At 39.2% G+C, this 56,107-nt stretch carries 61 protein-coding genes and 1 pseudogene; 52 read left to right on the top strand and 10 right to left on the bottom strand.

Annotated elements, in window-relative coordinates; genetic code table 11:
• The 9 genes and pseudogenes from H4683_RS10620 to H4683_RS10660 all read left to right on the top strand — a co-directional run.
• A pseudogene (locus H4683_RS10620) lies at positions 1-181 on the top strand (IS4 family transposase); the annotation flags it as partial.
• Positions 182-379: 198 nt separating this feature from the next.
• Complete coding sequence (locus H4683_RS10625) at positions 380-760, top strand: hypothetical protein (RefSeq protein WP_192598820.1); 381 nt, start codon at positions 380-382, stop codon at positions 758-760.
• Between the two features lie 64 nt (positions 761-824).
• Positions 825-1,034 carry a hemolysin XhlA family protein gene (locus H4683_RS10630; RefSeq protein WP_192598821.1) on the top strand — a complete coding sequence of 70 codons (210 nt, stop codon included), beginning with the start codon at positions 825-827 and terminating at the stop codon, positions 1,032-1,034.
• Positions 1,035-1,050: 16 nt separating this feature from the next.
• Positions 1,051-1,383 carry a hypothetical protein gene (locus H4683_RS10635; protein ID WP_192598822.1) on the top strand — a complete coding sequence of 111 codons (333 nt, stop codon included), beginning with the start codon at positions 1,051-1,053 and terminating at the stop codon, positions 1,381-1,383.
• Positions 1,384-1,397: 14 nt separating this feature from the next.
• On the top strand, positions 1,398-1,991 hold the full coding sequence (locus tag H4683_RS10640; RefSeq protein WP_192598823.1) for a hypothetical protein: 594 nt from the start codon (positions 1,398-1,400) through the stop codon (positions 1,989-1,991).
• A 547-nt stretch (positions 1,992-2,538) separates the two neighbouring features.
• A complete protein-coding gene (gene mntA / locus H4683_RS10645) occupies positions 2,539-2,949 on the top strand; it encodes a type VII toxin-antitoxin system MntA family adenylyltransferase antitoxin (protein ID WP_192598824.1) in 411 nt (136 codons plus the stop codon).
• A complete protein-coding gene (gene hepT / locus H4683_RS10650) occupies positions 2,942-3,343 on the top strand; it encodes a type VII toxin-antitoxin system HepT family RNase toxin (protein ID WP_192598825.1) in 402 nt (133 codons plus the stop codon). Before mntA ends, hepT begins: the two co-directional genes overlap by 8 nt.
• A gap of 142 nt (positions 3,344-3,485) precedes the next feature.
• Complete coding sequence (locus tag H4683_RS10655; RefSeq protein WP_192598826.1) at positions 3,486-3,653, top strand: hypothetical protein; 168 nt, start codon at positions 3,486-3,488, stop codon at positions 3,651-3,653.
• A gap of 90 nt (positions 3,654-3,743) precedes the next feature.
• Entirely contained in the window at positions 3,744-4,571 is an 828-nt protein-coding gene (locus H4683_RS10660; protein ID WP_192598827.1) for a hypothetical protein, read from the top strand.
• 25 nt (positions 4,572-4,596) lie between these two features.
• Here H4683_RS10660 and H4683_RS10665 read toward each other — a convergent pair whose 3' ends face one another.
• The 3 genes from H4683_RS10665 to H4683_RS10675 form a co-directional block, all read right to left on the bottom strand.
• The gene (locus H4683_RS10665; RefSeq protein ID WP_192598828.1) at positions 4,597-4,740 is read right to left on the bottom strand and encodes a transposase; all 144 of its coding nucleotides are present in this window, start codon (positions 4,738-4,740) and stop codon (positions 4,597-4,599) included.
• Positions 4,741-5,018: 278 nt separating this feature from the next.
• Positions 5,019-5,684 carry a cupin domain-containing protein gene (locus tag H4683_RS10670; RefSeq protein ID WP_192598829.1) on the bottom strand — a complete coding sequence of 222 codons (666 nt, stop codon included), beginning with the start codon at positions 5,682-5,684 and terminating at the stop codon, positions 5,019-5,021.
• Between the two features lie 15 nt (positions 5,685-5,699).
• A complete protein-coding gene (locus tag H4683_RS10675; RefSeq protein ID WP_192598830.1) occupies positions 5,700-6,125 on the bottom strand; it encodes a ferritin family protein in 426 nt (141 codons plus the stop codon).
• A 506-nt stretch (positions 6,126-6,631) separates the two neighbouring features.
• On the opposite strand from H4683_RS10675, the gene H4683_RS10680 reads away from it, so the two are divergent.
• From H4683_RS10680 to H4683_RS10690, 3 genes are read left to right on the top strand one after another with little or no spacing between them, the layout of a single operon-like run.
• Positions 6,632-7,042, top strand: a complete 411-nt coding sequence (locus H4683_RS10680; protein WP_239027716.1) for a sigma-70 family RNA polymerase sigma factor — start codon at positions 6,632-6,634, stop codon at positions 7,040-7,042.
• The gene (locus H4683_RS10685; RefSeq protein WP_192598831.1) at positions 7,035-8,336 is read left to right on the top strand and encodes a DUF4179 domain-containing protein; all 1,302 of its coding nucleotides are present in this window, start codon (positions 7,035-7,037) and stop codon (positions 8,334-8,336) included. The genes H4683_RS10680 and H4683_RS10685 overlap by 8 nt, the downstream gene beginning before the upstream one ends.
• A gap of 57 nt (positions 8,337-8,393) precedes the next feature.
• Positions 8,394-8,879, top strand: a complete 486-nt coding sequence (locus H4683_RS10690; protein ID WP_192598832.1) for an amidase domain-containing protein — start codon at positions 8,394-8,396, stop codon at positions 8,877-8,879.
• Positions 8,880-8,919: 40 nt separating this feature from the next.
• On the opposite strand, the gene H4683_RS10695 is transcribed toward H4683_RS10690, so the two are convergent.
• Positions 8,920-9,765, bottom strand: coding sequence for a DegV family protein (locus H4683_RS10695; RefSeq protein ID WP_192598833.1), 846 nt, complete (start codon positions 9,763-9,765; stop codon positions 8,920-8,922).
• A 182-nt stretch (positions 9,766-9,947) separates the two neighbouring features.
• Here H4683_RS10695 and H4683_RS10700 point away from each other — a divergent pair, with 182 nt between their 5' ends.
• Positions 9,948-10,532 carry a nitroreductase family protein gene (locus tag H4683_RS10700; protein ID WP_192598834.1) on the top strand — a complete coding sequence of 195 codons (585 nt, stop codon included), beginning with the start codon at positions 9,948-9,950 and terminating at the stop codon, positions 10,530-10,532.
• Positions 10,533-10,892: 360 nt separating this feature from the next.
• On the opposite strand, the gene H4683_RS10705 is transcribed toward H4683_RS10700, so the two are convergent.
• Positions 10,893-12,290, bottom strand: a complete 1,398-nt coding sequence (locus H4683_RS10705) for a dipeptidase (RefSeq protein WP_192598835.1) — start codon at positions 12,288-12,290, stop codon at positions 10,893-10,895.
• Positions 12,291-12,450: 160 nt separating this feature from the next.
• Between H4683_RS10705 and H4683_RS10710 the strand changes: the two genes are divergently transcribed.
• Together H4683_RS10710 and H4683_RS10715 are read left to right on the top strand one after the other, a co-directional pair.
• Complete coding sequence (locus tag H4683_RS10710) at positions 12,451-13,686, top strand: hemolysin family protein (RefSeq protein WP_225942036.1); 1,236 nt, start codon at positions 12,451-12,453, stop codon at positions 13,684-13,686.
• Positions 13,687-14,088: 402 nt separating this feature from the next.
• Positions 14,089-14,634: an RNA polymerase sigma factor gene (locus H4683_RS10715; protein WP_192598836.1), complete on the top strand. Its 546-nt coding sequence runs from the start codon at positions 14,089-14,091 to the stop codon at positions 14,632-14,634.
• A 122-nt stretch (positions 14,635-14,756) separates the two neighbouring features.
• On the opposite strand, the gene H4683_RS10720 is transcribed toward H4683_RS10715, so the two are convergent.
• Both H4683_RS10720 and H4683_RS10725 read right to left on the bottom strand, forming a co-directional pair.
• Positions 14,757-14,942, bottom strand: coding sequence for an SE1832 family protein (locus H4683_RS10720; protein WP_192598837.1), 186 nt, complete (start codon positions 14,940-14,942; stop codon positions 14,757-14,759).
• A 25-nt stretch (positions 14,943-14,967) separates the two neighbouring features.
• On the bottom strand, positions 14,968-16,059 hold the full coding sequence (locus tag H4683_RS10725) for a hypothetical protein (RefSeq protein WP_192598838.1): 1,092 nt from the start codon (positions 16,057-16,059) through the stop codon (positions 14,968-14,970).
• A gap of 302 nt (positions 16,060-16,361) precedes the next feature.
• Between H4683_RS10725 and H4683_RS10730 the strand changes: the two genes are divergently transcribed.
• The gene (locus tag H4683_RS10730; protein WP_192598839.1) at positions 16,362-16,925 is read left to right on the top strand and encodes an NAD(P)H-dependent oxidoreductase; all 564 of its coding nucleotides are present in this window, start codon (positions 16,362-16,364) and stop codon (positions 16,923-16,925) included.
• A gap of 173 nt (positions 16,926-17,098) precedes the next feature.
• On the opposite strand, the gene H4683_RS10735 is transcribed toward H4683_RS10730, so the two are convergent.
• Positions 17,099-18,376 carry a helix-turn-helix transcriptional regulator gene (locus tag H4683_RS10735; protein ID WP_192598840.1) on the bottom strand — a complete coding sequence of 426 codons (1,278 nt, stop codon included), beginning with the start codon at positions 18,374-18,376 and terminating at the stop codon, positions 17,099-17,101.
• A 1,464-nt stretch (positions 18,377-19,840) separates the two neighbouring features.
• Between H4683_RS10735 and H4683_RS10740 the strand changes: the two genes are divergently transcribed.
• The 26 genes from H4683_RS10740 to H4683_RS10865 all read left to right on the top strand — a co-directional run bounded on the left by H4683_RS10740 (position 19,841) and on the right by H4683_RS10865 (position 45,771).
• The gene (locus tag H4683_RS10740; RefSeq protein WP_420826557.1) at positions 19,841-20,395 is read left to right on the top strand and encodes an N-acyl amino acid synthase FeeM domain-containing protein; all 555 of its coding nucleotides are present in this window, start codon (positions 19,841-19,843) and stop codon (positions 20,393-20,395) included.
• A gap of 2 nt (positions 20,396-20,397) precedes the next feature.
• Positions 20,398-20,646, top strand: coding sequence for an acyl carrier protein (locus tag H4683_RS10745; RefSeq protein WP_192598842.1), 249 nt, complete (start codon positions 20,398-20,400; stop codon positions 20,644-20,646).
• Complete coding sequence (gene fabZ / locus H4683_RS10750; protein ID WP_192598843.1) at positions 20,647-21,105, top strand: 3-hydroxyacyl-ACP dehydratase FabZ; 459 nt, start codon at positions 20,647-20,649, stop codon at positions 21,103-21,105.
• Between the two features lie 14 nt (positions 21,106-21,119).
• Positions 21,120-22,313 carry a beta-ketoacyl-[acyl-carrier-protein] synthase family protein gene (locus H4683_RS10755; RefSeq protein ID WP_192598844.1) on the top strand — a complete coding sequence of 398 codons (1,194 nt, stop codon included), beginning with the start codon at positions 21,120-21,122 and terminating at the stop codon, positions 22,311-22,313.
• A gap of 14 nt (positions 22,314-22,327) precedes the next feature.
• Entirely contained in the window at positions 22,328-23,329 is a 1,002-nt protein-coding gene (locus tag H4683_RS10760) for a beta-ketoacyl synthase N-terminal-like domain-containing protein (RefSeq protein ID WP_192598845.1), read from the top strand.
• A complete protein-coding gene (gene fabG, locus H4683_RS10765; protein ID WP_192598846.1) occupies positions 23,329-24,042 on the top strand; it encodes a 3-oxoacyl-ACP reductase FabG in 714 nt (237 codons plus the stop codon). Before H4683_RS10760 ends, fabG begins: the two co-directional genes overlap by 1 nt.
• Complete coding sequence (locus H4683_RS10770) at positions 24,042-25,124, top strand: peptidogalycan biosysnthesis protein (RefSeq protein WP_192598847.1); 1,083 nt, start codon at positions 24,042-24,044, stop codon at positions 25,122-25,124. Before fabG ends, H4683_RS10770 begins: the two co-directional genes overlap by 1 nt.
• Positions 25,125-25,145: 21 nt before the next feature.
• Positions 25,146-26,333, top strand: a complete 1,188-nt coding sequence (locus tag H4683_RS10775) for an MFS transporter (RefSeq protein ID WP_192598848.1) — start codon at positions 25,146-25,148, stop codon at positions 26,331-26,333.
• 1 nt (position 26,334) lies between these two features.
• Complete coding sequence (locus tag H4683_RS10780; protein WP_192598849.1) at positions 26,335-26,703, top strand: 4'-phosphopantetheinyl transferase family protein; 369 nt, start codon at positions 26,335-26,337, stop codon at positions 26,701-26,703.
• Between the two features lie 596 nt (positions 26,704-27,299).
• On the top strand, positions 27,300-28,571 hold the full coding sequence (gene hflX, locus H4683_RS10785; protein ID WP_192598850.1) for a GTPase HflX: 1,272 nt from the start codon (positions 27,300-27,302) through the stop codon (positions 28,569-28,571).
• A 439-nt stretch (positions 28,572-29,010) separates the two neighbouring features.
• On the top strand, positions 29,011-29,886 hold the full coding sequence (locus tag H4683_RS10790; RefSeq protein WP_192598851.1) for a DUF6612 family protein: 876 nt from the start codon (positions 29,011-29,013) through the stop codon (positions 29,884-29,886).
• Between the two features lie 291 nt (positions 29,887-30,177).
• Positions 30,178-31,128: an ABC transporter permease gene (locus H4683_RS10795; RefSeq protein WP_192598852.1), complete on the top strand. Its 951-nt coding sequence runs from the start codon at positions 30,178-30,180 to the stop codon at positions 31,126-31,128.
• Positions 31,121-32,071, top strand: coding sequence for an iron chelate uptake ABC transporter family permease subunit (locus H4683_RS10800; RefSeq protein ID WP_192598853.1), 951 nt, complete (start codon positions 31,121-31,123; stop codon positions 32,069-32,071). Before H4683_RS10795 ends, H4683_RS10800 begins: the two co-directional genes overlap by 8 nt.
• Complete coding sequence (locus tag H4683_RS10805; RefSeq protein WP_192598854.1) at positions 32,068-32,829, top strand: iron ABC transporter ATP-binding protein; 762 nt, start codon at positions 32,068-32,070, stop codon at positions 32,827-32,829. Before H4683_RS10800 ends, H4683_RS10805 begins: the two co-directional genes overlap by 4 nt.
• A gap of 20 nt (positions 32,830-32,849) precedes the next feature.
• Positions 32,850-33,815: a siderophore ABC transporter substrate-binding protein gene (locus H4683_RS10810; protein ID WP_192598855.1), complete on the top strand. Its 966-nt coding sequence runs from the start codon at positions 32,850-32,852 to the stop codon at positions 33,813-33,815.
• Between the two features lie 183 nt (positions 33,816-33,998).
• Complete coding sequence (locus H4683_RS10815; protein ID WP_192598856.1) at positions 33,999-35,204, top strand: MFS transporter; 1,206 nt, start codon at positions 33,999-34,001, stop codon at positions 35,202-35,204.
• Between the two features lie 164 nt (positions 35,205-35,368).
• Positions 35,369-36,283: a polyprenyl synthetase family protein gene (locus H4683_RS10820; protein ID WP_192598857.1), complete on the top strand. Its 915-nt coding sequence runs from the start codon at positions 35,369-35,371 to the stop codon at positions 36,281-36,283.
• Positions 36,284-36,298: 15 nt separating this feature from the next.
• Positions 36,299-36,460, top strand: coding sequence for a competence pheromone ComX (gene comX, locus H4683_RS10825; RefSeq protein WP_192598858.1), 162 nt, complete (start codon positions 36,299-36,301; stop codon positions 36,458-36,460).
• Between the two features lie 321 nt (positions 36,461-36,781).
• The gene (locus H4683_RS22155) at positions 36,782-39,025 is read left to right on the top strand and encodes a sensor histidine kinase (RefSeq protein ID WP_338062453.1); all 2,244 of its coding nucleotides are present in this window, start codon (positions 36,782-36,784) and stop codon (positions 39,023-39,025) included.
• Positions 39,006-39,683 (top strand): response regulator transcription factor, encoded by a 678-nt coding sequence (locus tag H4683_RS10835; protein WP_192598860.1) that lies wholly within the window; start codon positions 39,006-39,008, stop codon positions 39,681-39,683. The genes H4683_RS22155 and H4683_RS10835 overlap by 20 nt, the downstream gene beginning before the upstream one ends.
• A gap of 409 nt (positions 39,684-40,092) precedes the next feature.
• Entirely contained in the window at positions 40,093-41,187 is a 1,095-nt protein-coding gene (locus H4683_RS10840; RefSeq protein WP_192598861.1) for an ABC transporter substrate-binding protein, read from the top strand.
• Complete coding sequence (locus H4683_RS10845) at positions 41,177-41,995, top strand: alkaline phosphatase family protein (RefSeq protein WP_192598862.1); 819 nt, start codon at positions 41,177-41,179, stop codon at positions 41,993-41,995. The genes H4683_RS10840 and H4683_RS10845 overlap by 11 nt, the downstream gene beginning before the upstream one ends.
• A gap of 59 nt (positions 41,996-42,054) precedes the next feature.
• Entirely contained in the window at positions 42,055-42,891 is an 837-nt protein-coding gene (locus H4683_RS10850; protein ID WP_192598863.1) for an ABC transporter permease, read from the top strand.
• Complete coding sequence (locus H4683_RS10855; RefSeq protein WP_192598864.1) at positions 42,888-43,673, top strand: ABC transporter permease subunit; 786 nt, start codon at positions 42,888-42,890, stop codon at positions 43,671-43,673. The genes H4683_RS10850 and H4683_RS10855 overlap by 4 nt, the downstream gene beginning before the upstream one ends.
• Entirely contained in the window at positions 43,670-44,674 is a 1,005-nt protein-coding gene (locus tag H4683_RS10860) for an ABC transporter ATP-binding protein (protein ID WP_192598865.1), read from the top strand. The genes H4683_RS10855 and H4683_RS10860 overlap by 4 nt, the downstream gene beginning before the upstream one ends.
• Positions 44,675-44,763: 89 nt before the next feature.
• Positions 44,764-45,771, top strand: coding sequence for a histidinol phosphate phosphatase domain-containing protein (locus tag H4683_RS10865; protein WP_192598866.1), 1,008 nt, complete (start codon positions 44,764-44,766; stop codon positions 45,769-45,771).
• Positions 45,772-45,933: 162 nt separating this feature from the next.
• Here the strand turns inward: H4683_RS10865 and H4683_RS10870 are convergent, their stop codons facing one another.
• On the bottom strand, positions 45,934-46,821 hold the full coding sequence (locus H4683_RS10870) for a hypothetical protein (protein WP_192598867.1): 888 nt from the start codon (positions 46,819-46,821) through the stop codon (positions 45,934-45,936).
• A 352-nt stretch (positions 46,822-47,173) separates the two neighbouring features.
• Here H4683_RS10870 and H4683_RS10875 point away from each other — a divergent pair, with 352 nt between their 5' ends.
• The 8 genes from H4683_RS10875 (at position 47,174) to H4683_RS10910 (ending at position 53,074) form a co-directional block, all read left to right on the top strand.
• The gene (locus tag H4683_RS10875; protein ID WP_192598868.1) at positions 47,174-47,344 is read left to right on the top strand and encodes a hypothetical protein; all 171 of its coding nucleotides are present in this window, start codon (positions 47,174-47,176) and stop codon (positions 47,342-47,344) included.
• Between the two features lie 114 nt (positions 47,345-47,458).
• The gene (locus H4683_RS10880) at positions 47,459-47,800 is read left to right on the top strand and encodes a DUF6054 family protein (RefSeq protein ID WP_192598869.1); all 342 of its coding nucleotides are present in this window, start codon (positions 47,459-47,461) and stop codon (positions 47,798-47,800) included.
• Between the two features lie 3 nt (positions 47,801-47,803).
• The gene (locus tag H4683_RS10885; RefSeq protein ID WP_192598870.1) at positions 47,804-48,769 is read left to right on the top strand and encodes a phosphotransferase enzyme family protein; all 966 of its coding nucleotides are present in this window, start codon (positions 47,804-47,806) and stop codon (positions 48,767-48,769) included.
• Between the two features lie 94 nt (positions 48,770-48,863).
• Positions 48,864-49,511, top strand: coding sequence for a uracil-DNA glycosylase (locus H4683_RS10890; RefSeq protein ID WP_192598871.1), 648 nt, complete (start codon positions 48,864-48,866; stop codon positions 49,509-49,511).
• Positions 49,511-50,035 carry a P-loop NTPase family protein gene (locus H4683_RS10895; RefSeq protein WP_225942037.1) on the top strand — a complete coding sequence of 175 codons (525 nt, stop codon included), beginning with the start codon at positions 49,511-49,513 and terminating at the stop codon, positions 50,033-50,035. The genes H4683_RS10890 and H4683_RS10895 overlap by 1 nt, the downstream gene beginning before the upstream one ends.
• 263 nt (positions 50,036-50,298) lie before the next feature.
• The gene (locus tag H4683_RS10900) at positions 50,299-50,901 is read left to right on the top strand and encodes a DNA-3-methyladenine glycosylase (protein WP_225942038.1); all 603 of its coding nucleotides are present in this window, start codon (positions 50,299-50,301) and stop codon (positions 50,899-50,901) included.
• A 132-nt stretch (positions 50,902-51,033) separates the two neighbouring features.
• Positions 51,034-52,089: a YkvI family membrane protein gene (locus H4683_RS10905; RefSeq protein ID WP_192598874.1), complete on the top strand. Its 1,056-nt coding sequence runs from the start codon at positions 51,034-51,036 to the stop codon at positions 52,087-52,089.
• Between the two features lie 184 nt (positions 52,090-52,273).
• On the top strand, positions 52,274-53,074 hold the full coding sequence (locus H4683_RS10910) for an alpha/beta fold hydrolase (protein WP_192598875.1): 801 nt from the start codon (positions 52,274-52,276) through the stop codon (positions 53,072-53,074).
• A gap of 35 nt (positions 53,075-53,109) precedes the next feature.
• On the opposite strand, the gene hmpA is transcribed toward H4683_RS10910, so the two are convergent.
• Positions 53,110-54,297 carry an NO-inducible flavohemoprotein gene (gene hmpA, locus H4683_RS10915; RefSeq protein ID WP_192598876.1) on the bottom strand — a complete coding sequence of 396 codons (1,188 nt, stop codon included), beginning with the start codon at positions 54,295-54,297 and terminating at the stop codon, positions 53,110-53,112.
• A 161-nt stretch (positions 54,298-54,458) separates the two neighbouring features.
• Here hmpA and H4683_RS10920 point away from each other — a divergent pair, with 161 nt between their 5' ends.
• Positions 54,459-54,902 carry an RrF2 family transcriptional regulator gene (locus H4683_RS10920; RefSeq protein WP_192598877.1) on the top strand — a complete coding sequence of 148 codons (444 nt, stop codon included), beginning with the start codon at positions 54,459-54,461 and terminating at the stop codon, positions 54,900-54,902.
• Between the two features lie 44 nt (positions 54,903-54,946).
• Positions 54,947-55,873, top strand: a complete 927-nt coding sequence (locus tag H4683_RS10925) for a manganese-dependent inorganic pyrophosphatase (RefSeq protein ID WP_192598878.1) — start codon at positions 54,947-54,949, stop codon at positions 55,871-55,873.
• The last annotated feature ends 234 nt before the right edge of the window (positions 55,874-56,107 follow it).

Consider the following 56,107-nt stretch of genomic DNA (forward strand, 5'->3'; position numbering starts at 1 on the left):
TGAAGTAAATGAACTGGATTGGGCTGTCGCTTTACAGCAGTTGATCGAGCTTTTTCAGGATGTCCTGAAAAAGACCAATTCCAAACTCAAAAAACAAGTCGAAAATCAACTACAGCAATGGATGGCCGGTTTACCCAGTTATATCAAGGCTTATTTGCCGATTTCAGTGTGCGAAAGTTGAGTTATATAGATGCATTAGATGCTTTTTATTCTGATAGTACTACTAGTTCGACTTCGATAAGCAAAGCGTTGGCACAAATAGGGCTATTGTCGGGAACGATATATAAATAATCTGATTATTAAAGGTGTTCCTTCCTACATGTCGAATCGTAGGGTTGTAGGAAGATTCACAAAACTATTTGACAGGGAGTGTTGGATTATGAATACTGCTCAGGAAATAGCAAAACATTATAGGTTTAGTCGTAAGCTAAGAAGGTTCTCGAATCATAGAAATAATAACAATTTACATGCGAGCATCATGACTAGAGGAGATATTGAAAGATATTATAAGTTTACTAACACAGTAGACGAGCAATTGAGCAAAAACTATGATTTGGTTGAGGAAGATATGGATAGGTTCAAAGATGCTATTGCTGATTATGAAGTATGTGTTAATAAAGTTATACAAATGATGGACAATATTATAGTTGGTGAGGAATGGAAGTACTCTTTCGAGGAATTGACAAACTTAATAGACAGATTGCTTCATCTATACGATAAGTTTGATAAAGTTAATCACAGAAAGTTATGTCAAGATTAATAAATTGGTAAGTCACATCTAAACGGTGTGGCTTTTTCTTATGCCCATTTTTAGGAGGTGCAGCATGGAACAGACACAAAGAGTTACAAAACTAGAGGACGACATGATTGACGTTAAAACACGTCTAGCAGTGGCGGAGTCCTCTATTGTCGGTATTAAAGAAGATATAAGCTCTATTAAAGATGATACAAAATGGTTACGCAGAGCAATCACCAACGCAATTATAGGCTTAATCGTTACAGGTATCACTGCATTAATATTAACGATGAAATGAGAAAGGAATGATATAAATGAATAATCTACAACGACTACAAATGGAGACAAAAGGAATTGAGCTATCACAACAGGAGTTAATCGTTTATCTGTCCGAGTCGGGTCTAGTTCCCCATGAACCATACAATGCTTCCAGTCCATCGGCAAAGAAGTCAATCTATCAAACTGCCTTATCTATGTTAGAGTCGGTGGGAAACAATCCAGAATACATGCGGAATGTGAAAATGGATGATATGACAGTTAGTGAGTTCCATGAGTCATTATTAAATCGAATTGATGGATTGGAAAAGAAGATACGTACAATGAAGACAGACACCAACCAATCTGATTTCTTCATGCTATACGTATGAAAGGAGAATGCTAAATGAATTTATTAACAAACTATAAGCTATTGGATGACACATTCAAATCGTTGGCTGAAGAGGTGCTAATCAACGGTGAACCACAACAATGTATCGTTACAACTGCGTACCTCGGAATAGATGAGTCACGCCATATCAGTTCCCTACAGGCGTTTAAACGTGGGGACTATGTACAACATAAGGGGCAAACTTATCTAATTACAGAGGAAGTCAAATCCACTAGGCATAATAAATACCGTGCAAAAATGACGAATTGTGACCATTCTTTTGTAGTCAAGGATTTAATAGGTCGGGTTGAGGTAGGCAAAGATTCTCTAGGTAAACCTATTTATGAAAATATCTACTCTGATCCTTATAGTATTTACGGGCATATGAAGCAATGGGATAGGTCATTGAATATGTCATTTCAAGTTGGAATGATGCAAGTAACATACTTCATTGATGTGCAAAATAATACAAAAAATAGAGAACAGTTTGCGATAAATAATGTGTATGAAATTAGAGGGAAAACTATGAAGGTAGCTTTGCATGAGCTTTCAAATGATGGAATAATTGGATTGCTATTTTTACAGTCAGGAGCAAAAGCACCTTATTAATGAGTAAATAGCTTGCATAGTTAGGACTTCTGTATATAATATAAGAAAGAAGAGTTTCGGTCACGTTTCGGAAAAGGTTCTATGCCATTTACTTTGACAAATGCCGTTAGTATAGTGCTGGTAATGATTATATTTAATTGGTAATTTAAAAGAGGTCAGGGGTTCGAGCCCCCTATTCTCCATACATAGAAATTAATCGAGATGCTTCGTTTATACGGAGTGTTTTTTCTTTGTCTTCACCACTGAACGACAAGGAGTGCACCAGTAAATGATAGATGATTACCATCTCACATCTTCTGGATGAGTAAAGTTAAAAAGATATACGTATTTTGAATTATTAATGTTATGCTTGTTGTACTAATTTGATTGATTTTCAATAAAAACTGTCTCGTATTGCAAAAAAAATGATTTGAGATTTCGAATACAGACGTATCTTTGGAAGGTGCGGACGAAGCACGAACAGTGACATTGTTCATTATGATGAATAATGCATATGGTAAACTTATAAATCGGAGTGAAGTCTTTTTTCATAAGGATGGTGATAAAGATGCTTAGAGAAGAAGTGAGAAATCTTTTGGTTGATAAAATTGTACAGAAGTTGAATCCAGCTTTCATCTTACTATTCGGATCATATGCCAAGGGAACAGCCCATGCCGAAAGCGATATTGATCTTGCATATCTTAGCGGCAGGGAGCTATCATCCTATGAACGCTTTATACTCGCCTCAGAACTTGCAGAGCTGGCAGGTTATGAAGTCGATTTAGTTGATATTAGACAAATTGATACTGTGTTTACGATGCAGATTTTTGAGCAGGGAATACCGATTTATATTCAAGATGAAAATGAATTTATGCATCAGAAAATGCGAGCCTACAGTATGTACGCCGCCTTAAGCGAGCAACGTGCACCCATCATTGAAGCGATTAAAGAAAGAGGAAGTGTATTCGGAGATGAATGATGTCCTTCTCAATAAAACTGCTGTGATTGAACGGTGTTTAAAACGTATTCATGACGTATACGAAGGAAACCCAGAAAACTTAACTGATTATACGAAGCAGGACAGTATCAGACTCAATATTCAGCGTGCTTGTGAAGCGAGTATTGATTTAGCTATGCATATTGTAAGTGAACGTAAACTAGGTGTGCCTAAGGCTAGTCGTGATGCATTCAGATTTTTGCAAGAAGCAAAAATTATTGAGGAGAACCTGGCAAAGTCCTTGATGAATATGGTCGGTTTCCGAAATATTGCTGTACATGACTATCAGACGCTAGACCTTGATATTTTAGAAACAATTTTAAAAAATCATATTGCTGATTTTAGGGGTTTTTCAAAGGTTATCTTGCAACTGTAAAATAACTGAAAAGTGTAATACCTATTCGGCCTGAAACAGTCAGAGAGCTTGATTGGGTTAATATAATAGAATAAGTGGTACTGAAATCGGACCATAATGTTTAACAAGATTAGCTCAAAAGATAGGACAGGATGGGGATTGTATGGAAGATATTTTTGGAAAAGTCAATTTGGCTTTGGAAAACAGTGGTTATTCAAGGTTACAATCAAAAACAGATTTTGAACTGCTGGGGGAAGGAGCATGGCATGAAGCTTATTTGGCGAAATTATCGAGAAGCCACTCGCTTGTGATTCGTTTTCCGAAGAAGTAGGCTTATGGAAAAACCGTCCTTTTTGATCGTCAGGAATTGCTCTCTGAATACGGTGGAAACGGGTTTTATTATCGGCAAGCGAATAGGATTATGCCTGGGATTTGCCCTGAAGAATATGATTTTCATGTTGATTCTGAACTCACCTATACGATTGAAAGCTACATGGGACAGTCCATTGATCTATTAGCGACGGATTCTTTCATGGGAAGAGATTACGGTGTTCACCTGGGTTGTTTTTTCCGGAAAATGGATGATGCGAAACTGGACCTAGCTGGTTTTGGTCATATAATATGGAAGGATGGTGAATTAGAGGGTGTTTATAAAGAGGATTCACAGAAATTCATGGCTGATGAAAAAGGTGAATTCCAATCAGAGTGGGCACAATTGCGAGATGCTAAACTTTCTTTTGAACGTTCGGCAATTCAAGGGAAATTGTTAGGGTGTCTCGAAAACCGTTCAATTTCCTCTATCTCATTGACGAATCAAGATACCTCTCCGGAAAATCTCATTATTCGTGATGGCCGTGTTCACCTAATTGATCCGCGTCCGGTTTTATACAGCGGTGTTGTTTTTGCAGGAAATCACGTAAACAACTATAAAACACTTTTTCCGACCTATTACCAATCTCCACGGTACATGAAACAACAATTTCACAAGCATAAGGAAGTTCTTAATACACTGGCTGCTGGATTTGAGGAAGGATATACAGATGGATTGGTCGAACGAAAAAAAGCCTTGAAAATCGAACAATTTTTGCAGTTATTTTCTTTATGTTACGATAATTACGTGGCTTTACAAAAAGAGATTGACATAGAAACTTACTTGCGAATGGGTGATAAGCAAGCAATTGAATCACGCCTGTCTATTTATTTGCGGGAGTTGGAGACATTTGAGTTGAAATGTGAAAGCAGAATATGATGGAGAAGAATATATAGAGAGATTGTTATTCAATCATCTCAGTGAAACCTATTTTGTCAGCAAATTCTTTATACAATAAAAGTCCTGCATCACTGGTGAAATCACCGCCATCAAAATTAATCTTTATTCGTTTGTTGAATCCAAAAGAAAGTTCGTTTACACTGGCCATAGGGAGCCCTCCTGGCATGTTTTTGGTTTAGTCACCTATGACATTACCAGATACGGGGCTCTTTTTCTCGGTTTAAGGTATTCACTTTTTAAGTGAATAGTGGTTTTCATCAAATGCCTTGGTATCACAGGCATTTAGGCGTTTTTTTGCGACCCCTCTTGCACATGACAGTTCGGTGTTCCTCGATTGTTGTTTGAATTTGATGGTCATGTTGTTCATTCTTACCGTTCGAATAGGTGGATAAATTACTATTCGATAGGGGGAAATACCTTTAGAGATTAGCTAAGTGTGCGGAATGTGGAATCATTGTAGTGTTGAGGATTAGACGAATATTGATGAGTATATGGATGCATTTGGTCGGCGTATTGGTTTATATAATGTGGATCTTGATATGAGGTGTTTTCATTTGCACTATTGCAGTCCTTTGGGGGGCCAATAAATGTTGAAGGTTTAACGGGAGCAATTGTTTTTTTCCATTGATTCTCATCTAGACAGTAGGTGTGCGCCATGATATTTGCAGGAGTTAATTTTAAAATGTCGGAGCCTAAAATTACCTCCGGAGTGGGTGCATCAAAAATACCTAAAAAGTGAACGTTATCAGTTGTAGCTACAATATAATGCCACCATCCTTGTGGAACGTTTACAACTTGCCCAGGTGTAATAGGGTAATTTTGAATTTGTTTTGTAAAAGGGTTCATTAATGAAACAGTAATAGCTCCAGAAATACAATAAACTAGCTCCGCAGCATTTTGGTGATAATGAGGCTCGATGACATTATTAATACTTAGAAAAATATCAAGGAGAGACACATTTTGTAGTGTATTCAACTGTTGAATACTTAACACGTTAATAAAATTGTTGTTATCCTTTCTGAACAAAGGGCTTTTATTTACATCAAAAGCGAACTGTGTTGTTGGTGAGGTGTAGTCCATATATGAACCCATAAATACATCCTTCCTTTAATGATTATTCATGAAGTATAAATACCAAACGGCATGATTTTGTTCATCGGCTGAGGCTTGAGTAAATGCGGCATTAATAACCGGGTTATTGGTTTTTCTTGCTATCTCGTGATAAAAATCGACAGTTTCCTGTTCATCTATGAATGCAGCAAGCACCCCACTTTTATAATCTGTAGGACATTCCTTTGTGATTTGCGGAGAAGGTTGATTTCCAGTTAAAGAAATATAGATGTGCCAAAAAGTTTCATAGTGCCTGATTTCGTCATTTCTAATTTCAAGGATTCTGTTTTTTATTTTGGCGTTAGGTGCTTGATTGGCTAATATCCCATAGCAATAAATGGCGTTGTACTCACCGTTAATAGCTTTCAAAATATCATTAATAACTTCCGTGCTTGTAGAAGGTTGAATGGCGTTTTGATTCACTTTGTTTTCACCCCCAATCTCAATGTATGAGTAGGGTTAATAAAATGAACCTCGTCCTAGAGGATACGGGATTTTAATGAACATCTTAAAAAAACGAAGATGAAAATCAGGTTGTGTTACGGCAAGCTGACTGACTTTGCTTGTGGAACTTGAGCGATTGTAAGATGCATTGTGTGATAAGCGTAGGTTGGTGTAGGAATTGAAACGATTGAATAAGTGCCTGTAGTCACCATTGACTAAGAGGTATGGACTATGTTGGAGTGGGAATCGGCTTATGGAAAGTAAAGAAGGTGCTCTTCGCCATTTTACAAACGTTCAATCAAAATGATTATGGGAAGCGACCCGTCCACAGATTAGTGGCCAGCTCGCTTTTTTTATTTCAAAAATGAACTTTTTCACTCCTCGCATGTCTAATAAATAAGAGCAACCAGAAATGTGATGAACATGCATTTTTAGAAATCATCCATCTTTATAAAGAAACGCTCTATCGAATAGCTTTTGCTTTTTTGAAAAATGAGCATGACGCCATTGAAGCGGTGCAAGAAGTGACAGTGCGCGCCTACAAAAAGATCCATACAGTGAAAGAAGCATGCTATTTGAAAACTTGGCTTATCCGGATCATGATGAACTACTGCCAAGACCAAATAACGAAGAGAAAGCGTTATACCTCAAGTGAAGGTCTGCATGAAGTCGGAACTGAAGCGGTTTTTACGTCCATTGAAATCGAGGAAGCACTTGCCATATTACCTGACAAGGAACAGCGATTGATTCATATGATGTATTTTCAAGCTATCAAAATCAAAGACATTGCTGTAATTGAAAACATACCTGAAGGGACAGTCAAATCAAGGTTGCATAAAGCATTGCAGACATTACGGAGTTTTCTCTCGGAGAAAGGGGATGTAGATCATGTTTGAAAACGAAGAAAAACAATTGGGGGAAATTAAGTCTAGATTGGATGACTTGCAGATTCCAGAAGATCAGTTGAATGACGCAATCCAACAAGGTTTCTTGCTAGCCGATTCAGCGTTGAGGACACAACGGCGAAAACGCAGAAAATCGCTGTGGACTATTGCTATCGCGGCGATCTTCCTGCTTGCATTCGTGACATCCATCCGCGTTTCACCAGTCTTTGCAAATGTGGTCGCATCGATTCCTGGGATGGGGAAAATTGTGGATCTCGTTGAATTCGATAAAGGCTTACAAGGGATTTTTGCTAACGATTATTATCAACCGCTCCATGTCAGTCAGACGAAAGACGATTTAACACTTACCATCGATGGCGTCATTTTGGATGAAACAGGAGTGGTCATTTCCTATACACTTGAGGCTCCATTTTCACTCAATGGACTTAAATATAAAGAAATCAATCTTGTTCATGCGGGCAAAATAGTCCCACCCGGATCATGGAGCTACGACCATCCCAATCAACCACATGCAAGTCGGAAAGAAGACATTATTAGTATTTTATTTTTGGATAAACAGGCCTTTGACACACAGGACTTTGCATTGGAAGTCCAATTGGATAACGCAAAGGAAACGGCTTTCACCCTACCGGAAAAAGTGAAGAAGGGCAAAGTTTACACACTTAATAAAGAAGTTGTAGTTGAGCAACAAAAAATGACAATCCGTGACATCACAATCCATCCGTTGCGTGTGGTCGTGACGATGACGTTTGATGAAGCAAACACGATGAAGTTATTAAATTTTGAAAACATGCGCATTGAGGATGGAAAAGGTGAAGTGTGGAGCAGCATTCGAAATGGTACGAGTGGACTTGGTTTTGGTGAAAATGAACAAACCTTCTACTTACAAAGTAACTACTTTGAGCAACCGAAAGCGCTTTATTTCAAAATGGGTAAAATACAAGCCTTGCCAAAAGAGGAAGCGTATCTAGTTGTTGATCTTCAAAAGCAACAAGTGCTCAAACAACCTTCCGATGGGAAACTTGAGGTGACAAAAATGACTTTGGATACAATCGAAGCAAGATTTCCCAAGGGAAAAGAGCAGTTCAATTATCATTTGTTCTTAGGCACTGAAAATGTAGACGGGGAATCGGTTGACTATGAACATAAAAGCAGCTGGAGGGATGAAGGCTATGAGTATGCAGGAATTCTTTTTAGAACGGATCAACTGAAAAATCCGCTAAAAATCAGTATCTCCGCCTATCCGAACTACATCAACGGAGACGTCTCCATCGAACTTAAGTAAGTGAATACATTCCTCTCTCGTTCCATTCATACCATAGCAAGAGGGGGCGATTGATAGATGTATGACCGAGAAGCGGCAGTCCGTTACGCAGATACTTGGTGGAACGGGCGTAACCCGGCGTTTCCATCGTTCGATGTGGACTGTACGAATTTTGTTTCGCAATGCTTACTGGCAGGCGGCGCACCAATGCACGGCTACCCAAATCGGGAACAAGGATGGTGGCTGCGCGGAGGGACATGGAGTTTCAGTTGGTCAGTGGCACATTCAATGCGTTGGTATTTGGCGAGTTCGAAAAAAGGATTGACGGCGACACAGGTTTCATCCGCTGAACAGCTAGGACTTGGGGATGTCATTGCCTATGATTTTCAAGGAGACGGCCGGTTCGATCATACAACAATTGTCACCGCGAAAGACGGATCGGTACCACTCGTCAATGCGCATACCTACAACGCGCAACACCGTCATTGGGCGTATAAAGACTCATACGCAAGCACACCTGATGCACGCTATGTTTTCTTTAAAATTAACGACGAGTTTTCATGAAGAAGCAGTCCGTTTTCAGCAAACGGACTGCTTTTCACTATCAATCAAACCAAAGAATAGCAAGCGTCCCTTCACCGGCATGAACAGCAAGTGTTGAACTGATATCGCCGATTACCACTTCGAGACCCGGAACTTGTTCAGTCAATAGATTTTTCAAATGGATGGCCTGATCTATCACGTTGCCATGCATCAAATAGATTTTACGGCTATTAGCACCGGGGCTTGTGGCTACCTTATCGACTAAGTATTGAAGCGCTTTCTTCTCAGACCGTACTTTGTCGATGGCCAGCAATTCGCCTTCTTTCGAAATTTGGACAATCGGTTTGACTTTCAATAAACTACCAAGGAAAAATTGTACGCCGCTCATTCTGCCGCCTTTGTATAATTGATCCAATTGGCCAATCAATATGAAGTTTTGCAGCGTGCCAGCCATTTTCTCAAGCTGTTCTTTGATTTCAGGAACAGTCGCGCCGCCAGCGTGCATTGCCATTCCTTTTTCGATTATCCCTGTGATTCCATAGGATAACGCGAGTGAATCGATGAATGTGACGGGGAAACCAGCAATTTCAGCACCTGCTGTTGAAGAGGCGAGTGTACCACTCAATTTTGCGGATACATGTACAGCAACTGCTTCGTCATACCCTTCCGCAATCTCTTTGAACCGTTCTGCAAATTCGCCCGCAGACGGTTGTGATGTTTTAGGGAATTCTGTCGCATCTTTTATTTTTACATATAATTGTTCTGGTGTTAGGTCTTTGCCATCGACAAATTGTTCTTCACCGAAATGGATATTTAGCGGGACGGAAAAAAAGTCAGGATGTTGTTTAAGTTCTTCTGAAATAAAGGCGGTACTGTCTACAATCCATGCAATCGGCTTTTTATTCATAAATTAAATCATCCTTTGTCATTGTTATATCTACTTTATTACTATACCATGAAAAGTAATACGAACGTATTCAGAAAACTAGAAAAAAGGCGATACTCATGCGAATGAGTGTAGAGAATAGATACGAATTCGTTCTATAGGGTATAATGATTGGACTATACTTTAAAGGGGATAGATTATTAATGAATGAACAGGCACTTTCGGTAAGGGATGCAATCATCTCACGCCGTTCCATTAAAAACTTTAACGGCCAGCCGGTGGATCCAGAAAGTATTGTTGAAATTATCGAAGATGCAGCTTGGGCACCAAATCATGGCAACCGTAATCCATGGCGCTTTGTAGTTGCAGCTGATAAGGACTATGTGAAATTTCTGGAGATATTACGCGAGTATGGTGTTCCGAAATGGAAAGAGCTATCGGAAGAGGATCTCGAGAAGCAAATGAAAAAGTTTGCCGGACCAGGCGCAGTAACTTTTGTAATTGTTCCCGAGGATGCTCGTCAAAAAGAGCGGCTAGAGGATTTTGCGGCAGCCAGCATGTTCATCCAAAACATTCAGCTTCTTGCGTGGGATAAAGGAATTGGTACTTGCTGGAAGACGCCGGGTTTCCTAGACAATCCGAAATTCAGAGATGATTTGGGTGTCAAACCAGGTGAGCGAGTTATCAGTATGCTGCAATTCGGTTATTTCGATGAAATTCCGAAAGGCCGCCCACGCAAACCGCTTGAAGAAATCGTCACTTACTACGGGCGTGAAAACGAAGAATAATTGCAGAGAGGCACTCGGATTAATTTCTGGGTGCTTTTTGTTGGATTTATTTTGTGGATAAGGATTTTGAGATAGTGAAATGGGTCACTTATGCGGAAGAATGGTCGGTTGTAGAGTGAAATTGGTCGCTTGTGCGGAAGAATGGTCGGTTGTAGAGTGAAATTGGTCGCTAATGCGGAAGATTAGTCGATTGTGGAGTGAAATTGGTCGCTAATGCGGAAGAATGGTCGCTTGTAGAGTGGGATTGGTCACTTATGCGGAAGAATGGTCGGTTGTAGAGTGGGATTGGTCGCGTCCTCAAATCCCGCCATAATCAAAAAAACCGAATTCCCTCTCAAAAGGAATCCGGCACAAATATTATCACTTTTTCAATTCGTCTTTTGTAAATCCAGCGATTTCATAATAATAATCGCCGATGACGCGCAAACCTTGGTCAAAATTTTCCAGATGGAAGTGTTCGTTTGGAGCGTGGAAATTTTCTGTATCCAATCCGAAGCCCATCAGGACAACGGGTAATCCCAAGATTTCATCGAATGCGGCGACAATCGGAATAGATCCGCCACCACGCGTATAGGCTGTCGGTACATTGTACACTTTTTCGTACGAACGACCTGCCGCCTGTATTGCCGGGTGGTCGAACGGTGTGATGAAGGGTTTTCCTTTATCGAACTCGCTTACCGTCACTGTTACGCCGACAGGTTTATGTTTTTCAATATGGGCTTTCAGTTTTTTTACAATTTCGTCTGGATCTTGATCTGGAACGAGGCGACATGTAATCTTCGCGCCTGCTTCTGCTGGTAAAACGGTTTTGATACCTTCGCCTGAAAAGCCGCCGAATACGCCATTCACTTCAAGTGTTGGGCGCGCCCATGTCCGCTCAAAATGCGTGAAACCTTTCTCGCCGAACAATTCAGTAACGCCAACTTCTTCTTTCAACGCTTCTTCATTGAAACCGAGTGCTTTATAAGCTTCGCGCTCTTCGTCTGATAGCGGACGGACGTTATCGTAGAATCCGTCTACTGTGATAGTGCCTTCTTGATCACGGAACGACGCGAGGATTTCCGCCAGCGCGTGAATCGGATTTTGAACCCCGCCGCCATATAATCCGGAATGGAGATCTCCTTTTGGTCCTTGTACATCGATTTGAACGCCGGTAAGTCCGCGCAGTCCGTAGCATACTGCAGGTTGTCCAGGGCCTTGCATGCCTGTATCAGAAATGACAATAACGTCAGCTGCAAGTTTTTCTTTATTCGCTTCAATATATTTCTCAAGATGGGGGCTACCAATTTCTTCTTCGCCTTCAATGATGAATTTTACATTGACCGGCAAGCTTCCCGTCTCTTGCATAAGTGCTTCGACCGCTTTTACATGCATGAACACTTGGCCTTTATCGTCACTTGCCCCACGCGCGAATAATTTGTTGTCGCGTACTTCGGGTTCAAAAGGTCCGCTCACCCAAAGGTTCAGAGGGTCTACGGGTTGGACATCATAATGGCCGTACACAAGAATCGTCGGTTTTCCTTCCGCGTGAAGCCAATCGCCATAAATGACTGGATGTCCATCTGTTTCATCGATCGATAAGTTCTCAAGACCTGCTGTTTTGCATGAATCCATGAGCCACTCCGCCGCTACTTGCATATCTTTTTTATGTTCGGATAAAGAGCTGATACTTGGAATACGAAGAAAGCCCTTCAATTGCTCAAGATGTTCGTCCCTTTTTTCCTTAAAATGGTGGTCTAGCTTTTCTAAATGCGTCAACCTAATCCCTCGTTTCAAATTAATTTCGTATATAGAAATAGTATAGCAGAAAGTTGAGAAAATGAGTAAGTTGGACAGGCTAAAATAGGTACATTATGGTATGCTATTTGGATAGAAATTTAATTGCACGAATTTGAAACATTCCCAGGAGGGACCCTATTTGTTTATCGCACTCGGATTCTTTTTGTTCATGTCGTTTTTCCTGTCAGGAAGCGAAACGGCACTTACAGCAGTAAATAGGATGAAGGTCCAGTTTCAGGCTAATCAGGGCGATCGAAAGGCGATTAAGCTACAGAAACTGATTTCGAAACCGGACCGTATGATCACAGCGATACTTATTGGAAATAATATAGCGAATATTATGATGCCGACGATTGTGACAATGATTGCAATTGAAAAAGGCCTTAGTATCGGTCTACTGACGGGAATATTGACGGTTATTATCATTATCTTTGGGGAAGTATTGCCGAAGACGATTGCGGCGACATTCGCAGATCGAATTGCTTATGCTGTTGCACCAAGTATCACAATTCTTGTTAAATTGCTGACTCCGCTGACGGCGGTACTAGCTTTATTCACGAATGTTTTCATCCGAATCATTTCAAAAGGTACTGTTACGCAAGCGACGTTGACGAAAGCCGAGCTTAGATCGATGGTTGACATTGCTTCAATAGAAGGGACATTTGAGCAGGATGAGTCAATCCGTCTAAAAGGTGTGCTTGATTTTCCCGAAAAAGACGTATCTGACGTACTAGAAACACATCGAACGGATATCGTGGGAATGCCCATTGAAGCTTCTTATGAAGAAGTACGTGATACAATTTTAGAACATTTTTACACGCGCTATCCAGTCTATGAAGATAGTATGGATACGATTGTTGGGATGTTTTATTCCAAAATGCTTATCGAATGGTCGATGAAACCTGAGATGACACTTGGCGAACTAATTGACCGTGAACCACTTTATGTCGTACAGTCTGCTAGTGTTGAAAAGGTGTTCAAAATGATGTTATCGAAGAAAAAGCATATGGCCGTTGTCTTGGATGAATATGGTGGAACGCTCGGCATTGTGACGCACGAAGATATAATTGAAGAGATGATTGGGCAGGATATCGAGGATGAAACCGACCAGGACGAGGAGGTACTTGTCTATGAGGAGTCGGATAATCGACTGGTATGCCATGGGCGCCTAGAAATTGTAGATGCGATGGATCTTCTCGGCATTAAGTTACCGACAGATCATGAGACGCTTGGGGGATTAGTGCTACAAGAGTTTGGTCACGTTCCAGAGCCGGGCGAGCGATTTACCTTTGAAAATCTGAGCTTTGAGATTGAAGAAATGGATCGCAGTCGAATCCTCCGCATGTCGATTACGATTATAGAAGACGAAAATTAAAAACATCCCCTAAACCGGTTTGCGCGGCTTTAGGGGATGTTTTTATTGCCGTCCAACGTTTCTAGCTCCGGTCACCAGCCGCTCGGGTCATAAGTCAGTCGGACAATACGGCAAAGAACGCCGATTTGTTCAGCCTGTCTTATGCCTGTCGCGTCTAAACGGCGCCCTGCGCTTTTCTAATATGTCTAGCCTCGGGTCATAAGTCAGTCGGACAATGCGGCAAAGAACGCCGATTTGTCAGCCTGTCTTATGCCTGTCGCGTCTAAACGGCGCCCTGCGCTTTTCTTTATAACTTCACGTTACCTTACATGATTGTAAGCAGGCTGAAAGAGAATACGATGGTTTGAAAGGTTAGGATTGTTGATAATAGGGATAACAGTTAGAAGACGGGGGATATTACATATGACAATTAATCTGAATGACTTATATGATGAGTATGGTCGTTACATCTATCATCTTTGCTTGAAGTTGACACGAAACAAAGAGGAAGCGGAAGACCTGATGCAAGATGTCTGGGTGAAAGTCGTTCGTTATAGCGGACGGACAGACAGTGTCGACCATATGAAAGCGTGGTTGACGACGATTTGCATGAACACATTCCGTGATCGATACAGAAAAGATGTGCGAAGAAGCAAGCACGTTATGAATCAACCTGATACATTAGACGTTTCGATACTCGATTTGGTTCCCAGTGATGGACTGACACCAGGTGAACTACTTGAACAAAATGATATTCAATCACTTGTTCAGCAAAAAATTGGGGAACTTGATGCGATTTATAGGAAAACAATCGAATATTTTTATGTCTATCAATATTCACTAATTGAAATTGCAGAAGTGATGAAAGTGTCAATCGGTACGGTGAAATCAAGGCTGTTCCGTGCGAAAAAGTATTTGAAGGAATTAATGATTGAAGATACGGCGGTACGTGAATACGTCATCGCATAAGGGGAAGCATGGCCGTTCGGGGGCTGTGTTTTTTTGTTTGCTTATGGGACCTATAGCGGTAAGCCCAAATGTTAATAGAAATTTAGAAAAAAGGCTACCCAATGTTCCGGACAGCCTTTTGATCAGGAAAGTTCAGTAAGTTGCTGATTCAATTCGGCGAGTCTTTCTTCCATTGAGGCAAGGCGGACTTCCGCTTTTTTTACATAACTATTGTTGCCGGTCGATTCGAGCTTCTCAATATCGCCTTGCAGATTAATATAATCCATTTTGAGTTCAGCAATTACTAATTCTACTTGGCGTTTATTCATAAGGAAAATCACCTCGCATTTTCCCTTAGTGTAGCATATCTGACGTTTCTTTTCCTATAGCCTCGCCTGTTTGTCGCTTTGGATACTCTAGGATATAGCGAATCGCCTCGCATACCGCGTCTTTACCATCGCCAAGTCCAAGTGCCGTTTGTCTAGCAATCGCTTTTTTGCGAAGCGGTTCGTGCAAGAGTGGTTCCATAATGGCGTTTAGTAAACTGGACTGTTTCACTTTCCGGCCAAGCCCAAGATGGATGAATCCATGCTGTTCTTTCGGAAAGGCGAGACTAACTTCAAAATCATTTTGTGCAAGTACGACACAAGGAATGCCCATCACCGCCACTTCGTAAGGCATATAACCGGATGCACATAAAACAATATCACCAGATGCACACACCTCTGCAAAACGATTAGAATGCTCCAGGATTGTAGTATTCCTCCTACCAAGTGCCATCATGCGGAGCGTACTTGTGTCATGTGCATAACGTTCACCGACGAGGACGGTTACTTTAAGTGGAATTTGGAGTTGTAGCATATGCCGAAGGGCACGGTATGTTAAATTGCCTTCATCTTCATCGCCGAATGAGATAATAAGATGAGGAAGAGAACCGGGTCGATCTTTGCGGAGCCCAATTTGTTTGAACGAAGCCAACTCTTCATCGGCAATAAAGCTTTCCGTCCCAACGATGTAGTGATCTATTGAATTGTTGAACGAATCAGTATATAGTGTTTGGAACACCAGATCCGCGGACTTAGCCCCATCGCCGAAATCATCGAAGTGGATAATGGAAGGGACGAATTCCCGAACTTTTTCTACTTCTTCCTGGATTGTAGAACCGCTATCGCGCAATAAAAGATCAGGCCTGATGTCTCGCAAGGTTTTTAAAAGTCCTATTTGACCTATGAAAGAAATGGTTTCTAATCCGTTCGGAGCATCCGGGGAATCTTCACCACACAGGAACACAATGTTCGCTTCTTCCTTCAGTATTTTCGTGATTAGGGCAGCCCGGCGTTCAGGGTATGTCCCTTTTCCGTCCGACCTGGAAATATAAAAGGCAATCATCTTCTTCTCTTGTCCGTCTATTGGAATCACCCTTTCTAGTAAACTCAGTAAGTCCATCCCTTCATCGTATGTGAGGAAATAGAGGGATATGCCAGTTCAAATGCGTTGAAAGCTTTGAATCACCCCTTGAGTGAGTTAATAGACAACGTTACACAATCACCAATTATCTATCCAAATCATGTGGATTGAAGCAGGTAGTATGGTAAACTAGCATTATTTCAAGTGGGGATGGGGTGATTCCCCAACTTTTGGCACAATGAAAACCTACAGAAGGGGGCCATGCAAGCCTGGTTTCGGGTCAGCAGTCTCTTTCTTTGGTACCATTGAGAAAGCAGAAACAGCTTTGAGGGGGATGAATAGTGAAGATCTTGTTTGTGGACGGAACCATTATCGGTAGAAAAACAGGTGTCGTTCTTGAAACGGTCCTGAATTATATAAAGGAAAATGGATGCGGATATCAATTGGAACGATTGAATCTTGCGGATTATACCCATCAATTTGTCGATGGGCGACCGTTAGATGAATATAATGATGACATGCAAAAGCTCGTCCGGAAATTCAATGAAGCAGATGGCTATATTTTAGCAACACCAATCTTCCAGGGGTCAATCCCGGGCGTATTGAAAAACGCATTTGATATGCTACACCCGCATACGATGCGCTATAAACCGATATCTATCATTGCAAACGGAGGTACACACCAGCATCATCTTGTCATCGAAAATCAGCTAAAACCGATTCTGGATTATTTCCGCTGTCTCGTGACACCGAATTATGTCTACACACATAAGAATCATTTCGATCGAGACAATACAATTATCGATATGGACGTGCATAACCGCTTGCGTGAACTGGCAAGGGTGTTTGTGAGGTATGCGGAAATGAGCAAGGATTTGTCGAAAGAAATATTAGATGAAGGATAATTGAAAACCGCCCTTCCACCTTGTCAATATGACGGCGTTGGGGCGGTTTTCCTACGTTCAAGCAGGGGAACGATGTGGTTCAGTAACTTTCTCGTCATTAGTTGTAATGATGGGAGAAGTGATGTTTGAGTGGCAAAGTGCAAACACTAAAGAAGTCACCACTTTTTTCATTTTCATAATACCTCCTTATATATTTTTTTTATTGCATGTAAACATAATTTGTTTAAATTGTACGCTTTTTTATATTGCATTATTTTCGCGTAATACTCCGCAAATTCTTCCGTAATTCCTTTCAAGCACTTCCAATGTTCATGTTTTAAATAGTAGTCAGCACATTGCTGGATGAGTGCTTCATAGTCAGAACTTTGGTTTCGCAGCAAGCATAACTTACCTTCAATGACTTGCAAATGGATTTCATCCAACTTAGTTGTACAAGCATTTTTCGCCAGTTCGAAAGCATCTCCAACTGCATCCAAGTCCTTTGTTCTCAGCAGTATTTTCAGTTTGACATGATAAGAAATGAACAAATCATCGGGATTATGATCTTTTTTTAATGAGATGCATCGATTGATAGCTTCTAGGGCTTGATCATATTGTTCTTTCTCCCTATAAATAAGGGCAGAGTTATGAAGTAGCGTTAAATATGTTTTTTCAGTCTCGTCGTTTAAAATGTTTAAACCTTTGTGAATGTAAAGTTCCGCATTGTCGAAGTCATTTAGTAATTTGTACAGTACGGCCAGTAAATTATAGCATTCAGCTGTTTTTTTCCAATTATGAAGGTTTAAATAATGGTCTTTAGATTGCTCTGCGTAGACAAGTGCCCCCGTATAGTCGTGGAGATAGTAGTGTGCTAACGCGATATTAAAAGTAAGACGCGCGTGAAGTGAAGCATCGTCATTCATCTTGAGTATACAACTAAAAAATTGGATGCTTTCTTTGTGATTCTTTTTAATGTAGTGATATAGACCAGAAATATAATTATACTTTTCCCGGATTGAGGCACTTAAAGTCGTTAAAAGTTCTAGATCTACATATGGAATAATCGTATCTGAATAATATCTTCCGAAAGTATCATAGTCGCCAGCTTTAAAGAAATCGGTGCACCTCAGCAAATTAAAGTGTAATTCCTGTTGCAATGAAGGAATGTACTCGAAACTTTTTTTATGTTCCTCAAAGAAGAACCGTGCATTTTCTATCTCTTCTGCGTCTAATAAGTCTTCGTATTGGTCCAACAATACCGTCATGTCCTCATCAATAACACTTTGATTTATTAAATAAGTAGAAGGAACGGATAAACGCTCCGCTAATAATTTAAGTGTACCCTCAAGTGGTGCATAACGCCCCCCCTCGATATTACTATAATGAGAATCAGAAGTGATGCCATCGCTTACTTTAGCTTGGGTCATTCCTCTTAATCTTCTTAGTCCCTTCAATCTTTTTCCGATATGCAAAGAAATTCACCTCCTTTTATTTTTAATCGTATTAAAAATAAAACCTTGGATTATTTAATAGGCTATATGGTAAAGAGAAGACTTATATAATCAGAGCCGTAGAACATTGGTATTTATAATAAGATTACCCCTCAATTAAGAATCATAATAATTAGAAAGTTAAACTTGAATATGCGGATTATTGATTTATAAGTATTATATGTAATATTATAGGGGACTTTAAGCGTAGTCAATATTATTGTTGAAAAATAAAGATGCAAACGATTATTTCGACGCCATGTATACATTATGTCTGTTGAATCAGCAAAGCTTTTGGATGATGGGATACTGGACAATAACCTTTTAAATATAAGGATACACGGATTGATCATGAAACAACAACTAGCTATTTTTTCTACACGATGACAAGGAAAACGAGGGCTTTTGCATTTTAGCGACAAAGATTTATTTCTTTATTAAAATGATTTACTTACAGAGGGCTACTACTTGAAAGCATTCAATCGACTCCTGGCTCACCTTTTTTGTTAATGAGCCTTTCCCCTGAAAAACTTGGAAAACTACGTTTTGAGTGAGGTTGTGGTTGTGGATAATCTATGTATAGATATAGTACAACGATCAGTAGTGTAGGTTTAATAGATCATAATATTCTTAAAAAAGTAGATACTACACAATATTATTGGTAGATAATCGAGGGGAGGGTGAAACTAGCTTACTCAATCAGTTTTCATGAATCTTTTGTGTTCATACAAATGTTTCTTATATTTCTGGTCTTTAAATAGAGGAATAGAGCAATTCATATAACCTACTTTTACAATATTCATAATAAAGAGTATGTGTTATATTGAAGTTGTTGAATACTACGATTTATGTAAGAAAGTGGTTGAATTTTGCGGATTCAACGCCGATAACCGTCTAAAAAACGGTATCGGGGGGTCTTTTTTAAAGACAATGACGGGCATGAAATCCGTGTAGTGACAAGTTTGTTTAACGCGTCCGCGGAAGTAATTGCTAGCATATATATAGAGCACGCTGGGGAATTGAGTCTTTTTTTGACGAATCGAAATAATCTGAATGTTCCTGTGATATTTGGAACGCTAAAAATGCTGTTTTTAACCAACTTTTTGCGGTACTGGTTGTATATAGTGCTGCTAATATGGCATTTTCAACAACCAGAATACTCCATAAGTTGGGCCAAAACGATTTGCCACGTCTTTTGAATGATTGTTCTTAGATGATACATTGCCGTTTATTTGGAAGGACGCAGTGGCTTTCTTTTTGTTTTATTAATTAGCGTACAGCAGGAGCTCACCTATTTCCGCTATGCTCCTATTACCTAGCTAATCGGAAGGAGAATGAAATTACAATCTATTAGGGAAATTACTATTCAGCGCATTCTTAATCTTAAAAGATTGTAGTTTAGTAGTGAAATTTAATCAATGATGGATAGGAGGTATGTTGCACTTGATGAATTTGAAAGCAATAGTTGTTAAAGATAAAGAAAAGTTAAATGAAATTTATAAGTTACGATACGATACATTTGTTGTGGAGCAACAATCTGCCCCAATTTCCTTTTATCCGAATGGATTATTAAAGGATGATATTGATAGCGATGGTTTTCATATAGGTTGTTATTTGAATGAAGAGTTGGTAGGTTGTATTACTTTAATAAAAAAAGAAAATAAACCTTTAATGGCTGAAAGGATCCATCAGCTAAGAAGTTTTCCAAACAACATATATGCGGAAGTAATGAGATTAATTATAGTAGAGAATCCTGAGGTAAATAATTTTGGTGTAAAGGCAAAAGTGCTAGGTGAATTATTGGAAAGAATAAAAGAAATTGTAGTTCAAGAACAGATTACACACATATACCTACAAAGCACTAAGAGTTCTCAAAAAATATATGAAAGTCTAGGCTTCGAACAAATTGGTAGTTATAAAATGTATGAAGGTATATCAAATGAATGTCCTATGCTTTTAGATATTAACAATACAAATAATAGAATTTTTAAGGAGGAGTAATAATGAACGCTGAAAAAATAATAAATATTGAAAAAGTCAGAGCGATTATTGCAGAAGTTTTAGAAGTAGAAATAGATGAAGTAAAGGCAGAAACAGATTTAGTAGAAGAGCTGGATGCAGATTCTATGATGGCCCTAGAGATTATGGCAACGATAGAAAAAGAATTCAGGGTGAAAATACCAGAGAATGAAATTCAGAATTTTACAACTCTAGATGCGATTATTAAAATAGTTGAAAAGGAAATGCGATAAATGAATGGTGATATGTCTAAAAAAAAGCCTGCCCTATCTTTTCAAGAGATTTTGAAAATTATTCCTCAAAGATTTCCAATGATAATGATTGATAAAGTAATTGATATAAATAGTGAAAGTCTAGTTGCTATCAAAAATATTACAGGAAATGAATTTTTCTTTGAAGGGCATTTTCCAGCTATTAAAATTTTTCCAGGAGTTTTATTGACGGAATCAATGGCTCAGGCAACTATTATTCTATTTAACAACTCTGGGCAGGATATGGATAGTAATTTGTTGCCTGTACTTTACCATACAGACGTGAGATTTAAGGAAGTTGTAGTACCGGGAGATCAACTAATGATACAGATAACGATGCTAAAAAAAGTTGAAGGTTCGGCAATTGTTGAAGCTATTGCCACTGTAGAAGAAAAAGTTGTAGCTAAAGGAAAACTAACTTTTACTTTCAAAGAACTTTAAAGGTGGAATATAATTTGAATAGAGTAGTAGTAACGGGTGTAGGAGTCATTACTTCAATTGGAGAAGACGTCGATACTTTTTGGGATTCTTGTATAAATGGAAAATCTGGAATAACAAAAATAGTGAAAGATAAACTGGAACTATTAACTCCTCAGTACGGTGGACAAATTCACAATTTTGATCCTGGAAAATATATTTTTGAAAATGATTTTAATTCAATAGGGAGAGGAACCCAATTATTAATAGGCAGTTTGCGTCAAGCAATTCAGAGTTCTAAATTAAAAAAAGAGGACTATCAGTTGGCAGATTTATTTGTAGGTACTACTATGGGAGAGGTCAGTGCAGAGACAACAAACCTAGATAGATTTCTTCAAAAGAAAAGTGAAAAGGCTTTTTTAGAACAAAACCAGTTAAAGAACATGTTGGTCTATGCTTCTAAAGAATTTGATATAAGAGGGTCCGGATTATTGAATACGAATGCGTGTGCAGCAGGAAATTATTCTACAATTCAAGCCTTCGAGCAAATCCGAAATGGCAAAAATAAAATTGCAATATCCGCTGGCGCCGACCCGTTTGCTACAATTGCTTATTACGGATTTAATAGATTAAATGCGATTTCTCCAGATAAGTGCAGACCATTTGATAAAAATAGAAAAGGAATGCAAGTGGCAGAAGGATCTGCGTGCTTGATTTTAGAAGATCTTGAACATGCTCTTGAAAGAGGGGCAGATATTTTAGCGGAGATAGTTGGTTATGGAGTGAGTAGTGATGCGTTCCATATTACTGCTCCACATCCAAAGTCATCAGGAATTATTAGGGCTACTAAAAATGCTTTAAACTACGCAAAGCTTGCTCCTTCGGAAATAGATTATATTAGTGCACATGGAACAGGCACATATGCAAATGATAAAGTTGAATCTTTTGCGATTAATGAAATATTCGGTGAGAATACCCCTGTAAGCTCGATAAAATCAATGTTGGGCCATTCAATGGGGGCGGCAAGCGCAATTGAAAGTGTAGTGAGCTGCTTGGCAATTAGAGATAACGTAGCACCACCAACTATAAATTTTGAAACTCCGGATGAGGAATGTCGAATTGATTGCATTCCAAACGTATGTAGGGAGATGTCCATAAAAACAGTTGTTAATAACTCATATGCATTTGGTGGCACAAACGCAAGTGTTATTTTTAAAGAATTCAGTAAATAGTCGAGGTGATTTATTTGGGTGAAATAGCAATTACAGGAATTGGTTGTATTACTCCCTGGGGTGATGAAATCTCATCATTAAGCAAGGCATTAATAATGAAGACACAGAATAATAGTATAAACCAGGTTGAAGACTTTGATGTGAAAAGATATATAATGAAAAAAGGATTACGTTCTCTTCAAAAGTCTACACAAATGGCTTTAGCTTCCACTCAGTTAGCTTTGAAGGATGCGCAGCATGACCTGAAGGATAATGAACATGATAGATTAGGAGTTTTTGTTGGTAATTCAATGAGTTATCTAAATAATATAAGTGATTTTTTAGACGATGTTTATGAAGTGGGTGCGGAGCTTGTAAGTCCTATTAAATTTCCAAATACTGTGCTCAATAATATATCGGGTTGGGTATCAATAGTTTTTGATGCCAAAGGTGTTAATAATACTGTGAATAGTGGTAATACATCTAGTCTTGATGCATTGTTACTAGCCAAAAATTATATTGAAAATGGAATAATTGATAAAGCTATTGTAGTAGGTGTCGAGGAGATAAATTTGGGTGTTTTGCATAATGAATTTAATGGAGGATTGCCAGATAGAAAAATGACAGAAGCATCAATTACTTTAATTTTGGAAAAAAGTGATCTTCAGAACAATAAGGTCTATGGGTATTTAGATGATATTTTTTCATGGCAAGAGCACACATTTAATGAAAAAGATTATGCATATAACCTAGAGAAAATACTTTCTAAAATTACTTCAACTACTATCCGAGAAGTTTATTTTGGATCTAGCAATAGTTGCGATAAAGTAACTGAGAATGAAGTGAAAAAAATGTATGGTGACGATACAGATCAATACAATATTTCCTCTCATATAGGAATATCATATGCTGTGTCAGGATTTATTAAAGTAGTATTATCTTTATTAAATGATGGAAAAAAAATTATTATTGAAACCAATGAGACAGGGAACAAATCTGTGCTATCGATTGAATCTAAAAGGACGGGTAAAATATAATGTCAAAAATTGCTTTAGTTACTGGTGGGTCAAGAGGTATAGGTGAAGCTATAGTAAAAGATTTAGCCTCTAAAGGGTGGACGGTTTATTTTACTTATAAAAGCAATGTTGAGAGGGCTAAAGAAATAGAACAATATGCAAATAACATTTTTTCTTATCAAGTAGATGTGAGTGATTATGATGCGGCAAAATTAATTGTAAATAAAATAATATCAAATAGTGGCAAAATTGATTGTTTAATTAACAATGCAGGTATTACCATGGACAAGACAATTGGATTTATGAACAAAAAAAGTTGGAATTCAGTGATTGAGACAAACCTTTATGGAACTTTTAATTACTGTAAATTTGTGTCGAAAGAGATGATTAGCCGAAAAAAGGGCACGATAATAAATATCTCTTCTGTTTCAGGGTTAGTAGGTATTCCTGGACAAACAAATTATTCAGCGTCGAAAGCCGGTATTTTAGGATTTACAAAAGCCTTATCTAAAGAATTAGGGCGTTATGGGATTAGAGTAAATGCTATTTGTCCAGGATTTATCAGCACAGAAATGACAGAAAATATAGAAAGTGAAGAATTGATTAAACAAATTTCTCTTGGGAGAATAGGAGAAACAAAAGATATTACTGGAGTTATTAATTTCTTATTAGATGATGCATCTTCTTATATTACAGGTCAAGAAATAATAATTGACGGGGGGTTATCTATTTAATGGACATTATTATTCATAAAAAATACAATAATATAGCCAAAGAGCACAGAGAGATTATTGAGGAAAACTTTTTGAATTCAAATGAGTTCTCGAAAGAATGGTTTTTATTTCTAGAGAAATCATTACCTGAATATGAACCTCTTTATATTATTGGTTTGATGAACAATAATATTGTTAATTTTTGCACAGGATATAATATTAAAAAGTTAGATATGAGACTTTATTTATCAGGAATATCAAAGACTATAGTTAACTTCCTAGAAAGGATTCACTTAAATCTATTTAAGTTTAATGTAGTTTTTTTAACAAATCCATTGTCTAATTACTGTGGTATAAAAAGTGAAAATTACTCTTCTTTTAATGAATTCATGGAAAAGTCTAAAAGGAAAATTTATAGGGAACTAAAATCGGCTTCTATTTTTGCGAACAATATCTATGATGAGGAATTGAGCGAAAATTTGTCTGAAAGTGGTTTTATTAAGATCCCTTTCTATCCTAACACAGTATTAAATACAGCCTATGAAACCTTTGATTCTTATTTAGCAAGTTTAAATAAGAAGAAGAGGTGGGATGTTAGAAATAAAATTAAAATATTTAATAATTACGGGGCAGAAATTCATATGATGGATAATAAAGATATTGGCGATTTCGATGATATATATATGTTATATAAAAATACATCTCAAAAGAATGATGACTTCCCAAATCTTATTAATTATTCTAAAGAAACATTTTGTAATTGGAAAGATATGAGTAACGCTTATAAATGGATAATAATAAAAGTTAAAGAAAGAGTCATAGGATTTGCTTTGTTAGTAAAAGAAGAAAATTTTTTATTATTTAAACATGTTGGATTAGATTATAAGGATTCAAAAGAATGCTACGCGTATTTTAATTTATATTATGCTGCAATAAAATATGCTATCGAAGGTAATTATCAATTTATGTACTGTGGAACAACTACTTATGATACAAAGAAAAGCCTTGGGTGTGAATTAGTAGAGACAAGTTCTTACATTTCCTTTAAAAGCAAATATGTTCAAAAGATTATAACACGTATTTTAACAAGAGCGTTTAAATAAAATTGAATCGGTGGTGAAAAATTGAAAAAAATATTATACATTGTATTTGTTTTCAACTTTTTATTTAGCTTATTAACAACTATTTTACCGTTACTAGTTTTTGCAATAACAAATTCATCTGCAACATCTGGATATATCTTATCTACATTTATGATCTCTTTATTATTGATCAGAATACTTTTAATAAAGTATAATTTCAAGCTGAATAATATTGCGATTACAGGTCTTGTGTTTTATAGTCTAGGTTTCTTTTTGTTGCTAATTGCATCAAGCAATATACTGTATTTTTATATTGGCGCGACCTTACTAGGTATTGGTGTTGGGGCAGTTGCACCAGTGTTAATTACTTTGATTACCAGTATAAATGAAAATACTAATAAAATGGTTGGTTTACACAATTCATTTATGGGTGCTGCTTCTGCAACAGCGCCATTCGCAGGTGTTTATTTCTATTACAATTTCCCGAGTTTTTATTTATATTCTATGTTATTCACTTTATCAATATCAGTCTTATTAATCAGCTTTTTCATTAAATTAAATAATGAAGATTCTAATAGCGAAAAGTTAAATAAACCTGCTAATAATAGTGTCATTGCAGTTTTTCTTAATAAAGAATATCTATCAAACTACTCCATATTTTTATTGGTGTCAATTAGTTACGGAAGTATAATTGCCTACCTTCCTATTTATCTTGAACAGATAAGTCTTAGAATTGATATTTTCTATTTTTTATTTTGGGCCTTCTTTATTATTTCTCAAGTTTATGTTCCAAGAATAAAAAAAGTTATAAACGAAAGATATTTATTGGCATTGTTTATGCTCTTACTTAGTATTAGTACATTACTAATATCTATATTAAACAATTACATCGGGCTTATCACGATTGCTGTAACTTTTGGTTTTTGTTATGGGGCTCTTACGAATTTGTTTTATATTCGAATTGCTGTAGTTAAAGATGAAAAACTCAAAACAAATGCTTTTTCCATATTCGGTTTAATGTCTTATTTAGGTGTTGGATTAGGAGCATTTATTTTTATCTCTATAGCTGACGTTTCTTTACGTTTATTATTCGTTGTCTCATCTATGTTTCCAATAGTAGGTTTACTTCTTATTTTAATTTTATACTTAGTGGAAAGATTAAAATCTATGCGAGTAAAGACTATAGAAAGTAATTCCGAAATTCAAAATAATATTGGAGTTAAAAAGTAGGATGAAGATACTTGGTGTAGGTATTGATATAGTTGACAAAATGCAGGTCGCTAAACTAATTAAAAAAGATGTTTTTGGCCACTTTTTGAAAAAGTGGTTTACGACAGAGGAAAGGGAATACTTATTAAAAAGCAAAAATATAGTAAATGAATTTTCTATTATATTTTCTATAAAAGAATCTTTTATAAAAGCCTCTTCAGGAAATATTACTTTAAAAGATATGAAGAACATAAATGTTTCTAAGTTCAATTATAAATATAAGATATCATATACTAAAGATGAAAAATTTTCACTAGATAAATATTATATGATTACTAATAGTGCAATAAAATCACTGGTGATTTCCTCGGTAGTAATACTTGAAAAGTAGCAAATAAAGACCCCTATAGTTCGAGCATAATGAGCCGATAATCTATCGTTTAATTTATTGGAAATGCTACGGGAGGAATCAGCTCGGAAGAAACATATGTAATAGAAGGGGTGGACAATGGGGATTTCGTAGGGACTGTCTTGCATTGGTCGGATGTTATAAAAGTATTGGATTAATAGGTATACGTTGGGGAATATAAGGTAGAGGATACGATTTGAGAACAGGGATGTTGTGGTGTTCAATATTGAATTGATTTTCAAGATATGATTACGAGGATAAGATAGAAAAACCCTACTTGAAACTTTTTCAAGTAGGGTTTTTTGTAATAAAGAATTATTTTGGCGAAGCATGCACAAAACATTGAAAACCCGGGTATTGAGGTGATTGTTTTGAAAATTAAGCCAAAACTTGAACCTGTAACCCTCTAGTTCTTCTCATCAAAAGCTTCTGCGCTTACAAAACAGGCCTTCGCTAGTTTTTTTAGCTGTAAATCACGTTGGTAGAGGTGATTGGAAGAATGGAGCGTGAAGAATAGAAAGTATATGAAATGTGGTAAGATAAGCGTATTGAAGGCTTGTCTGGAAAGGGGTTATTAGATGGAAATGTTATTAGAACGCGCGGTGCTTGTTGGGGTACAGCTGCAGAAAGACAAGCATTTTGACTATGCGATGGAAGAGTTGCGAAATCTTGCTGAAGCGATTGAGGTTGAGGTTGTTGGGCAAGTGACACAAAATTTGGAACGACGTCATCCGTCCCATTATGTTGGAAAAGGGAAAATTGAAGAAATTCGTAATTTCTATGATGAGCTCGATGCGAATCTTGTCATATTCAATGATGAACTTTCACCATCACAGATTCGGAATTTGGAGCAGGAACTCGATTGTAAAGTAATCGATCGGACGATGCTAATCCTGGATATTTTCGCACGACGCGCAAAGACAAGTGAGGCGCGAATGCAGGTTGAGCTAGCCCAACTACAATATATGCTTCCTAGGCTTATCGGTTTACGTGCTTCACTTGGTAGGCAAGGTGGCGGCACGGGCGGCGGACTCCAAAACAAAGGAGCTGGAGAAACGAAGCTCGAACTGGATCGACGGAAAATTGAAGATCAGATTGCAAAGCTTCGCCGTGATCTTGAACATGTAAAGGATCAACGGGAAACGCAACGGAAACAGCGAAAGAAAAGCGGTACGCCCGTTGTCTCGATTGTCGGTTATACGAATGCTGGCAAGTCGACGCTTATGAATCAGTTACTTCTAAAATTGAATCCTGATAATGCGAAACAAGTCTACGAAGAAGATATGTTGTTCGCCACGCTCGATACATCCGTACGGAAAGTAAAACTCGTTGATAATAAGGAGTTTATGTTAACAGATACGGTTGGTTTCGTCTCGAAGCTTCCTCACCATCTTGTCAAGGCATTCCGTTCGACGCTAGAAGAAGCAAGGGATGCAGACCTGTTGCTCCATGTTGTAGATGTTTCCAACCCAGAATACCGGTACATGATGGAAGTGACAATTGATACCTTGCAAGCTGTCGGCGTGGAGGACGTGGAGACAGTAAGTATCTATAATAAAGCAGATCTAGCTGACATCCCTTATCCACGTGTACAGGATGATAGTGCATGGATTGCTGCTAAAGAAGGGAAAGGGCTAGATGAACTTATCGAATTGATCAGGAAGAGGATTTTTGAACAATTTGTCACTTGTAAGCTTCTGATTCCATTCAATCGTGGGGATGTTGTATCCTATTTAAATGAGAGAACAAATATTAAAAATACAGAGTACGAAGAAGATGGGACGCTCATAACTGTGGAGATGTCGGCTTCGGAAAAAGTTAGGTTTGAAGAGTTTGTAATCAACCAGTGAATGAGTATACAAAAAAGCTGCACCACAAGACTTTTACAAGTCGATTGCGGTACAGCTTTTTCTATCTAAGAGAAAGGGGTGGGATGATTGTAGTATGCCCGCTTTTCATAAAGTTAAACCTCTTTGGACTGGATAGTATGCAAACGTACCCAAATTGCACCGCGACTGATGAGTTCGATGTATTTAAGAACATCTACGATACCGATTTGTGAATGCAAGGAGTGCTGCGTCAAATTGTGGATATCTAAATTGCAGATTAGATAGCTCCTTCATTCACATCGTAAAATCTAGAGATGAATGTGGTGATTAAATGGCATTGTTTTAAAGGTAGGTATTACGACTCAAATCTAAGATTCGACAAAAAATATGAAACTATTTCCAATGTATGCCGTATAATTGATGTGTAGTCAAAATTAGTGAATGGAAGGAAGAGAACAATATGAAAAATTGGATAAAAGGGTTGGCAGCTGGAATACTTGTCTTAGGTCTGGGCGCGTGTAGCACAGCACAACCGAAAACTGATTCAGCAACGGGTAAACAAGTTGAATTAAAAAATGAGAGTAAAATGACGGCGCAGGAAGTATACAAAAAGTCGATGGAAGTTTCTAAAGACCAAAAGAGTATGCATGCGAAAATGGACATCAATCAGAAAATTGATGTTCCAAGCCAGAAACTTAAAATTGACAGCAAGATCAAAATGGATATGGATATGGTGATTGACCCGCTCGCTATGTATCAGAATATGAAAGTGGACATGGGAGATCAAGGCAAGATGGATATGGAAATGTACATGACGGAAGAAGGCTTCTTCATGTTTAATCCCGAATTGAAACAATGGATTCAAATGCCGGCTGAAATGTCCAAAGAAATGATGGCGCAAATGGGCGGCGGAGCAGATCCAACACTGGATATGGAAATGTTCAAGGAATTCGCGGATGACTTTAAATTCGAGCAGACAGATGATGCATACATCCTAACTCTTGCTGCTTCAGGCGATAAATTCAGTAGCTTATTCAAGAAAATGGCTGCCGAAAATATGCCAGCAGGAATGGAATTAGGTGAAGATGAAGCGGAAATGATGGAGAACTTGGAAGTTAAAGGTCTTGAATTTGAAATCTTCATCGACAAAAAAACGTTCTTCACAACTTCATTTAACATGGATATGGATATGACGATGAAAGCTGAAGGCGAAGAAATGCATATCATCCAAAAGATGAAAGCTGACATTAGCAAAATCAACGAAATCGACAAAATTGTAATCCCTCAGGAAATACTTGACAATGCGATGAATGTCAATGACATGATGGGTAAGTAATTAACGAACGTCGGATAATTATTCCGGCGTTTTTTTGTTGCAAAGAAATAGTGGAATGGTCATATATGCAGAAGAATGGTCGCTTTGTTAGTGAAAATGGTCACATATGGTAATGAAAATACTCACCGCGCTAGAATCAGTTTCACACACGGGAAATCTAACTGATAATCATTTTCAGTTATTCGTTGACACTAGAATCTATCCTGCTATAATAGAAATTGCAGCTAATTGATAACCATTTTCATTAGAAAGATACCAATTGGATGTAAATAATCGATATCGGGGATACCCATGAAGATACGTTACTTGGTCATCATTACAATCAGTCTCTCATTCCTCTCATTATTCGTAGGGGTGAGCCGTATTACGCCGATGAATCTGCTCGATTTCAAATCGGAAGAAACGGAAATATTCCTCATCAGCCGTTTGCCTAGACTTGTTGCAATTCTCCTGGCAGGTGCCGGAATGAGTATTGCGGGTCTCATCATGCAACAGCTGAGCCGGAACAAATTTGTTTCACCGACGACAGCGGGAACACTCGATGCGACGCGGCTCGGGATTTTGGTCTCGATGTTGCTGTTCACTAACGCATCCACGATTGAAAAAATGATTGTCGCTTTTGTATTCGCGCTTGCCGGCACGCTGCTGTTCATGCAAATCCTTGACCGTATTAAGTTCAAGGATGCGATTTTCATTCCACTTGTCGGGTTGATGTTCGGGAATATATTGTCGTCTATCGCAACGTTCTTCGCTTATAAAGCGAATGTCATCCAAAATATGTCGGCTTGGCTGCAAGGTGATTTCTCGATGATCATGAAAGGGCGTTACGAACTTCTTTACATAAGCATTCCAGTGCTCATCATTACATATTTGTACGCAAACCGCTTTACGGTTGCGGGGATGGGTGAGGATTTCTCTAAGAACCTTGGACTTGCTTATAAACGGGTCGTTAATATCGGACTTATCCTTGTTGCGCTAATAACAACAACCGTTGTTTTGACGGTTGGAATGATCCCATTTCTAGGGTTGATTATCCCGAATATTGTTTCCATATTCAAAGGGGATCATTTACAGAAAACGTTGCCACATACCGCATTGCTCGGTGCGATTTTCCTGCTTATCTGCGACATTTTGGGTCGGGTGCTCATTTATCCGTACGAAATATCGATTAGTTTAATGGTAGGCGTTATCGGCAGCGGAATCTTCCTCTACTTGTTGTTTAGGAGGAAGGCCTATGCGTAATTCAACGAAACTGTTCATATTATCTATTATTGCCGTGATTTTCTGCGGCTTGTATCTTTTCCAAGGATTAAACGGAAGTTACGACTATGCTTTACCACGCCGTGGCATCAAAGTGTTGGCGATGGCGATAACGGGTGTGGCAATCGCCTATTCGACAGTCATCTTCCAGACCATCACACATAACCGGATATTGACACCAAGCATCATGGGACTTGATTCACTGTATTTATTGCTTCAGACCGCTATGATTTTCTTCCTTGGTTCGGGGCATATGGTGATAGTCAATAAACACGTGAATTTTATATTGTCTGTTGGGACGATGGTGCTATTTGCGCTCATCTTGTATCGGTTCTTGTTTAGGGGCGGAAAACAGCCGATTTATTTCCTGCTGCTTGTTGGTATCATTGTCGGAACTTTTTTCGGAAGTATCTCGACGTTCCTGCAAGTCCTTATTGATCCGAATGAGTTCATGCGTGTGCAGGACAAAATGTTCGCTAGTTTCAACAATGTCAGCGGTGATCTTGTTTGGTGGGCACTTGGAATTGTCGTAATCGGACTTATAATTGGTTGGCGTTACATTAATGATCTTGATGTGCTGTCATTAGGCCGAGATACTGCTGTCAATCTAGGGGTTTCCTACAATAAGGTTGTCAAGACGATGCTTGTGTTATCCGCTGTACTTGTTGCCGTTTCAACGGCGCTCGTAGGTCCAATCACGTTTTTCGGATTAATCGTCGCGAATCTGTCTTATCAATTTTTCAAAACCTTTAAGCATTCAATTCTCATTATCGGTGCATCTATCATAAGTATTATCGCCCTCGTCGGTGGACAATGGGTTGTCGAACGGGTATTTACGTTTTCAACAACACTTAGTGTCATCATCAACTTCATCGGCGGCGTCTATTTCATCTACTTACTATTGAAGGAGAGTCGATCCACATGATCCAAGTCCGTGAACTGTCGAAATTTTATGGTAAAAAAGCGGTCGTTGAAAAGGTCAATGTTGATATCCATCGTGGAAAGATTACGTCGTTTATCGGGCCGAATGGTGCTGGTAAGTCGACGCTCCTTTCAATGGTGAGCCGTCTTCTTGATGCGGATACAGGTGAAGTACTTGTGGATAACGACGACGTTCGGAAGATGAAATCCAATGACTTCTCAAAACGGGTATCCATTTTGAAACAGTCGAATTTCATGAATGTTCGCCTGACGATTCGCGAACTTGTATCATTTGGTCGTTTTCCGCATTCGAAAGGGAGACTGACAGCCGAGGATCTCCGTATCGTCGACCAGTCGATGGATTATATGGATCTTATGGAGATGCAGAACGATTATTTGGATGAACTATCAGGTGGACAACGCCAGCGTGCTTTCATCGCGATGGTTATTGCCCAAGATACGGATTATATCCTACTTGACGAGCCGCTTAATAACTTGGATATGAAGCATTCGGTTCAGATTATGAAAATATTGAGAAGATTGGTTGATGAACTAGGGAAAACAGTTGTGATTGTTTTACATGACATTAACTTTGCATCGGTTTACTCGGATCGCATCGTTGCATTGAAAGAGGGTCGCGTTGTTAAAGATGGACCAACGAATGACATTATTAATTCTGAAGCACTGAAAGAGATTTATGATATGGATATCCCTATTAAACAAATGAAGAATTGTCGCATATGCGTGTACTTCGACTCTTAATTAGAAAAGGATGGGTTATGATGAAAAAAATTAAAATTTTATTGATGATGATTGCACTAATGGCGGTCCTCGTTGCATGTGGAACGAAAGATGACAAGACTTCTGAAAAAGCGACTGACAAAACTTCTGGAGATAACAAAGAAACAGAAACAGCAGTAATCGAAATTAAACATGAACTTGGCGAAGCAACTGTAACGAAAAACCCTAAGAAAGTCGTAGTATTCGATTTTGGCGTACTTGACACACTTGACAAGCTTGGTATTGAAGTTGCGGGTCTTCCACAATCGAACGTTCCTTCATACCTTGCTAAATATAAAGATGAGAAGTATGAGAACCTAGGTAGTTTGAAAGAGCCGGATTTCGAAAAAATTCACGCAATGAAACCGGACGTAATCTTTATCTCTGGACGTCAATCTGACCTCTTTGAACAGTTTAGTGAAATTGCACCAACTGTCTATGTAGGATTGGATACTGCAAATTACATGGATTCGTTCAAACATAATATGGAATTGGTTGCAGAAATCTTTGGTAAAGAAGATGAAATGAAAACAGAACTTGCTGAAGTTGATGAACAAATCAAGGCGATTAACGAAAAAACTGCAGGGCTTGACTCGAAAGCATTGATTGTTCTTGGAAGTGAAGGAAAAGTTAGTGCGTACGGACCAAGTTCACGTTTTGGATTGATTCATGATGTGTTCGGTTTTAAAGCGGCAGATGAAAAAATTGAAATCTCAAAGCATGGTCAAAATATTACGTTTGAATATATCTTTGATACGAATCCTGACGTTCTCTTCGTTGTAGACCGTGATGCGGCAATCGGTGGGGATTCAAGTGTGAAGGACTCCATTGAAAATGAATTGGTTATGAAAACGAATGCTTATAAAAATGGTAAAATCGTTTACTTGAATGCTGAATATTGGTACCTATCCGGTGGCGGTCTTCAATCTATGAAAGAAATGATTAAAGAAGTTGAAGCTGGGTTGTAAGAAGTTTTGTTAATGTGAGAGTAAAGGGCCAATCTGCTAAATTAGCGGGTTGGCTCTTTTTGTGAGGAATACGTTTTTCGAATGTCATTGTAAATCGCAGAAAAACCCTTTGTTTTAAATGAACAAGTGGAGTATAGTTGGAAGTGTCTTTACATCAGACTATACAGTAAGGGGAAAGAGCATATGACTCAAAAGAAAAAAGGGATTTCAAGAAATAAATTGCTTGCGCTTGCAGGTACGGGCTGGATGTTCGACGCCATGGACGTGGGCATATTATCGTTCGTTATCGCGGCACTCGCGATAGAGTGGCAATTGACACCGTCTGAAATGGGTTGGATTGGAAGTGTAAATTCAATCGGGATGGCTGTGGGTGCGTTCGTTTTCGGCCTACTTGCTGACCGAGTTGGTCGAAAGAATGTCTTTATGATGACGCTCGTCTTATTTTCAATCGCGAGTGGGCTATCTGCACTGATAACGACGCTTGCCGCATTTCTAGTTTTACGATTTTTCGTAGGCGCAGGACTTGGCGGAGAATTACCTGTGGCATCGACATTGGTTTCTGAAAGTGTGGCAGCAAAAGAACGAGGTCGTGTCGTCGTTCTGCTCGAAAGTTTCTGGGCGGCGGGTTGGTTGATCGCTGCATTGATTGCCTACTTCATCATTCCAGAGTATGGATGGAGGGTTGCATTAATCATTACCGCGCTTCCCGCATTCTACGCAATTTACTTGCGTCGTGAGTTGCCAGATTCACCGAAATTCGAAGCGGAGGGCAAGCCGAAACAATCCGCAGGCGATAAATTGAAGTTACTTTGGTCAAAAAAATATGCACGACGGACACTTATGCTCTGGATCGTTTGGTTTACGGTCGTCTTCTCGTATTACGGCATGTTCCTCTGGCTGCCGAGTGTTATGGTGTTAAAAGGCTTCACGCTCATTAAGAGCTTCCAGTATGTGCTAATCATGACATTTGCTCAGTTGCCTGGTTACTTTACGGCCGCTTGGTTGATTGAAAGGGCGGGCCGGAAATTCGTACTGGCAACGTATCTTCTCGGAACAGCAGCAAGTGCCTTAGTTTTCGGGAGCGCAGAGACGTTACCGATGCTTCTCATTTCAGGCGCCTTACTATCATTTTTCAATTTAGGCGCATGGGGCGCATTGTACGCTTACTCCCCGGAACAGTATCCGACTGCAATTCGTGCGACAGGCTCGGGGATGGCTGCTGCGGTTGGTCGGGTAGGTGGTATTTTTGGACCGCTACTCGTTGGTTCATTACTTGTAGCGGGATATGGGTTCGGCATTATTTTTGGCATCTTCTGCGGAGCGATTGTAATTGGCGTGCTGGCAGTTGTGTTTTTAGGAACAGAGACGAAACAATTGGAATTGGAATGAATGATGGGCCTGCCTTGTATGGGTGGGTCTTTTGTTTTGAATACCGCAAAGGTAGTTGCGGATAACCGCAAACAAAATTGCGGTGAAACTCTGGATAAAATGAGGTAGAATAAAAATGTAGTGAATTATACAAATTATCTTGTAATATGCGAGGAAGAAAGTAGTTGAGCATAATTAGGTCTAATAGGATAAGAAATTCATTAGTTAGTATTATAAGCAATAAAATTGAGCAACCTCAATTGAAAGCTCAGCTCTTAGAATTTGTTGATTATCAATCGGAAAAAGGATTTTCTTTTGGAGAAATGCTTGTTTTGCACTACAGCATATTTAAGGGAATAGAAACGGAAGAAATCTACACAGTTGCAGCGGCCGTGGAAGCTTTGATATTATCCTTTGATATATTAGATGATTTTGAGGATGATGATTGTAAAGACAAGCCGTGGTTAACAGAGTCTAATTTATCGTTAAACGCAACGACGGCCCTTCTTTTTTTAAGTGCCGATATTATAAGAAGGACAAGCTTTGCGAACAAGGATAAAGCCATTTCTATTCTGTTGAAGTATGCGCTCCGATCAATTAGCGGGCAACATAAAGATCTTTTAAATAGTTGTAAGAATGAAGCGGACTTTATTGAAATGACACTAGAGAAATCGGGTTCATTGACAACTCTCGCTTGTTTGGTTGGCGCATGCTTAGCAACAGATGATTATCCGAAAGAAGTAGCGTCATACGCTGAACTGATTGGTTTAATTGGGCAAATTAACAATGATTTAGTAGATATAAAAAAATGGAATGAGAAAAATGACTTATTAAATAAGAAATACACTCTGCCTATTATCTATTTACTAAACTGTAAAGATGATGAACTACTATTTATACATAACTACTACGATAATAAGGTAGATTCAAATGAAGTAGTGCAAAATCGGTCGTTAATTGCTAAAAAGTTTGTTGAAACAGGGGCTATTATATATACTGAGGTCATCAAAAGAGTCTACCAAAATAAAGCCCTTGCTGAAATTCAGAAGCTTTATATGAATCCGTGTATTAGTGAACAACTAAATAATTATATAAATTAAAAGGAGGAAATAACAATGCAGGAAGTCATTCAATTTTTAGTCAATAATTCTGATGTGGTGGAAAAAGTAAAAGAGGGAAAAGCAAGTCTATTAGGGGTTAATGCAGAAGAGTCCAAGGCGATTTTGGAAATATTTTTTGAAGGGCAAGTAACTCCAAACTATTATTATTGGGAATAATAGTTTAAAGACTAAGGATTTTTCCCTGCTATTTTAGGCTCAACACCAAAGTCTGTTCTTGACATGAAAAGCTATAAAAAAAATATCTATATTTCGTACTCTCTGCAGTTGGAAAGTAATAGCAAACAACCGATTTCACTTGAATATAATGATAAGGTTCTCAGTTGTTGAAAAGTCAAGTACATGTTTCGGTGTTGAGCCCTTTTTTAAGGAGAAAAAATGAAACAGTTTATTAATACAAATATCACTTCCTTACTGTCGATTTTAATCGTAACAGGACTAGCCGGCTATTTTTCCTTAACGATTTTAAATTATCCATTAGTGGGACTAGAAGTAAAAGAAAAGAACAACCATTGGATAGTAGAAAAAAAGTATGAAAATGGGTGGGCTTCAAATCAATCAATTGAAGAGGGAAACATAGTTGAATTTGTTGATGGGAAAAAAACGGAAGAGCACTCGACAGTAAAAAGATTTAATAGGGTGGAAATGGCGAATTCCATAACTATTATGGACAATAAATTAAAAGTGCATAAGTTCAACATCTCGTATGGGTACATGGATCCAAACTTTATGTTTTATTTATTGTTTCCGATGTTATTTATTACAGTAACTATTTTATTAAGTATTTTCCTTTATTTGAAAACAAGGAATAATCAATCCTCAACTATTTTAATTTATTTTTTGTTGTCGATAGGAATTTGTTATCTAGGGGCTTCTATGTCTGCGAGAGGAGATTTGATTGGAAGACTTTCAACAATAATCACTTTGCCAAGTTCTATAATTCTATTTACGCATTTTTTGAAAAGTTATTTTAAAAAGTATGATTTAGTATTTATTCAAACTAAATCTCTCTTAAGGTTGTATATATTATACACGATTTTCCTATTAACAATAGCAGGAAATCATTTATTTTATATAATAAACAATTTTATAATAGAATTTAAACTATTATATTTTTCTTTATTATTATCTTATTTACTTTTTTATATATTCAGTTTTTATGTAAAGCATAAGGATTCCGAGGGAAGTACTGTTATAAAAATCCTTGGAATGATTATATTCTTGTCTTTTAGTCCATTTGTATTTTTTTATGCAATTCCTACTATCTTTTTAAAAAATGAATTTTTTCCGGCAGAAGTCACCGCCATTTTTTTAATTTTGATTCCAATTGCTCTTGTCTATTTACAATTGTCGGAAAAATTATTCGATATAGAATTCTTCTTAAATAGATTACGTTACTATTCTTTAATTTCTGTCCCGTTTACATTTTTGGTGGTAATAATATTGAGTTTTATACTCAACTTTAAACTATTATCTAGTTTGACTGTAATGGCATTCATAACTTTGTCTATATGTACAACGCTCTTTCTGTATGTAAAAGAATATATCGATTATAAACTACGACATCATTTATTCTCCCCAAAGGGTAATTTTGAAACGAGCGTCTATACTTTTTTCCAAAAATCGATGTATGAGACAAAGGTTAGTAGTCTCATTACCAATCTGAAAAATGAAATAAAGGATGTACTAGTAGTGAAAGAGGTTTTCTATATTGAAGTAATTGAGGGAGAAGATGAGGAAAATTGGGGAATAAAGAATAGAAATAACTTTCCTGCTTTAATCATTGAAGATGTCGAGAGAATAAAGTGGAATCATTGCTCTATTGGAACCTTAATTCAAGTCATGGATAGGTTTGCGATTGTTATTGGAGGGGACCAAAGTCGTAAAAACATTATACTATTTGGTATGAAGAAATCCAAAACAAATTTAAATATCCAGGAAAGAATATGGTTGGAAACACTTGCATACTTTTCGAGTATCCTTCTTGAGAATTTTCAATTGATTGAAGACCTTTTCGAAAAAATAAAAAATTATAAGGAGAAAATGGAGATAAAAAACAATAGTTATCCTCTATGGTTATCAAAATTAATGTTCTCTTTATCGGAAAAAGAAAGAACGAATCTATCAATTGATTTACATGATTCAGTACTTCAGGATCAATTACAACTTTTAAGAGACATTGAGAGCATAACAGAACAGGTTACCGATTCATCTATTAAAAATGATTTGTTCATTCTTAAAGAAAGGATGCTCGATAACATTCATTTAGTCAGGGAAACATGTAATGAGCTGCGACCACCTTTTTTGAATGAACTAGGAGTTGTACAATCGATTCATAATTTAATAGAACAGACAAAGCTACGTTGTACTTTCCTCTTAATTTCCGAATTGGACCCATCCATTCAGAAATTGGATAAGGAAGTTGAACTGACCCTATATCGAGTTATCCAAGAACTTTTAAATAATGCAATGAAACATTCCCTAGCTTCTAAAGTCGAAGTATCGTTACGTAAGAATAATCAGGTATTATCTCTAGCATACGACGATAATGGGAAAGGGATTGATATGGCGGAATTAGATGATTCTTTTAATACAATGGGCATATTTGGGATGAAAGCGCGGGTGAAAAATGGGGGTGGAACAATTGAAATTAACTCTTCTCAAGGACAGGGAATGCACGTCTACATCGAATTTAAGGAGGTTCATGGCGTCAAGAAAAATTAATGTACTAATTGTGGATGATCACCCTACAGTTGGCGAGGGAACCAAGGTCATTATTGAACAACAAGAAGATATGAAAGCGGATGTGATTGTTGATAGTGAAAGAGTTAAAGACATTCTTAAACAAGAGAAGTATGAAATCTACTTAGTAGATCTGTATATGCCAAAACTAAATGGTATTGAACTTTCAAAAATTATTCTACAAATTGATCCTGATGCAATCATTCTCATATACACTGGTTTTGATATCATGTCCCATTATAATTTATTGATAGAGTTGGGTGTTGCAGGGTTTATTAGTAAGACTGCAACACAGGAGCAATTGATCACTGCAATTAGGTGTGTATTAAGGGAAGAAGCTGTGATTCCACTCCAATTATTGAAACAATTAAGAAGGGGTGAAACTGGGCCATCCACCAACGAGGGACAACAGAATTTAGGGGACATTACTTTATCCAATATCGAGCAACAAATATTAGATGAAGTATCCAAAGGCTTAACAAATAATGCGATTGCTTTAAATTTATCGATGAGTCAACGAACGATTGAACATCATTTAACCAAAATATTCACCAAGCTAGGTGTGGGCTCAAGAACAGAAGCTTTACTAAAAGCAAGGGAATATGGATTATTATCTATGCAATTAGTTAGAAATGATTAAGTGAAAGGAGCTGGAGAGTAGCCGGCTCTTTTATAGTATTTCTTGGGGCGAAATTCTGTTACTGTTAACTAACCTTTTTGCTAGAATCGTAAAAAGTTTTCGGGGAACCGCCGTTTAATTTATAGTGAATTTGAATATAAACTATGTAGGAATAATAGTTTATGGGACAAAAATGAAATAATTGTGATAAATGATGAGGCTATTCTACACGCCGATGGTGAATTGGCCTGTAGAATAGCTTTTTTATTGATTGGAAAAACAAGTAGCCTCCAACTCAAACCAAGCACTCGCTCTAGAAATATCACCAACCTTTACAAAACGTTTACCCCCACTCCATGTTTGCTTAATGTTTAGCTTGTAGAGTAAATCTTGTAAGCAAATCAACACAAACAAATGGAGGTTTTACTCAATGGGTTTTCATCGTGCCTGGAAAAAAGGAATCGTTGGTGTATTCGCATTGTCACTTCTTGCCGCTTGTTCTGAGGATTCGAAGAGCGGGAATGCGGAAGCAAGTGGAAAAGACTTGTCCCTCGACGAAATCATTACAAAGGCAAAAGAGGAAGGTGAGGTCAATTCGGTAGGGATGCCGGATACATGGGCGAACTGGGTAGAAACATGGGAGGAGCTTGGCACGGAATATAGCTTAAAACATAGCGACACGGATATGTCGAGTGCTGAAGAATTGGCTAAATTCGATGCCGAGAAAAATGATGCGACAGCTGATATTGGAGACGTTGGTATTGCGTTTGGACCCATCGCCAAGGATAAAGGGCTAACACTTCCTTATAAAACTTCCTATTGGGATGATATTCCCGCTTGGGCAAAAGACAATGAAGGCCATTGGGTGTTGGGTTATACAGGGACCATTTCATTTTTAACCGATAAAAACAATGTGGAAAATTCTCCGAAATCATGGGAGGATCTGAAAAATGGCGATTACGTCGTTAGTATCGGGGATGCGTTGACAGCGAACCAGGCGCAGTTTGCCATTTTAGCAGCGTCTTATGCTTTTGGTGGGGATGAATCAAATCTAGAGCCTGGTATCGAATTTTTTGCAGAACTTGCAAAACAAGGCCGTCTATCTGGAGATCCATCAGTTGCGAATCTTGAAAAAGGCGAAATTGATGTGGCGATTCTTTGGGATTTCAACTCTCTCGGTTACCGTAGCCAAATTGATGATTCTCGCTTTGAAGTAGTCATTCCGAAAGAGGCATCCGTTATTTCAGGCTATGCCACAGTGATTAATAAATATGCGAAACACCCGCACGCCGCCATGTTGACACGTGAATACATCTTGTCGGATGAAGGGCAAGAAAATCTGGCAAAAGGTTATGCACGTCCAATCCGTGAAAATGTGAAGTTGTCGGATGAGGTGAGGTCATTGTTGCTTCCGAAAGAAATGTATGGCAATGCACGTCCGGTTAAAAATCAGAAAGCATGGGAAGAAACGACAAAACAAATTCCACAAATGTGGCAGGAGAAGGTATTGATCCATGTCAAATGACCGTGTTGTCCTAATAGTGGTGGATGCACTGCGATTTGACACGGCATGTACACATATGGGATATATGCAGCATTTGGTGGAGCGCAATGTCGCGGCGCGTTATGAAGTGCGGTCAGAGGTACCGTCGTTATCGCGTCCGCTATATGAAACAATCTTGACGGGGACACCGCCAATCGTTCATGGCGTGACCAGTAATTACACAATCCGGTTATCGACGCAGCAAAGCCTATTTCATTTAGCCAGAAGTAACGGTAAGAAAACTGCGGCTGCTGCGTATTATTGGGTGAGTGAGCTTTATAATCGCGCACCATTCAATTTCGCAGAGGATCGCCTACAAATGGATAAGGATCAGGCGATTGAAAATGGGATTTTCTATTTCGAGGATCATTACCCTGACAGTCATCTGTTTTCGGAAGCGGCATGGCTATTGCAACATAAGCAACCAGATTTCCTCTATATCCATCCGATGAATGTGGATAATGACGGCCATCTTTTCACGGCCGATTCAAAGGAATATCGTAACCGGGTGTTGGCAGTGGATAATTTGCTCTCATTATTCATCCCGCAATGTCTTGAACAAGGCTATGAAGTGGTTGTTACGGCGGATCACGGTATGACAGCTGATGGGAATCATGGCGGAAATACAATTGAAGATCGCCATGTTCCAATGTTTATTATATCTGATCAAGTGAAGCCGGAAATAGTTGAAGGAGCCGTTTCCCAGCTTCAGGTGGCACCCCTTATCTGTCGATTACTTGCCATCGAGCCGTCGATAGAAATGGTTCCGCTTCTGTTGAAAGGGATGTAATCTTTCTAAGAGGCCTAGCGCCTCTTTTGAACTTCATTCAGCAAGAAAGAGGGTTTCCTTTGTCTACAAAAAAACAATCGCTGTTTTTGTTATTGCCCTTTCTACTGTTTATCCTGTTGTTCTTTATCGTCCCATTGGTGTACATGCTGCTATCCAGCTTTAGCAACAGTGATGGTTTTACGTTGATGCAGTATAAAGCGGCACTTGATAATGTTTTTATTCTACAAGGCTTTAAGAACAGCATCACGCTGTCTGCGATTTCTGCATTGATTGCGCTTGTCGTATCGCTGTTTGCGGTGTACGCCATGATGCGCTTTTCGGAACCCATCCGTGAAAAGATTTTAGTGTTTATGAACTTGACGTCTAACTTTTCAGGAGTACCCTTAGCATTCGCGTTCATCATTCTGCTCGGCAATAGCGGGCTGTTCATATTGATGTTTGAAAAGATGGGGATTGATGCGTTGTCCTCATTTTCTTTATATAGCTGGAGCGGCTTGCTACTTGTTTACATCTACTTTCAGCTGCCCTTGTCACTGATGCTCCTTTACCCGATTTACTATGGCATCCAGCAACAATGGAAGGACGCTGCCGCACTTTTGGGGGCATCGCCTTTTCATTTCTGGACTAAAATTGGAGTACCAATTATGCTGCCTGGAATCATCGGGACGTTCAGTATTCTATTTGCCAACGCTTTAGGCGCTTATGCCTCGGCTTATGCATTGACGAGTAGTAACTATAATCTGGCTGCAATCAGAATTGGTGCACTGTTGACGGGAGATATTTTTGCACAACCGGAACTTGCGAGCGCCATTGCGGTTTTACTTGGTGTGACGATGATTACGGCGATGCTTTTGAGCGAGTGGAGCATTAAGAGGACAAGGAGGAATTTGCAGTGAAAAAAAGGGGACTGCCTGAACTGTTTTTCCTCATCCTAGTGATTTACTTAATCTTGCCTGTGCTAGGAACTGCCCTTTATGCATTCTCGACGAAATGGAACAACACGATTTTGCCTGAAGGGATAACCCTGGAATGGATGGCTTTCCTGTTTCAGGATATGAAATTTCTTGAAGCGTTCGGCCGGTCTGTTTTACTTTCGGGAGGGGCTGTGGCACTCGCGTTTTTATTCATCGTACCGGCCATTTTCGTAATTGTTCTTTATTTCCCAAAGTATGAAAAATGGGTCCAGGCCGCTGTCGTGCTGGTGTACGCATTTCCTGGAGTTATTTTAGCGGTGGGTTTGATCCGTGCTTATGCCCATTTGGGGGTGCCGATGATTTTCACAATTTTAGGTGCATATGTTATTGGTATTCTACCTTACATCTACCAAGGAACGCGCAATAGCTTGCGCAATGTGAATGCGAGACAATTGTTGGATGCGGCGGAATTGCTAGGGGCCTCCAAAACGCAGGCGCTCTTAAAGGTTCTGCTACCTGCCGTATATCCGGGTTTGTTTGTCGCCGCATTGCTATCGTTCTCGATATTGTTTGGTGAATTCGTACTTATCAATTTGGTCGTTGGTTCTCGATTTGAAACGGTTCAGATTTATTTGATGAAAAAACTAAATTCAAGTGGCCATATTGCTAGTGCAGTTGTAGTTGTGTATCTGGTGCTGATGAGCTTATTGACGGCTGTAATTTATGGGTTGACTAAACGAATGAAGGGGGTTGCACATACATGAGTTACGTCATGATTGAGAATCTTCGCAAAACGTATGGCGCCTCCACGGTATTGTCGGATATCCACATGACGATTGGAAAAGGTGAATTCGTGACACTTCTAGGTCCGAGTGGTTGTGGTAAAAGTACGATTCTGCGCATCATTGCTGGATTGACAGATGCCACGGCGGGAAGCGTAAGCATTGATGGAAAAGATTTAAGAAACATCGAATCTAAGAATAGGGAAGTAGGGATGGTGTTTCAATCCTATGCCCTATTTCCGAATATGACAGTGAAAGAGAATGTGGCTTTCGGTTTGGAAATGAAGAAAATGGACCCTATCGAAATTGAGAAGCAAGTACGTGATATGCTTGCGGTCGTTCGTTTATCCGATAAAGAGAAGGCGTATCCCCAAGAATTATCTGGTGGTCAGCAACAACGTGTTGCGCTTGCGCGGGCATTGATTGTCCGCCCGAAAGTCTTATTATTGGATGAACCACTTAGTGCGCTCGATGCCCAGATCCGAAAAAAATTGCAGGCGGATTTGCGTGCCATCCAAACTGAACTGGGCATCACGATGATTTTAGTGACCCATGATCAGGAAGAAGCAATGGCTGTATCGGACAAGATTTGGGTGATGAATCAAGGGGGAATTGCGCAATGCGGGACGCCGACTGAAATTTACACCAAGCCGGGGAATGAATTCGTCGCGAATTTCATCGGCCATTATAATGTATTTTCGCGACAGGAATTGGAGCAATTGATTGGTCAGCCATTACCGGGAGACCACGTTAAATTTGCAATCCGACCTGAAGCTATCAGAACGGAAGAGTGCCCAGGAGCTTATCAGGTAAAAGCAGTGGCAAAGGATTCCATGATGAGCGGAAATGTCATCCGAACTGTTTTTCAAGCGGGCGAGCGGACATTTTCCATTGAACAGCTCCATCAGCAAGCGCGTGTTTTCGAACAGGGAAAGGTCTATGAATGTTATGTCGAATCAAACGATGTGATCGCGTTGAAATGATTGTTTAAAAGTGGCAAGATATATCCAGCTAATTAATAAAGTACATATGGAAAGAGCGTGCGATATGGATTGCGGCAGAAAAGGGGAGAATGTCAGTGGATTATCATGTGCATCTAGAAGAAGGTCTCTATTCATTCCGCTGGCTTGAGCGGACATCGCAAGCACTGGACTTTTTTGCGAATCCGGGAGTTCTGAAGAAAGGTTCTAAGGAGCACGCAGTGTGGCAAACGAAAATGCTACAGACGAGGTTGAGTGGTGGATGCTATGGGGAGGAGTGGCTCGACCTTTATTTGGCACACGCGAAGCAACTTGGTTTGAAAGAAGTGGGCATTGTGGATCATCTGTACCGCTTCAAGGAAACAAGAGACTACTTTCGGGAATATATTTTAATGGATGAAAATGATCCGATTGGGAAGTTACAGTTGGATTGGCTGGATAAGGTGATGACGGAGGAAATGGTAGACTTCGTAAGGGTGATTACTGGGGCGAAGAAGCGGTGGAGCAGTGAAGGTGTTGAGCTTAGGCTTGGCATCGAGGCGGATTACTTTGTAGGCGGTGAAGAGCAGTTGGCGAATCTACTTGACCAGTATCCGTGGGATTTCGTAATTGGTTCTGTTCATTTCATAGACGGTTGGGGGTTTGATAATCCTCAGACAGCTTATGTATTTGAATCAACCAATAAGGAGGCGTTATATGACCGTTTTTTTGAAACGGTGGAGCAGGCAATCCGTAGTGGGTTATTCGATTTCATCGCCCATTTGGATAATTTGAAGGTGTTCGGTTTTAGGGTGGAAGATGAAGCGTTCAATCGTATGTGGTATGAACGCATTGCGACTGCATTGGTGGAGATGGATACGGCGACGGAAGTGAATTCAGGTTTATCCTACCGATATCCTGTAAAAGAAATGTGTCCCGGTCCTGATTTCTTGAAAATCCTGGTAGCTAGAGGAGTCGAGTTTACGGTATCCTCAGATGCCCATTTCCCTGATGATTTAGGGAAATATGCACAACAGAATGTGGGGATATTGCGTGACTTGGGCGTGGATAGACTTGTTACTTTCCAAAATCGACAAAGAATATTCCGTCCGATTAAATGACGGACTGGGGGAACAAATGGAGTAATCAATTGAATTTGGTACTATAATTCTACAGGGAAAAAGGTGTAATTCCTTCAAAATTAATGAGGGAATACACCTTTTTATATTTAAGGGTCTTTTTCGACGCTCATTTTTAGGGAGGATACAGGTTTTACAAAAAAGTTACTCAATATCATTAATTAATTCATGATACATATTACTACTTTTAACAATAATGCTATTTTCTCTAGTTGTTAAAGTTACACCGCCATCTTCGAGTTCGTCTAAGAACATAAGATATTCTTCACCTGTAGTGATTGCTTTTTTAGGTAATAATAATTTGTGTACATTATCTAAATTACCATTTTTATGTTTTTCGATAATTTCATAGTCAACTATCGCAAGACCATTTTTTGCTTCAGTCAAATTTAGAACTCTTATTTCAATAATATGATCCGCTTTATTAACTAACTTTTTGTTTGATTTTAAGCTAGTTAAAGCTTTGGTTTGTACAGTATTATTCTTACTGAAATTTTCTTTCGTGTATGCAATCAACTCGTTAACATTATTGTATTTATCATCAATAAACGGAGATTCATATTTCTTCTCGAATACATCAATTAACCTTACTAGACTACCATCCTCTACTATTTTAATGACAAATTCTCCGTTTTGAACATAAAAGTCTTTGTCGTACAATGTAGAACTATTTTCTGATAGAAGTAGGAAATATTTCCCCCCCATTTCTAACAACTCGTCATTGCTTGTGTATACAAGAATTTCTTTACTAGTTGTTTCACCAAGAACTTGTTCCTGGACAGCAACCTTAAATACTTCTCGTTCATCATTTAATGTTTCTTTTCCTTCGATTACTCCGAGTACAACATTTGTTGAACCTTCATTAATAATATTTTCATAGGTAGGCTTAAACTTTTCTATTCCATAAGTACCGTTATTTAGTTGGACTTCTTTTATGGCTATGTTTTTGTTAAAGGAATTGGTGTTGTAAATAAATATACTACCTACAATAATAATCCCAGAAAAAAGCATAGCAATTAATGATTTTTTCATGACTTTTCCCTCCTATTAATTAATAATTTTGTTTAGATAAGCATTCACTTCTTCAATATCAATCATGATTATTGCAAATTTAATTTCCGTTACCAGATTTGGGCTTAGAAGGAACCCTGCCTTGCTTAAAAAAGACTAATCTGTACAACTATAACTATCATACAGATTTTATCTCTATTAACCGTAAACTGGATTTTTATATTTTGCAAGTTGATTGGTTGCCATCCTCTACTAGTGACGCGAATCATAGCGACCATTTACGAAATCATTACATACTCTCCATAGCCCCTTCATATTGTTGTATTAAGATTGAAGTTGAAAGAAGTATTCAATCGAAAAGGGGAGATATGTATTGAAGATGCTCAAACCGAATGTAGAAATGGAAACTTCAGTGGGACGTATGAGACAACGAATGGGTCATTTCAATGGCGGCGGTAATCTACTGGATAAGATTGCGTGGATTGTCATGAAAAGAGAAAAGGTTTCGAAGAACAGTTATTATCCGTTACCTCCCAGAAAATGATAATCACAAGCCCCTTCAATTCTAGGATTGAGGGGGCTTTTAGCGTTCATATAGAATAATGAAACTTCCAAGCTCATCCAATCGTAGAAGAGAGAAAGGGTAGGGGATGAGGATATGTCAATTCTTGAATTTCGAGTGAAGGTTACGCCAGCAGTGGCGAAGGATATAATAACGCGTTCGATTGTTGGGGGAAGTGTCACTGGCAAAGTCGTCGATACATATGTGAGGAAACTGGACGATAAGGAAATTATCGTTCTCATTATGGAGAAGTTTTATATGCGTGCAAGTCGTGTAACATTGACGGTGACGATTGATAATGTTGAAGATGTGACAAAGGTACATGTAGTGGGGTCTGGTGGTTCGGAGGGTGTTTTGCCAATCGATTGGGGCGCGGGAAGAAATTTTGCTGGGGTTGTGGAGAAGGCTTTGGGGTCTTATATGATAGGGAGGGAATGACCGTTGCAAATTGCCGATAACATTTTTAGGGAATTTAGCGATATCACTCCTAAAAATATAAGTATCCTAAGAAATGAAGGGCGACTTATCGCAAAGATTGAAGTGGACGAAAATGTTTATTTTTTGAAAGGTGAGCGACAGACGAACGAATTCATAGAAACAGTTATTTCATTTGTAACAGCAATGAATGAGAAAGGCATTCCATTTACCCGTCTTGAAAAAACGATAGATGGGCATCAATATGTTGAAGCGTCGGGTTTTATTTTTACAGTAGAAAAGAAATCTGTGGGTGAGGAAGTTGAACGGCTCAGGTTTTCTCATATAAATGACATTGGGAAAATGCTAGGTAAACAACATGCGGTATCCGAGACCCTAGATGTATGTTTTGGTACCGCAACCAGTTGGAGCATATTCGGTGGGAATGAAACCGATGCGCTGGGCGATTATGATGAGAATGAATTGAGTTTTAAGAAATTCATGCAGGATGCGGAGAAATTGAGTGAACTTTCTGTAGAGGTTGAATTGATTAAGAACAGCTATTTAGTCAAGCGTGAGAGGTTGAGCACTGTATGGGAGACGCTTCCATCGGGTCCTATACAAGGTGATTTTTGTCCATATAATATGCTGTTTTCGCAGGATGGAAAAATTACTTCCATTTATGATTACAACATTGCGGGTGATGAAGTTTTTCTGAATGAATGCATAGGGGTGGGCGTATTCTTGGCTTGGCATCATCCATATATAGGGGCTGAAACTGAAGTAGAGCGGTTTTATATCTTCATGAATGCATATATGCAGGAACGTCCGTTTACAGAGGCTGAATCGGCTGTCTTTGACGATTTGTTGGCGATAATCCGGGCATTTCGCTATGACAGGGTAGAGGAGATAGTTCAGTTGTTGCGCGAGGGGAAAGATGCGCAGCGGTTTATAAAAGAGGCATTTGAGATACTGCAATGGCGGTGTCGGTAGTAATGGGATTTGCGGTAGTTCATTATATAAAGCCTTTCCTTTAATGGAAGAGGCTTCTTTGGGTAGAATGAAAAGAAACGAAAGGGGTGCTCCGATGTTCCGTATACCTGAATCGATTGCGGATCTTGGTAAAAAACGGATTGAAGGGTTTCCAGTGGAAGGGTTCGTCTACGGAGAAGGGCCAAAAGTTCCGGAACTGATGCTGATTGGGGAAGCACCTGGGGAATTCGAGCTTGTTGATGGCATCCCGTTCATCGGGCGGGCTGGTAAGGAACTGATGAAATCGCTTGCGACGATTGGTTTGACGCGGGAAGACGTCTACATCACAAGCACTGTCCGTAGCAGGCCATATAGATGGGGCACGAAAAAAGAGCGCGATGGCACGCAGATTGAACGGAAATATAATCGACCACCAACGCAAAAAGAAATCTTGGCTCATGCACCCTTGCTCGATTACGAACTGGCGAACGTTAAGCCGAAACTGATTGTCACACTTGGTAACATCGGGTTGCAACGGCTGCTCGGAAAAGAGGCGAAAGTGACAGAACTTCATGGGCAGTTACTGGAGCGCCCAATTCAATACTTAAATGAATTAGAGGATGCAACGCTCAATTGGACGGCGGAGAACTATAAAATTGTACCAACATTTCATCCAGCATCCATCTTTTATCGGCCTTCTCATAGACCGTCACTTGAAGCGGATTGGTTGGAAATCGGACGTGTTTTAAAGGAGATGAAATGATGACTGAATCTCAGCATAAAAGGGTTTTGATTATTGGGTGTAGTGGTGCGGGGAAGTCGACTCTTTCACGGAAACTTGCAAGTCGATGGAGATTGCCCCTCCATCACCTAGACGCTTTATTTTGGAATGAAGGATGGGTACCGACCCCGAAATTGGATTTTAGGGAGAAAATGAAAGATGTTTTGGCGCGACCTGAGTGGATTATTGATGGGAACTTTGACTCGACGCTTGAGATGAGGGCCCAGCGCGCGGATATGATCATCTTTCTCGATTTCCCCAATTGGCTTTGCCTATCTCGCATTTGTAAGAGAGTGTGGATGTACCGGGGACAGACTCGTCCAGATATGGCGGAGGGATGTCCGGAAAAGATTGATAGGGAATTTGCCCGTTGGATTTGGCGTTATCCGAAAGACGCGAGACCGGGTGTGCTAGACGTGCTTCGTGAAACTAAAGCGGATGTAGTTGTATTGAAAACGCCAGGTGAAGTAGAAAACTGGTTGGTGAGTTCACCTGACGATTCTTAAAGCTATGGAATTAGTAGTTGGAAGATAGGTGAAAGGTCATGATTTGTGAATAAACTTGTGAACTTGACGGATAAACTTATGAACTTGACGGATAAACTTATGAACTTGACGGATAAATTTATGAACTTGACTGAGATAATCTTGAACTTAACGAATAGGCTTGTAGTTTTTTCATATGTACATCCCGTCCAATCCAATGATTTTTCTTGAGTATACTGGATGTCCACCAGAGATAAAGGGAACAATGTTGTAAAAGGGGGAGGATGAAAGAGATGTATAAGCCAATTAGGAAATCATTTTTTGATGTACCTGTCCTGGAACTTGCCGAAAATTTAGTTGGACAATATATCGTCCACGAGCAGACGGAGGGATTACTCGTTGCCCGTATTGTTGAAACCGAAGCCTATCATGGGCCTGAAGATCGTGCGGCACATAGCTTCAGTAATCGTCCGACGAAACGGACTGAAATCATGTTCGGAGCGGCGGGATCTGTTTATACCTATCAAATGCATACACATACCCTAATGAATGTTGTGGCTGGACCTATTGGAACGCCGCATGCTGTCCTGATCCGTGCGGCAGAACCTGTGGAGGGCTTTGAACAGATGAAGGAAAACCGTGGAAATAAATTGAAAATGACGGATTGGACGAACGGCCCGGGTAAATTATCCAAAGCACTCGATGTGACGATGGATTATTACGGTCAGCATTGGACTGACAAGCCGCTTTTCATTGCTGAGGGACCTGAAACGGTTGAAATTATGAAAGGGCCACGTGTTGGGATTGGAAATTCGGAGGAGGCAGTTTATTACCCGTGGCGCTTTTTTGAAAAAGATAATTCATATGTTTCAAAATATCGTGCCTGAAATGGACGAATAAACGGATATACCGCTGATGGTAGAACCGTTTATTGAGTTACCTAAGATGCAGTGCCCCCTTGATATGGATTCGCAGTCATGATAAGTTTGTAATGGATTAAATTTGTATTGGGGGATATCATGAAGAAGATACTCAAAATGGGAAGCGCTTTCATTGGGATTATCGTCGGGGCGGGGTTTGCTTCTGGTAAGGAAGTTCTACAATACTTTACAAGTTTCGGTCTCCTTGGGATAGCGGGTGCTATCGTTTCTACCGTACTTTTCGCTTATCTTGGAATGTCATTGACGAGAATAGGGAGTCGAATGAGAACCACTTCGCATAAAGATGCGATTTATAAAATCAGTGGCCGTTATTTAGGGATTATCGTCGATTATATAATTATTTTTACGTTATTTGGTGTTGGAGTTGTAATGATTGCAGGCGCGGGTGCAAATTTAAATCAGCAATTCGGTTTGCCAGCATATGCCGGCAGTCTACTGATGGTTATTCTTGTCCTGGTTACGATTATGCTTAATGTTGATAAAGTGGTTGGTGTTATAGGTAGCATCACACCCTTTCTTATTCTTGCTGTCATCGTCGTTTCTACTTATTGCTTAGTGACAATGGATACTACATTCGCCGTGTTAGATCCGATTGCACGCGGTGTGAAAACACCGTTGCCGAATTGGTTTATCTCAGCTATTAACTACGTTTCATTCAATATAGCGGTGGGTGCTTCAATGTCACTGGTCATGGGTGGCGCGGAGGAGGATGAGCATACGGCGAAATGGGGCGGATTTGTCGGAGGTCTTGGCCTTGGGGTTCTTATCTTATTGAGTCATCTAGCAATCTTTGCGAAAATAGAAACTGTTGCGAATGCTGATTTGCCAATGTTGGCGATTATCAATGACATTTCACCGATACTAGCCATTTTCATGGCGTTCATATTATATGGCATGATTTTTAATACGGCAGTTAGTATGTTCTATGGTTTCGGTGCACGTTTTGTTGTAATTGGAACGAAAAACTTCAAAGTGTTTGTTTTCATCTCACTTATGATTGGATTCGCCCTGAGCTTCCTAGGCTTTAAGGACCTTGTTGCTTATTTCTATCCATACATTGGCTATCTAGGATTATTCCTTGTTGCGGCGCTCATTTTCGCATCGTTTAGGCTTCCAAAGAAAGTTCAATTATAAAAATCCACTGACGGGCCGTCATGAAATAAATTTTGCTGACGGCTCTTTTTAAAAGTCATAGAAGGCTGGCAAAATAGCGTTGAAAAGTGGTATAATAGTTATAATTCAGAAGTTGACAGATTGTTTTCAAATTAAATGAAGTGTTTTAATTCAGATAAGTGAAATAGAAGGAAGGATGAGTAGCTTGCTTCATTATCGAACTCAGGAACTTAGCCCAACTTCCCCATGGGTGACTTTCGTACACGGTGCTGGCGGCAGCTCTTCCGTCTGGTACAAGCAAATCCGCGAATTCAGGAAAGGGCATAACGTTCTCCTGATCGATTTACGTGGGCATGGAAAATCGGAGCGCGGAATGTGGGAAAAAGGGGATACGTTTGCAGAAGTCTCTAAAGAAGTTATCGAAGTGCTCGATGAAATTGGTATTGAGAAGACACATGTTATTGGGATGTCACTCGGTACGATTGTAGCACAGACAATCGCCGATAATTATCCCGAGCGTGTGAAATCGCTCATTCTTGGGGGAGCCATCATCCGTTTTGATATCCGCACAAAGATGTTGCTGTGGATTGGACGGGCTACTAAACTTTTTATTCCGTACATGACTCTTTATAGACTATTTGCATATATCATTATGCCGCTTAAAAAACATGAGGAATCGAGATTGGTATTCGTTAATGAGGCGAAGAAGATGTGTCAGAAAGAATTTATCAAATGGCTCTCCTTAACAAGCCTTATCAATCCTTATTTGTCGCGGTTACAGGCATCGACGACAGCAATACCAACATTATTTCTTATGGGAGATGAAGATTATCTTTTCATCCCACCGATTGAGGAAGTTGTTCGTCGCCATCAAGCATTTGAATTCGTTAAAATAAAAGATTCCGGGCATGTCTGTAATATTGACCAGCCAGATGAATTCAATAAATTGTCAATCGATTATATCTCGAAAATAGAACAACAAAACGCCATCGTCCAATTTGGATGATGGCGTTTTTTATGGTGGCTATTTTGCGTTCCTATTTAAGCATGTGCAAGTTCAAGCTGAACAGCAGGACCGAAGAATTCAAAATGGATTTTCTCTTCAGGAATTCCGAGCGCATACAAATCTTTAATGATAACTTGCATGAATGCTGTTGGTCCGCAGACGTAAATGTCGCTGCCTTCTAAGACATTTGCATTGAGGAAGTCACGGTTGATGAACCCGTCGCCTTCTTCGGAATAGAGAACTGCATATGTTGAGTTGGACAGTGAATCATTTAACTTTTCTAAAACAGTGTCGAATGCTTGGTGTTTCCGTGTGCGAGCTGAATGTAAAAATGCAACAGGGCGCTCAGGTGATGTTTTTGCGATTGTTTCATACATGCTCATCATCGGCGTAATTCCTACACCGCCACTGATCAATGTGACCGGGTTCGTACTTTCCATATTCAAGTAGAAATCGCCCGCGGGAACACTCACTTCGAGGGTGTCGCCGACGTTCATTTCACGATGTAGGAATACGGAAACTTTACCGTTCGGGTTAATTTCATCTTCTCGTTTAACGGAAATACGGTAAACATCGCCAGTTTCGGCTTGTGACAAGCTGTATTGACGGTTCAACGTATATTCTTCACCTGGGATTTGTGTGCGAACTGTAATGTATTGTCCCGGTTTGTAAGCGTGTAGTTTATCGCCGTCCACAGGTTTTAAATAGAAGGATGTGATGACGTCGCTTTCAGCAACTTTGTCTGTGATTTTGAATTCTTTGAACGATCTCCATCCACCATCAGCTTGCTCCGCTTTGTCATACATTTCTTTTTCAATGCCGATAAAAGCATCAGCAATGACTCCATATGCTTCACCCCATGCACCGATGATTTCAGGTGTCGCTGCGTCGCCAAGCACTTCTTTGATGGCGCCGAGGAGATGGAAACCGACAATTGGATATTGGTCTTCTGTGATGCCGAGTGATTTATGTTTGTGTGCAATTTGGACAACTGCGGGTAAAATGGCACCTAGATTGTCGATGTTGGCAGCCGCAGCATACACCGTATTTGCAAGGGCATTTTGTTGGCGGCCTTGTGCTTGATTGACATGATTGAATACATTTAGCAATTCAGGATGAGCCTCGAACATATTTTTATAAAACACAGTTGTAATCGTTCTTCCGTGTTGCTCCAATACAGGTACTGTTGATTTGACAATATCGATTGTTTTTTGTGATAGCATGTTAATGCACAACCTTTCGTATTTGTTAACTTAAGCATAAACGATGAAGTGGTTTAAAGATATATTAAAAATACATGTTTAAGTGGTATTAGAAAATTAGTCACATTTCTTTCACGTAATTGCCACAAACGTTATACTAGATTTGTAAGGAGCGTGAAATTATGCGTTTGACGATGTATACAGATTTTTCATTGCGCGTTCTTATTTATCTTGGGGCAAAAGAACCGGAAGCCATATCGACAGTTCAGGAAATTTCAGATACGTTCCATATATCAAAGAATCATTTAACAAAAGTCGTTCATGAACTTGGAAAGATGGGACTTATCGAAACAATCCGGGGGCGGGGCGGCGGAATTCGTCTGAAAGTTGAACCAGAAAATATCAATATCGGGGAGCTTGTTCGGAAGACGGAAGATGATTTTCAACTTGTTGAATGTTTTAACTCGGGAACGAACAGTTGCATACTTTCCCCTGTGTGTAAATTGAAAGGGGCGCTATATGAAGCGCTTGTTGCGTATTTAGCAGTACTCGACAGCTATACGATTGCAGATTTCATCGTCAATAAAGATGAACTTTCTTCGATTTTGTTCGAGCGACCTTTGTGATAAAATGAATAATGAATATAGAGATGAGTAGGAGGATTTTCTTCATGGGAAAAGTATTTGTAATTGGACATAAAAACCCTGATACTGATTCAATCACTGCGGCAATCAGCTACGCGTATCTTAAAAAGCAATTGGGTATGGATGCAGAAGCGGTACGACTTGGAACGGTAACGGGCGAGACTGCGTATGCGCTTGACTATTTTGGCTTTGAAGAGCCGCGATTGATTCAAAAAGCTGCGCCTGAGGTTTCGAAAGTAATTCTTGTCGATCATAACGAAAAGCAGCAAAGTGTGGATGATCTAGATGACGTTCAGGTATTAGAAGTTGTGGATCATCACCGGATTGCTAACTTTGAAACGAATTATCCGCTTTATTACCGTGCGGAACCGGTTGGTTGTACAGCCACAATTTTGAATAAACTGTACAAGGAAAATGGTGTTGAAGTACCGAAAAATATTGCGGGACTTATGCTTTCTGCTATAATTTCGGATTCTCTTCTGTTCAAGTCGCCGACATTTACAGAAGAAGATCGTGTAGCAGCGGAAGAAATGGCGGTAATTGCGGGTGTGGATACGCAAGAATATGGTCTCGCGATGTTGAAAGCGGGGGCGAATTTGAACGATAAAACGCTGGAAGAACTCATTGTACTTGATGCGAAAGAGTTTTCAATTGGTGCCGTGAAAATTGAAATTGCACAAGTAAATGCAATTGACGTCAATGATGTGTTGAATCGTCAGGTTGACTTGGAGGATTTAATGCGCCGTGTGATTGCAGAAAAAGAACTCGACTTGTTCCTATTCGTCGTAACTGACATTTTGAACAGTGACTCAGTTATTCTAGTACTCGGAAAAGAGGCGGAACGAGCAAGTGCTGCATTCAATGTGACGCTTGTGAACAATGTAGCAACATTAAATGGAGTCGTTTCAAGGAAGAAACAGATTGTTCCAGTGTTATCGAGCGCATTGAAGTGAGTTAAATAGGGGAAGAAAAGACTGCGCCATAGTTGATGGCGTAGCCTTTTTGGGTTTATGAATTGCCATGACAGTTCGCGCGAGCCATGACAGTTTAGCGGATTGCCCTTAGAGTTTCGGGAATTGCCATGACAGTTCGCGCGAGCCATGACAGTTTAGCGGATTGCCCTTAGAGTTTCGGGAATTGCCATGACAGTTCGCGCGAGCCATGACAGTTTAGCGGATTGCCCTTAG

It is taken from the genome of Sporosarcina limicola (genome assembly GCF_014873855.1).
GTDB classification, from domain to species: domain Bacteria; phylum Bacillota; class Bacilli; order Bacillales_A; family Planococcaceae; genus Sporosarcina; species Sporosarcina limicola.

Coding starts and splice junctions, on each gene's coding strand:
- H4683_RS10625 (WP_192598820.1), top strand. CDS start 380: ATGAATACTGCTCAGGAAATAGCAAAACATTATAGGTTTAGTCGTAAG.
- H4683_RS10630 (WP_192598821.1), top strand. CDS start 825: ATGGAACAGACACAAAGAGTTACAAAACTAGAGGACGACATGATTGAC.
- H4683_RS10635 (WP_192598822.1), top strand. CDS start 1,051: ATGAATAATCTACAACGACTACAAATGGAGACAAAAGGAATTGAGCTA.
- H4683_RS10640 (WP_192598823.1), top strand. CDS start 1,398: ATGAATTTATTAACAAACTATAAGCTATTGGATGACACATTCAAATCG.
- mntA (WP_192598824.1), top strand. CDS start 2,539: ATGCTTAGAGAAGAAGTGAGAAATCTTTTGGTTGATAAAATTGTACAG.
- hepT (WP_192598825.1), top strand. CDS start 2,942: ATGAATGATGTCCTTCTCAATAAAACTGCTGTGATTGAACGGTGTTTA.
- H4683_RS10655 (WP_192598826.1), top strand. CDS start 3,486: ATGGAAGATATTTTTGGAAAAGTCAATTTGGCTTTGGAAAACAGTGGT.
- H4683_RS10660 (WP_192598827.1), top strand. CDS start 3,744: ATGCCTGGGATTTGCCCTGAAGAATATGATTTTCATGTTGATTCTGAA.
- H4683_RS10665 (WP_192598828.1), bottom strand. CDS start 4,740: ATGGCCAGTGTAAACGAACTTTCTTTTGGATTCAACAAACGAATAAAG.
- H4683_RS10670 (WP_192598829.1), bottom strand. CDS start 5,684: ATGGGTTCATATATGGACTACACCTCACCAACAACACAGTTCGCTTTT.
- H4683_RS10685 (WP_192598831.1), top strand. CDS start 7,035: ATGTTTGAAAACGAAGAAAAACAATTGGGGGAAATTAAGTCTAGATTG.
- H4683_RS10690 (WP_192598832.1), top strand. CDS start 8,394: ATGTATGACCGAGAAGCGGCAGTCCGTTACGCAGATACTTGGTGGAAC.
- H4683_RS10695 (WP_192598833.1), bottom strand. CDS start 9,765: ATGAATAAAAAGCCGATTGCATGGATTGTAGACAGTACCGCCTTTATT.
- H4683_RS10700 (WP_192598834.1), top strand. CDS start 9,948: ATGAATGAACAGGCACTTTCGGTAAGGGATGCAATCATCTCACGCCGT.
- H4683_RS10715 (WP_192598836.1), top strand. CDS start 14,089: ATGACAATTAATCTGAATGACTTATATGATGAGTATGGTCGTTACATC.
- H4683_RS10720 (WP_192598837.1), bottom strand. CDS start 14,942: ATGAATAAACGCCAAGTAGAATTAGTAATTGCTGAACTCAAAATGGAT.
- H4683_RS10725 (WP_192598838.1), bottom strand. CDS start 16,059: ATGGACTTACTGAGTTTACTAGAAAGGGTGATTCCAATAGACGGACAA.
- H4683_RS10740 (WP_420826557.1), top strand. CDS start 19,841: ATGAATTTGAAAGCAATAGTTGTTAAAGATAAAGAAAAGTTAAATGAA.
- H4683_RS10745 (WP_192598842.1), top strand. CDS start 20,398: ATGAACGCTGAAAAAATAATAAATATTGAAAAAGTCAGAGCGATTATT.
- fabZ (WP_192598843.1), top strand. CDS start 20,647: ATGAATGGTGATATGTCTAAAAAAAAGCCTGCCCTATCTTTTCAAGAG.
- fabG (WP_192598846.1), top strand. CDS start 23,329: ATGTCAAAAATTGCTTTAGTTACTGGTGGGTCAAGAGGTATAGGTGAA.
- H4683_RS10770 (WP_192598847.1), top strand. CDS start 24,042: ATGGACATTATTATTCATAAAAAATACAATAATATAGCCAAAGAGCAC.
- H4683_RS10780 (WP_192598849.1), top strand. CDS start 26,335: ATGAAGATACTTGGTGTAGGTATTGATATAGTTGACAAAATGCAGGTC.
- hflX (WP_192598850.1), top strand. CDS start 27,300: ATGGAAATGTTATTAGAACGCGCGGTGCTTGTTGGGGTACAGCTGCAG.
- H4683_RS10790 (WP_192598851.1), top strand. CDS start 29,011: ATGAAAAATTGGATAAAAGGGTTGGCAGCTGGAATACTTGTCTTAGGT.
- H4683_RS10795 (WP_192598852.1), top strand. CDS start 30,178: ATGAAGATACGTTACTTGGTCATCATTACAATCAGTCTCTCATTCCTC.
- H4683_RS10800 (WP_192598853.1), top strand. CDS start 31,121: ATGCGTAATTCAACGAAACTGTTCATATTATCTATTATTGCCGTGATT.
- H4683_RS10805 (WP_192598854.1), top strand. CDS start 32,068: ATGATCCAAGTCCGTGAACTGTCGAAATTTTATGGTAAAAAAGCGGTC.
- H4683_RS10810 (WP_192598855.1), top strand. CDS start 32,850: ATGAAAAAAATTAAAATTTTATTGATGATGATTGCACTAATGGCGGTC.
- H4683_RS10815 (WP_192598856.1), top strand. CDS start 33,999: ATGACTCAAAAGAAAAAAGGGATTTCAAGAAATAAATTGCTTGCGCTT.
- comX (WP_192598858.1), top strand. CDS start 36,299: ATGCAGGAAGTCATTCAATTTTTAGTCAATAATTCTGATGTGGTGGAA.
- H4683_RS10835 (WP_192598860.1), top strand. CDS start 39,006: ATGGCGTCAAGAAAAATTAATGTACTAATTGTGGATGATCACCCTACA.
- H4683_RS10840 (WP_192598861.1), top strand. CDS start 40,093: ATGGGTTTTCATCGTGCCTGGAAAAAAGGAATCGTTGGTGTATTCGCA.
- H4683_RS10845 (WP_192598862.1), top strand. CDS start 41,177: ATGTCAAATGACCGTGTTGTCCTAATAGTGGTGGATGCACTGCGATTT.
- H4683_RS10860 (WP_192598865.1), top strand. CDS start 43,670: ATGAGTTACGTCATGATTGAGAATCTTCGCAAAACGTATGGCGCCTCC.
- H4683_RS10865 (WP_192598866.1), top strand. CDS start 44,764: ATGTCAGTGGATTATCATGTGCATCTAGAAGAAGGTCTCTATTCATTC.
- H4683_RS10870 (WP_192598867.1), bottom strand. CDS start 46,821: ATGAAAAAATCATTAATTGCTATGCTTTTTTCTGGGATTATTATTGTA.
- H4683_RS10880 (WP_192598869.1), top strand. CDS start 47,459: ATGTCAATTCTTGAATTTCGAGTGAAGGTTACGCCAGCAGTGGCGAAG.
- H4683_RS10890 (WP_192598871.1), top strand. CDS start 48,864: ATGTTCCGTATACCTGAATCGATTGCGGATCTTGGTAAAAAACGGATT.
- H4683_RS10895 (WP_225942037.1), top strand. CDS start 49,511: ATGACTGAATCTCAGCATAAAAGGGTTTTGATTATTGGGTGTAGTGGT.
- H4683_RS10900 (WP_225942038.1), top strand. CDS start 50,299: ATGAAAGAGATGTATAAGCCAATTAGGAAATCATTTTTTGATGTACCT.
- H4683_RS10905 (WP_192598874.1), top strand. CDS start 51,034: ATGAAGAAGATACTCAAAATGGGAAGCGCTTTCATTGGGATTATCGTC.
- hmpA (WP_192598876.1), bottom strand. CDS start 54,297: ATGCTATCACAAAAAACAATCGATATTGTCAAATCAACAGTACCTGTA.
- H4683_RS10920 (WP_192598877.1), top strand. CDS start 54,459: ATGCGTTTGACGATGTATACAGATTTTTCATTGCGCGTTCTTATTTAT.
- H4683_RS10925 (WP_192598878.1), top strand. CDS start 54,947: ATGGGAAAAGTATTTGTAATTGGACATAAAAACCCTGATACTGATTCA.